Origin of the sequence: Luteibacter sp. (assembly GCF_036499525.1) — a bacterium.
Classification (GTDB): domain Bacteria; phylum Pseudomonadota; class Gammaproteobacteria; order Xanthomonadales; family Rhodanobacteraceae; genus Luteibacter.
On sequence record NZ_DASYDO010000075.1, the window covers coordinates 1 to 45,486 of the forward strand.

61 protein-coding genes and 1 pseudogene are annotated in these 45,486 nt (G+C 63.7%); 9 read left to right on the top strand and 53 right to left on the bottom strand.

What is annotated here, in order from left to right; all coding sequences use genetic code 11:
• The first annotated feature begins 37 nt into the window (after nt 1-37).
• On the top strand, nt 38-244 hold the full coding sequence (locus VGM71_RS15905; RefSeq protein WP_036117760.1) for a cold-shock protein: 207 nt from the start codon (nt 38-40) through the stop codon (nt 242-244).
• Nucleotides 245-626: 382 nt separating this feature from the next.
• Here VGM71_RS15905 and VGM71_RS15910 read toward each other — a convergent pair whose 3' ends face one another.
• The 48 genes from VGM71_RS15910 to VGM71_RS16145 form a co-directional block, all read right to left on the bottom strand.
• On the bottom strand, nt 627-1,415 hold the full coding sequence (locus VGM71_RS15910; RefSeq protein WP_331546935.1) for a DNA adenine methylase: 789 nt from the start codon (nt 1,413-1,415) through the stop codon (nt 627-629).
• A 190-nt stretch (nt 1,416-1,605) separates the two neighbouring features.
• Entirely contained in the window at nt 1,606-2,247 is a 642-nt protein-coding gene (locus tag VGM71_RS15915; RefSeq protein ID WP_331546937.1) for a hypothetical protein, read from the bottom strand.
• A 3-nt stretch (nt 2,248-2,250) separates the two neighbouring features.
• Nucleotides 2,251-2,601, bottom strand: a complete 351-nt coding sequence (locus VGM71_RS15920; RefSeq protein WP_331546939.1) for a hypothetical protein — start codon at nt 2,599-2,601, stop codon at nt 2,251-2,253.
• Nucleotides 2,598-4,232: a tail fiber domain-containing protein gene (locus tag VGM71_RS15925; RefSeq protein WP_331546941.1), complete on the bottom strand. Its 1,635-nt coding sequence runs from the start codon at nt 4,230-4,232 to the stop codon at nt 2,598-2,600. The genes VGM71_RS15920 and VGM71_RS15925 overlap by 4 nt, the downstream gene beginning before the upstream one ends.
• Nucleotides 4,233-4,235: 3 nt before the next feature.
• Nucleotides 4,236-4,748 carry a putative phage tail protein gene (locus VGM71_RS15930; RefSeq protein WP_331546943.1) on the bottom strand — a complete coding sequence of 171 codons (513 nt, stop codon included), beginning with the start codon at nt 4,746-4,748 and terminating at the stop codon, nt 4,236-4,238.
• Nucleotides 4,745-5,812 carry a baseplate J/gp47 family protein gene (locus VGM71_RS15935; RefSeq protein WP_331546945.1) on the bottom strand — a complete coding sequence of 356 codons (1,068 nt, stop codon included), beginning with the start codon at nt 5,810-5,812 and terminating at the stop codon, nt 4,745-4,747. Before VGM71_RS15935 ends, VGM71_RS15930 begins: the two co-directional genes overlap by 4 nt.
• Entirely contained in the window at nt 5,813-6,163 is a 351-nt protein-coding gene (locus VGM71_RS15940) for a phage GP46 family protein (RefSeq protein ID WP_331546947.1), read from the bottom strand.
• Between the two features lie 60 nt (nt 6,164-6,223).
• Nucleotides 6,224-6,739, bottom strand: coding sequence for a phage baseplate assembly protein domain-containing protein (locus tag VGM71_RS15945; protein ID WP_331546949.1), 516 nt, complete (start codon nt 6,737-6,739; stop codon nt 6,224-6,226).
• A gap of 56 nt (nt 6,740-6,795) precedes the next feature.
• The gene (locus VGM71_RS15950) at nt 6,796-7,866 is read right to left on the bottom strand and encodes a phage baseplate assembly protein (RefSeq protein ID WP_331546951.1); all 1,071 of its coding nucleotides are present in this window, start codon (nt 7,864-7,866) and stop codon (nt 6,796-6,798) included.
• Between the two features lie 19 nt (nt 7,867-7,885).
• Complete coding sequence (locus VGM71_RS15955) at nt 7,886-9,328, bottom strand: DNA circularization protein (protein ID WP_331546953.1); 1,443 nt, start codon at nt 9,326-9,328, stop codon at nt 7,886-7,888.
• On the bottom strand, nt 9,325-11,715 hold the full coding sequence (locus VGM71_RS15960) for a phage tail tape measure protein (RefSeq protein ID WP_331546955.1): 2,391 nt from the start codon (nt 11,713-11,715) through the stop codon (nt 9,325-9,327). The genes VGM71_RS15955 and VGM71_RS15960 overlap by 4 nt, the downstream gene beginning before the upstream one ends.
• A 148-nt stretch (nt 11,716-11,863) precedes the next feature.
• Nucleotides 11,864-12,220, bottom strand: coding sequence for a hypothetical protein (locus VGM71_RS15965; RefSeq protein ID WP_331546957.1), 357 nt, complete (start codon nt 12,218-12,220; stop codon nt 11,864-11,866).
• A gap of 166 nt (nt 12,221-12,386) precedes the next feature.
• Nucleotides 12,387-12,629: a hypothetical protein gene (locus VGM71_RS15970; RefSeq protein ID WP_331546959.1), complete on the bottom strand. Its 243-nt coding sequence runs from the start codon at nt 12,627-12,629 to the stop codon at nt 12,387-12,389.
• Nucleotides 12,629-13,000, bottom strand: coding sequence for a hypothetical protein (locus VGM71_RS15975; protein WP_331546961.1), 372 nt, complete (start codon nt 12,998-13,000; stop codon nt 12,629-12,631). Before VGM71_RS15975 ends, VGM71_RS15970 begins: the two co-directional genes overlap by 1 nt.
• Nucleotides 13,001-13,012: 12 nt before the next feature.
• Nucleotides 13,013-14,113, bottom strand: a complete 1,101-nt coding sequence (locus VGM71_RS15980; RefSeq protein ID WP_331546963.1) for a phage tail sheath subtilisin-like domain-containing protein — start codon at nt 14,111-14,113, stop codon at nt 13,013-13,015.
• 226 nt (nt 14,114-14,339) lie between these two features.
• A complete protein-coding gene (locus VGM71_RS15985; protein ID WP_331546965.1) occupies nt 14,340-14,918 on the bottom strand; it encodes a phage protein Gp37 in 579 nt (192 codons plus the stop codon).
• A complete protein-coding gene (locus tag VGM71_RS15990) occupies nt 14,918-15,403 on the bottom strand; it encodes a phage protein Gp36 family protein (RefSeq protein WP_331546967.1) in 486 nt (161 codons plus the stop codon). The genes VGM71_RS15985 and VGM71_RS15990 overlap by 1 nt, the downstream gene beginning before the upstream one ends.
• Nucleotides 15,404-15,481: 78 nt before the next feature.
• Entirely contained in the window at nt 15,482-16,378 is an 897-nt protein-coding gene (locus tag VGM71_RS15995) for a Mu-like prophage major head subunit gpT family protein (protein ID WP_331546969.1), read from the bottom strand.
• A gap of 14 nt (nt 16,379-16,392) precedes the next feature.
• Nucleotides 16,393-16,812 (bottom strand): hypothetical protein, encoded by a 420-nt coding sequence (locus VGM71_RS16000; RefSeq protein ID WP_331546971.1) that lies wholly within the window; start codon nt 16,810-16,812, stop codon nt 16,393-16,395.
• A 12-nt stretch (nt 16,813-16,824) separates the two neighbouring features.
• Nucleotides 16,825-17,787, bottom strand: a complete 963-nt coding sequence (locus tag VGM71_RS16005; RefSeq protein WP_331546973.1) for a phage protease — start codon at nt 17,785-17,787, stop codon at nt 16,825-16,827.
• Between the two features lie 234 nt (nt 17,788-18,021).
• The gene (locus VGM71_RS16010) at nt 18,022-18,615 is read right to left on the bottom strand and encodes a phage virion morphogenesis protein (protein ID WP_331546975.1); all 594 of its coding nucleotides are present in this window, start codon (nt 18,613-18,615) and stop codon (nt 18,022-18,024) included.
• The gene (locus tag VGM71_RS16015; RefSeq protein ID WP_331546977.1) at nt 18,615-19,910 is read right to left on the bottom strand and encodes a phage minor head protein; all 1,296 of its coding nucleotides are present in this window, start codon (nt 19,908-19,910) and stop codon (nt 18,615-18,617) included. Before VGM71_RS16015 ends, VGM71_RS16010 begins: the two co-directional genes overlap by 1 nt.
• Nucleotides 19,903-21,468, bottom strand: a complete 1,566-nt coding sequence (locus VGM71_RS16020; protein ID WP_331546979.1) for a DUF935 domain-containing protein — start codon at nt 21,466-21,468, stop codon at nt 19,903-19,905. The genes VGM71_RS16015 and VGM71_RS16020 overlap by 8 nt, the downstream gene beginning before the upstream one ends.
• Nucleotides 21,469-21,471: 3 nt before the next feature.
• On the bottom strand, nt 21,472-22,995 hold the full coding sequence (locus VGM71_RS16025) for a hypothetical protein (protein WP_331546981.1): 1,524 nt from the start codon (nt 22,993-22,995) through the stop codon (nt 21,472-21,474).
• The gene (locus VGM71_RS16030; protein WP_331546983.1) at nt 22,992-23,507 is read right to left on the bottom strand and encodes a DUF3486 family protein; all 516 of its coding nucleotides are present in this window, start codon (nt 23,505-23,507) and stop codon (nt 22,992-22,994) included. Before VGM71_RS16030 ends, VGM71_RS16025 begins: the two co-directional genes overlap by 4 nt.
• Nucleotides 23,507-23,815 carry a hypothetical protein gene (locus VGM71_RS16035; protein WP_331546985.1) on the bottom strand — a complete coding sequence of 103 codons (309 nt, stop codon included), beginning with the start codon at nt 23,813-23,815 and terminating at the stop codon, nt 23,507-23,509. Before VGM71_RS16035 ends, VGM71_RS16030 begins: the two co-directional genes overlap by 1 nt.
• A complete protein-coding gene (locus tag VGM71_RS16040; protein WP_331546987.1) occupies nt 23,812-24,195 on the bottom strand; it encodes a hypothetical protein in 384 nt (127 codons plus the stop codon). The genes VGM71_RS16035 and VGM71_RS16040 overlap by 4 nt, the downstream gene beginning before the upstream one ends.
• Complete coding sequence (locus VGM71_RS16045; RefSeq protein WP_331546989.1) at nt 24,183-24,443, bottom strand: TraR/DksA C4-type zinc finger protein; 261 nt, start codon at nt 24,441-24,443, stop codon at nt 24,183-24,185. The genes VGM71_RS16040 and VGM71_RS16045 overlap by 13 nt, the downstream gene beginning before the upstream one ends.
• 435 nt (nt 24,444-24,878) lie before the next feature.
• Nucleotides 24,879-25,406 (bottom strand): hypothetical protein, encoded by a 528-nt coding sequence (locus VGM71_RS16050; protein ID WP_331546991.1) that lies wholly within the window; start codon nt 25,404-25,406, stop codon nt 24,879-24,881.
• Complete coding sequence (locus tag VGM71_RS16055) at nt 25,403-26,107, bottom strand: transglycosylase SLT domain-containing protein (RefSeq protein ID WP_331546993.1); 705 nt, start codon at nt 26,105-26,107, stop codon at nt 25,403-25,405. Before VGM71_RS16055 ends, VGM71_RS16050 begins: the two co-directional genes overlap by 4 nt.
• A complete protein-coding gene (locus tag VGM71_RS16060) occupies nt 26,107-26,451 on the bottom strand; it encodes a putative holin (protein WP_331546995.1) in 345 nt (114 codons plus the stop codon). The genes VGM71_RS16055 and VGM71_RS16060 overlap by 1 nt, the downstream gene beginning before the upstream one ends.
• A gap of 138 nt (nt 26,452-26,589) precedes the next feature.
• Nucleotides 26,590-27,045 (bottom strand): hypothetical protein, encoded by a 456-nt coding sequence (locus tag VGM71_RS16065; RefSeq protein WP_331546997.1) that lies wholly within the window; start codon nt 27,043-27,045, stop codon nt 26,590-26,592.
• Between the two features lie 3 nt (nt 27,046-27,048).
• Nucleotides 27,049-27,495: a Mor transcription activator family protein gene (locus tag VGM71_RS16070; protein ID WP_331546999.1), complete on the bottom strand. Its 447-nt coding sequence runs from the start codon at nt 27,493-27,495 to the stop codon at nt 27,049-27,051.
• The gene (locus VGM71_RS16075) at nt 27,492-28,097 is read right to left on the bottom strand and encodes a hypothetical protein (RefSeq protein WP_331547001.1); all 606 of its coding nucleotides are present in this window, start codon (nt 28,095-28,097) and stop codon (nt 27,492-27,494) included. Before VGM71_RS16075 ends, VGM71_RS16070 begins: the two co-directional genes overlap by 4 nt.
• Nucleotide 28,098: 1 nt before the next feature.
• The gene (locus tag VGM71_RS16080; RefSeq protein WP_331547003.1) at nt 28,099-28,299 is read right to left on the bottom strand and encodes a hypothetical protein; all 201 of its coding nucleotides are present in this window, start codon (nt 28,297-28,299) and stop codon (nt 28,099-28,101) included.
• A 52-nt stretch (nt 28,300-28,351) separates the two neighbouring features.
• A complete protein-coding gene (locus VGM71_RS16085) occupies nt 28,352-28,957 on the bottom strand; it encodes a regulatory protein GemA (protein ID WP_331547005.1) in 606 nt (201 codons plus the stop codon).
• Nucleotides 28,958-28,962: 5 nt separating this feature from the next.
• Nucleotides 28,963-29,226, bottom strand: a complete 264-nt coding sequence (locus VGM71_RS16090) for a hypothetical protein (protein ID WP_331547007.1) — start codon at nt 29,224-29,226, stop codon at nt 28,963-28,965.
• A complete protein-coding gene (locus VGM71_RS16095) occupies nt 29,223-29,906 on the bottom strand; it encodes a DUF7168 domain-containing protein (protein WP_331547009.1) in 684 nt (227 codons plus the stop codon). Before VGM71_RS16095 ends, VGM71_RS16090 begins: the two co-directional genes overlap by 4 nt.
• Nucleotides 29,903-30,370, bottom strand: coding sequence for a hypothetical protein (locus VGM71_RS16100; protein WP_331547011.1), 468 nt, complete (start codon nt 30,368-30,370; stop codon nt 29,903-29,905). Before VGM71_RS16100 ends, VGM71_RS16095 begins: the two co-directional genes overlap by 4 nt.
• A 20-nt stretch (nt 30,371-30,390) precedes the next feature.
• A complete protein-coding gene (locus VGM71_RS16105; RefSeq protein WP_331547013.1) occupies nt 30,391-31,011 on the bottom strand; it encodes a DUF3164 family protein in 621 nt (206 codons plus the stop codon).
• Nucleotides 30,992-31,180, bottom strand: coding sequence for a hypothetical protein (locus VGM71_RS16110; protein ID WP_331547015.1), 189 nt, complete (start codon nt 31,178-31,180; stop codon nt 30,992-30,994). Before VGM71_RS16110 ends, VGM71_RS16105 begins: the two co-directional genes overlap by 20 nt.
• Nucleotides 31,177-31,827: a hypothetical protein gene (locus tag VGM71_RS16115; RefSeq protein WP_331547017.1), complete on the bottom strand. Its 651-nt coding sequence runs from the start codon at nt 31,825-31,827 to the stop codon at nt 31,177-31,179. Before VGM71_RS16115 ends, VGM71_RS16110 begins: the two co-directional genes overlap by 4 nt.
• A complete protein-coding gene (locus VGM71_RS16120) occupies nt 31,814-32,044 on the bottom strand; it encodes a hypothetical protein (protein ID WP_331547019.1) in 231 nt (76 codons plus the stop codon). Before VGM71_RS16120 ends, VGM71_RS16115 begins: the two co-directional genes overlap by 14 nt.
• 23 nt (nt 32,045-32,067) lie before the next feature.
• Nucleotides 32,068-32,379, bottom strand: coding sequence for a hypothetical protein (locus VGM71_RS16125; RefSeq protein WP_331547021.1), 312 nt, complete (start codon nt 32,377-32,379; stop codon nt 32,068-32,070).
• Nucleotides 32,380-32,728: 349 nt separating this feature from the next.
• Complete coding sequence (locus VGM71_RS16130; RefSeq protein ID WP_331547023.1) at nt 32,729-33,412, bottom strand: ATP-binding protein; 684 nt, start codon at nt 33,410-33,412, stop codon at nt 32,729-32,731.
• A gap of 29 nt (nt 33,413-33,441) precedes the next feature.
• A complete protein-coding gene (locus VGM71_RS16135; RefSeq protein WP_331547025.1) occupies nt 33,442-35,694 on the bottom strand; it encodes a Mu transposase C-terminal domain-containing protein in 2,253 nt (750 codons plus the stop codon).
• Nucleotides 35,695-36,123, bottom strand: a complete 429-nt coding sequence (locus VGM71_RS16140) for a hypothetical protein (protein WP_331547027.1) — start codon at nt 36,121-36,123, stop codon at nt 35,695-35,697.
• A 64-nt stretch (nt 36,124-36,187) separates the two neighbouring features.
• Entirely contained in the window at nt 36,188-36,547 is a 360-nt protein-coding gene (locus VGM71_RS16145) for a helix-turn-helix transcriptional regulator (RefSeq protein ID WP_331547029.1), read from the bottom strand.
• A 259-nt stretch (nt 36,548-36,806) separates the two neighbouring features.
• On the opposite strand from VGM71_RS16145, the gene VGM71_RS16150 reads away from it, so the two are divergent.
• The 7 genes from VGM71_RS16150 to VGM71_RS16180 all read left to right on the top strand — a co-directional run bounded on the left by VGM71_RS16150 (nt 36,807) and on the right by VGM71_RS16180 (nt 40,852).
• Nucleotides 36,807-37,226 (top strand): helix-turn-helix transcriptional regulator, encoded by a 420-nt coding sequence (locus tag VGM71_RS16150; RefSeq protein ID WP_331547031.1) that lies wholly within the window; start codon nt 36,807-36,809, stop codon nt 37,224-37,226.
• A 58-nt stretch (nt 37,227-37,284) separates the two neighbouring features.
• Nucleotides 37,285-37,584: a hypothetical protein gene (locus VGM71_RS16155; RefSeq protein ID WP_331547032.1), complete on the top strand. Its 300-nt coding sequence runs from the start codon at nt 37,285-37,287 to the stop codon at nt 37,582-37,584.
• A 380-nt stretch (nt 37,585-37,964) separates the two neighbouring features.
• Entirely contained in the window at nt 37,965-38,378 is a 414-nt protein-coding gene (locus VGM71_RS16160; RefSeq protein WP_331547034.1) for a hypothetical protein, read from the top strand.
• A complete protein-coding gene (locus VGM71_RS16165) occupies nt 38,336-38,884 on the top strand; it encodes a PulJ/GspJ family protein (protein ID WP_331547036.1) in 549 nt (182 codons plus the stop codon). Before VGM71_RS16160 ends, VGM71_RS16165 begins: the two co-directional genes overlap by 43 nt.
• Nucleotides 38,874-39,200, top strand: coding sequence for a hypothetical protein (locus VGM71_RS16170; RefSeq protein ID WP_331547038.1), 327 nt, complete (start codon nt 38,874-38,876; stop codon nt 39,198-39,200). Before VGM71_RS16165 ends, VGM71_RS16170 begins: the two co-directional genes overlap by 11 nt.
• Nucleotides 39,109-40,131, top strand: a complete 1,023-nt coding sequence (locus VGM71_RS16175; protein WP_331547040.1) for a N(4)-(beta-N-acetylglucosaminyl)-L-asparaginase — start codon at nt 39,109-39,111, stop codon at nt 40,129-40,131. The genes VGM71_RS16170 and VGM71_RS16175 overlap by 92 nt, the downstream gene beginning before the upstream one ends.
• Nucleotide 40,132: 1 nt before the next feature.
• The gene (locus VGM71_RS16180; RefSeq protein WP_331547042.1) at nt 40,133-40,852 is read left to right on the top strand and encodes a copper homeostasis protein CutC; all 720 of its coding nucleotides are present in this window, start codon (nt 40,133-40,135) and stop codon (nt 40,850-40,852) included.
• 35 nt (nt 40,853-40,887) lie between these two features.
• Here the strand turns inward: VGM71_RS16180 and VGM71_RS16185 are convergent, their stop codons facing one another.
• The 5 genes and pseudogenes from VGM71_RS16185 to VGM71_RS16205 all read right to left on the bottom strand — a co-directional run bounded on the left by VGM71_RS16185 (nt 40,888) and on the right by VGM71_RS16205 (nt 44,802).
• Nucleotides 40,888-41,205: a hypothetical protein gene (locus VGM71_RS16185; protein ID WP_331547052.1), complete on the bottom strand. Its 318-nt coding sequence runs from the start codon at nt 41,203-41,205 to the stop codon at nt 40,888-40,890.
• On the bottom strand, nt 41,202-41,558 hold the full coding sequence (locus VGM71_RS16190; protein ID WP_331547050.1) for a hypothetical protein: 357 nt from the start codon (nt 41,556-41,558) through the stop codon (nt 41,202-41,204). The genes VGM71_RS16185 and VGM71_RS16190 overlap by 4 nt, the downstream gene beginning before the upstream one ends.
• Nucleotides 41,559-41,637: 79 nt before the next feature.
• A pseudogene (locus tag VGM71_RS16195) lies at nt 41,638-42,228 on the bottom strand (DEAD/DEAH box helicase); the annotation flags it as partial.
• Entirely contained in the window at nt 42,185-43,780 is a 1,596-nt protein-coding gene (locus VGM71_RS16200) for an ATP-dependent DNA ligase (RefSeq protein WP_331547044.1), read from the bottom strand. The pseudogene VGM71_RS16195 and the gene VGM71_RS16200, both read right to left, overlap by 44 nt.
• Entirely contained in the window at nt 43,780-44,802 is a 1,023-nt protein-coding gene (locus VGM71_RS16205) for a ligase-associated DNA damage response exonuclease (protein ID WP_331547046.1), read from the bottom strand. Before VGM71_RS16205 ends, VGM71_RS16200 begins: the two co-directional genes overlap by 1 nt.
• Before the next feature lie 282 nt (nt 44,803-45,084).
• On the opposite strand from VGM71_RS16205, the gene VGM71_RS16210 reads away from it, so the two are divergent.
• The coding region (locus VGM71_RS16210) for a DUF4123 domain-containing protein (RefSeq protein ID WP_331547048.1) at nt 45,085-45,486 on the top strand (402 nt) is incomplete at its 3' end.

The window sequence follows — 45,486 nt, forward strand, 5'->3', positions numbered from 1 at the left end:
TCCGGGTGCTTCCAGTCCATGTCCAGAGGTTTCCGCAATGCGTTTCGGTACGGTCAAGTGGTTCAACGACGCCAAGGGTTTCGGTTTCATCGCGCCCGAGGACGGTGGGGAGGACGTGTTCGTCCACTTTTCTGCGATCAATTCCAAGGGGTTCCGTAGTCTCCAGGAAGGCCAGCGTGTGAAGTTCGAAGTGACCACGGGCCCGAAGGGTGCCCAGGCGTCGGGCGTCGAAATCGCCGCCTGACCGCTTCCGCTTCGTTGGTTCGAAAGGAAACCCCGCGCACCCGCGCGGGGTTTTTTTTGTTCTTCGAGCATTCCTAGGGCTCCAGGCTCGGCTTCGCCATCGTGTTGCGCGTTTGGCGGTGAGGCAGGGGGAGCCGTCGCGCGTCACCGGACGTGGCTGTAGCGCGGCGATTGGTCTGAGCGGGCGCGCCACATGGTTTGAGAACTCCCAAATCCGCCTGAAAAGGGTCTTAAAAGGGCCCTAACTCCTGGCCCGCCGCCGCAGCGTTCAGGCCACGGCTATGGGTACTCCGCCCTAAAGTGGTCCCGGCCGCCGCGAGCCCGCCCAGGGTGGGGAAGAAGGCCCTGGAACCTTCCACCGCCCGCCGCGTCACTCCCCCCCGTCAGAAAAGGCCTGCAGGCTCCACTGCAAGGTCCCAACTGAATATCAGCACCTCCCCGACCTCCTTGCCCTTGCCACCACCGACGGTATAGCGGTGATCGGCTCGCTCCATGTGGAAGCGACTGAAGAGCTGCCGAATGGCCGGGTGGTCGTTGAGGGTCATGATAGCCTTCCCCTGGATACTCCCCAGGCACCGCTCCAACGCCTCGTACTGCTCCCATCCGAACTCGACACCATAGCCCTCGGTCTCCCAATAAGGCGGGTCGATGAAGAACAGCGTGTGCGGTCGGTCGTACTTGGATACCACGGCCTGCCACGGCAAGTGTTCGACGTAGGCGCTGGCCAGCCGCAGGTGGGCGGCAGATAGGGTCTCTTCCAGCCTCAGCAGGTTCAGGCCGGGCGGGACGGTGGTGGCAGTGCCATAGGTCTGGCCCTGCACCTTTCCTCCGAATGCCGATTGCTGGAGGTAATAGAACCGTGCCGCTCGCTGGATATCTGTCAGGGTTTCCGGCCGCGTGACCTTGAGCCATTCGAAGACGCGTCGGCTGGAAAGCGCCCACTTGAACTGGCGGACAAACTCTTCGAGGTGGTGCTGCACGACGCGGTACAGGTTGACCAGGTCGCCGTTGATGTCGTTCAGTACTTCGACCTCAGCTGGTGGCTTGAGGAAAAATAGCGCAGCACCGCCAGCAAACGGCTCCACATAGCATGTGTGATTGGGAAAGAACGCAAAAATCCTATCGGCTAACCGGCGTTTTCCGCCGAGCCAAGGAATGATGGGGAGGGACATCGAGTCTCCGGTTGTGAGATCAGGAGGGGTTACCTTCCCCTTGCCGCACGTGCGGAAGGGGGCTCATCTGATCCACGCCTCATCGTGGTGAGGGTCAGGCTGTTGACGCAGCCTGGCCCCCGACTATCGGTGTCTTTGTTGAAGGCTTTCCCAATGTAAGCCCTGGTAATTCCCTGTGTAATTGGGTGGCTTAGTTGCCGTTGACGTTGCACCAGTAACTGATGGTGGTCGTGCTGCGCAGGACACCCGCGCGGTACAGGTAGAGACGGAGGTAGCCGTGCGAATCCGCCCGCGTGCCGGTGAGGCTCGCGGAGCAGTACCCCGAGCAATACGGGTTGCCGCCCAGGCCGGTCTGCCCGGGCGCCTGGTTCTCGACACCACTGCTGGCCGACCCGACGTAGCTATGGCCTTGCTCGACGGCTTCGAACACGACGGCGTAGTTTCCTGCGGCGTCGCCGGCGGGAAGCCACGTGCCGGAGGCGGCCACCGACCAGCTCGTCGGCGCGTTCTGCATCCGCAGGACCTGGTACGTGCCGTTGGCGAACATCTGCAGGCGAATGTAGGCGCCGCCGCGCTGCTGGTTGTTGGCGGAATACGAGCCGCCGTCAATCGGTAGCGAGTAGGAGGCGGAGCCGTTGGATGCCCAGTAGTTGGTGACGTCCAGGCCACCGTTCTGGAAGTTGATGTCCGCGCGCTTGCTGCCGTACTTGATGTTGGCGAAGCGAATGGGCACGCCGCCCTGGAGGAGGCCCCCGGGCGCCGGGCCGTCGCCCACGGTGTCCGGGGCGAACAGGGACTCGAAGCGCACGCCGGCGTAGTAGTAATCCGTCACGGACTACGCCTCGGGCGGCATCGGCGGCGGCAGGGACTGTTCCGCGTCGTACAGCTTCGCGAACGCCGCCTTGATGATCGCCACCGCGCCGGCGCACGAGATGGTCGAGAGGTCCGCGCCGGTCACCGGGTCCGTGCCTTCGCCAAAGCACTGCGAGGCAATGCCCGAGAGCGTCACGCTCAGCGGATACGCGTCACCGCCCGGGCCGAGGTACTCGTCGCCGCTGTACAGGCACGGGGTGCCGGCGAATACGATGCGAGCATCGCCCGCCTTCGGGTCGTAGAGCATGGTGGTATGCAAGGCGATCACCTCGCAGGTAATGCCCGAGGCGATGTCTTCGATGCGAGGCTTCATGTGCGCTTGCGCTCCAGTTTCTCGATGCGGCGCAACAGGGCCGCGTTCTGCTTGACCACTTCGTCCACGCGTCGATCGGCGTCGAGCGCGCATTCGAGGGCGAGGCCCGGCTTATCGACGGAGAGACGCGTCACCTGCTTGCCCATCAGCCGCTTGTGCGGGCGTGAGAATTCGCGGATGTGCTGCGGCGCGAACCTCAGGAGCAGCTGGGCGATCACGCCGGTGTCGGCCTGGCCGTCGTGCTTCCAGTTCCACGAGGAATAGACCTTGCGCACGCGAGCGGCGATGCCGGCGGATACCGCACGGCGCTTGATGTTCGTCTTTTCGCGGCGGTCGGAGACGTTGAAGCCGCCAATGGCCGTAATCCGCCCGCTGGCGGTCATGTTGCCGGCCTGGTCGAACGTGTGCGTGTTGGCGGTGCCGCAATGGAAAACCAGCTGCGCATTGCCGCCGGCGGCGTAGGCGTCGATGCCGGCGATGTGTTTGCTGCCCCAGTGCGTAACGCGTGCGATCATGTACGCGGAACCGTCGTTGCCCGCGTCGATCTGGAGGGCCGGCATGCGGCTCGCGTTCCAATTGGCGAACGAGCCGCCGATGCCGTTCGCATTCTGGCCGTTCAAGCCAACGCGCACCGGTGCGTTAGGCGGGGAGGCGTTATCGACTTGAACGAGCGAAAGCGAGCCACCTTGCGAGAGTTCGAGGTTGCCGTTGCTGCCACGCACAACCACCTGACCGGAGGTGCTGTTGGTGCCGGCAGGCCGCAGGTAAATGAGACTGCCTGACGGGTTGGCACCGCTCGTGCCCAGCACGATCGCGTCACCCTGAGAGTAGATGGTGCGATCTACGCTGACGTCGCCATAAGCATAGAAAGTCCCGGTGGATCGACTAATTGCGACACAGTCGCGAAGGTACGTTCCGACGTCATTGAACGCCTGAATCACGAAATCACTTCCGGCGTTGCCGGCGCCTGTTTCAGTGTTGACCGAACCAGTGAACGACCAGCGGTTTTGTCCGCCCTTTTGATAAATGAGGGCGTTGTTGCTAGATGGTGCGGCGTTGAGCCGAATGGTTGCCGACGTGCCTTCCGGTGGGGCGACGTCGAGCCATCCCGTCATCGTGTCGCCGGCCTTCGAAACCTTTCCATCCAGCGATGACTGTAGGCCCGCCACGTCCGCGATGGCATGCCCATGCCCGACGTTTGACTTTCCGTCCAACGCGGTCTGAAGGGTTTTGACTACAGCGGAAACGAAGGCTGTGCTCGCGATCTGCCCATTGTTTGTTCCGGCCGCAGCTGTCGGGGCCGTCGGTATGCCCGTAAGAGCTGGCGAAGCCTTGGGAGCAAGCAGGCCAAGGGCATCCGATAGCCCGGCAACCAAGAGGATGGTTGAAGGAAAGGTTGCCGGCTTGTTCTTGATCGCGCCCCACTCGACACCGGCGCCCGTGATGGCTGCAATCGCATCGCGCAACTGGGTGTTCGACGACGCGTCCAGCTCCATGCCGGCATCTGTGATGACGGCAATGATTTCCTCCTGGATCGCGTTAAGAGCATCGGCGTCAACCACGGTGCCCTGGACGCCGGCCAGGACGTCGGCATTATGGTAAAGCCCGTCAGATGTATTGATGCGGCGCATGCGTTACTCCACGAAATCGCACTGCGTGTGCGCGGGCTTGAGGTCGTTAAAAAGCGCCTTTAAGGCGGCGTCGTCGCCGCCTATCGGCCGTGTGTTGATGGTGACGTCCCAGACGAACACCACGTCTTCGCCGTAGAGCCGTTCCCCACAACGGCTGATGCCGCACCGGAAGGCCCGCGGCTCACTGATCGTGATGCCGTAGCCTTGGCTTGCCGCCAGGCGCACAAAGTAGGCGCGGGATATGCCGCCAAGCTCGCCCATCTTGGCCAGCACCACCTGGATGCGCTTAGCCAGGCTTTCGCTAGGCGCAGGCGTGAGGGCATACAGACGTTCCCAGCTGACGACGTCGGAATCCGCCGAGGCGGGATGCATGCGGGCCAGTAGCGTGTCGCCGCCGTCGCGCGCCGCCTGAAGCGCGGCCGCCTCGGCATCAATCCAGGCGGACAGTCGTTGTCCGTTGGGATCGTAGGCGACAGGCGGTAGCAGCGAACGCAGCAGTTCGGCAAAGACGCTCACATTAGCTCCAGCGTGACGGCGCCCAGGCGCAGCCATTGGACTTGGCTGGCGTCGACCGTCGCCTCCACATTGGCGGCCGGGCTGATCAGCTGACGATCGATCACCCCGGAGATACCTGACAACGCCGCCTCACCGCGCGAGCGGTAGTACGTGTCGCCGGGAGCCAGGTTGGCAAACAGTGCCGCGAGCTGGGTCTTCGCGTCAGTGAGCGCATCCGCGAGCTGGTAGCCCGCCGTGAGTTCCACCTTGGCATCGTGGTCCACGTTGATGATGGTCGGCGCGAACACCAGGCAGTTCCAAGCCGTGACCGGCCGCTGGTCATCAATGTAGGTCTGAACCTGGGCGATCAGCTCATCACTGGGCAGGCCATCGGGCCCCACGATGACGATGTCGACCGTCCCCAGTCCTCGGCGCAGCGGATACACGTATGCCGACGCGACGCCCGGTATGGATTCCGCCCAGCGCTTGTAATCGTAGTGGTTGCCGCCCGCAGGGGGGCGCCTGAGGAGAGTCAGGTAGCGATCAAGCAGGCTGGCTTGCGATTCGATGTCCGAGCCGCTGGCCAGCGCTGTGCTTACCACCGCTGCTGCGTCGATGCCCAGGGGCGGGCTCGTGATCGTGGCGTTGCCAATGATCCCATTGGCTGCTGCTCCGGCCACGGCCGCCGCAATGGGCACGATGGCCGTGCCATCGGCACCCACCGGCGTGTCCAAGACGGTTACAAGCATGGTGCCGTTGACATGACGGACGCTGCTACCCGCTGGCAGCGTCGTTCCGTAGATGCCGGTGACGCTCAACTCGCCTGTCGCCGCGCGGGCTGGCTTCCGGCTCAGACCACGCTCAGCGGCATACTTGATCAGCTCGGCGAGATCGGCGGTATCAGGGAAAATCTGCCTGTATAGCCATGCCTGGTACTGATAGAGCCCCTCGATGGCGGCTGCGTCGGCCGCCGCGCGCACGTAGTTGTCGCTATCGGTGCTGACGTCGGCTTCGTCATCCTGGCTACTGATGTCACGCAGGATTCGGTCGCGAATGGTCTCAAGGCTTTGCGTGGGAAAGGTCATTTAGATCACGCGTACCCAGTGATTGAAGGTCTGTTGCTCGCCGCCCGCTTCGGTCACGTCGACATCGAGCTGCAACCATCCGGTGGACGGCGAAGACACCGAGACGTCGATCGCGCTGGCTCGTCCATCCGACAGAAGGCCCTGTAGAGCGTCCAACGCGTATTCCCGCGCCAGGATGCGGACGCGCGGGACATCCTTCTCACGCTGCAGCTCGTGCAGGCGGCTGCCAATGGTGGGGACTGCCCACCAGCTCCCGAGGGGGATAACGAGACGCAGATACACGGCGTTGGCCAGCGTCGTGATGCGCTGTCCGCTTAGGTCGCCTGTTCTGGGATCAATGCCCGTATCCATGGCGGCATGTTGCGTCGCGCACGCGCGGGGCACATATTCAAGCGCTTGTTAGTAACGCCATCACTCTTTCTGATTCGGTGGCGCAGTCGAACTGCCGCTGACCGGGTGAGTGTGACCATCGTAGATCTGGCGATCATCGGCCATGGCACGGATGCCATCACTGACGTCGCCATCGGCGTGCGCGTCATTCTCGACGTTCAGATCCTGGCTCATCTCCACGAGCGGCGTCTCGAACCGGACCTTGGTGCCGGCTTTCACAAGCAGGGTTTCTGTAACGACTTCGATGATCCGACCGCGCTGCATGTGCACGTGGTCTCCCTCGTCGGTGTAGATCGCGACTTCGCCTGGCTGCAGCTGGATGCGGTAACGGCCGTCGATGCTGGCGATGATCACGCTATGCCCACTGTCGCCGCCAACGGGAAGCAGGATCACCTCGGAGCCGGCGAGGGGCGCGCTAGACAGTCCGTAGTGCTGCATGAGTTCAGCCGCGACGGCTTCACCAGCCAAGCCTTCGACCTGGGCAGTCGGTAACACGGCGGTGGCGTCCAGGCGACTGAGCTTGCCCCGAAACGCCATGCGCACACGTTGACCGGCTCGCTCCGCGGTTTGCCGCATGACTTGGGTTAGGCGCTTCACAGGCCGAAGTACTCCGTGGGTTTCTTCTGCTTCTTTTGCTTGTTCTGGTGGGCGTTAACTATCCACGTTTTATCTTCGCGAAAGCGCAGTTCGGTGGTCGCTCCCTCTCTACGCGTCAAGCGTAGCGTGCGTGCCATGAGGAAATAGGTGCCGTTGATACCGTGCGGTTCGCTGATCAGGTTGACGCGCTGGCCAGGCGTCCAGACCGCCCCACCACTGGCGCGCCAACCCTTAACCTTTACTCGTGCCTCAAATGCATCGAGCTTGCTATCCGAGAGCAGCTTGTCGACCCGGTCCCTGGCGAGGTCGCTGGTATCACAGCCGCTGTCGATGACCACGCGGGGCCGGAAGATGCCGCGAGCGGTCAGTGCGCTGTCGCTGACCTTAGCCGCGAGCGTGGTGCGATCCTCGCCCCAACCGCTGCCCTGATACGCGCCATGCTGGCCCAACACCGTGATCTGACTGTAACGGTCAGCGATTGATCGCCGCACGCTCATATCCTCAATGTTGTTGTCGTCACTGTCGCCCTGGCGCATGACCAGGTCGCCCACTGTGGCTGCGGCGTAATCAGGACCGCCGACGACCAGCGTGCCATCGGGATCGACCCACGGCCAGAGGCCGTTGGCCTCGGCTGTAAGCAGGAGCGCTTCCCATGCTGTCTGCCCTGGGCTGACCTGCACCTGTTTGCGTAGCTTGGCGATGTCGCTGTCCAGCCGGACCTTGCTGATGCCCATGGGCTTCACGACCTGGTCGATGATCTGCTGCAAGGTGGCTTCGCGCATCGCGACAAACGGGCTTGAGCAATCCACCAAGGTTCCGGCTTTGTCGCGGCCGGTGATGCGCACGGCGTGGCCACGCCGGCCTACCTGGTGTTCAACCTCATCCAGCGTGCCGGTCAATACGGCATCGCCGTCCAGATCCAGGGTGCACGGCGCCCCCTCGACGACTGTCGCCGGCAAAGTTATGCCGCTACGCGTGAAAAGCTCGAGCTCGAACGCATCGGCGGGCGTCAGCAGGTCGCTATCGACCGACCAGCCCGTCCAGGTGTCGTTGACGACGCCGCCCACCGACAACCGAATGTTCGGACTAGTTGGCATATGCGTTCAGTACCTGACCTGCGGCGACGCTGTAGGGCGTCACGAGCTGCGGGTTAAGTCGAAGCAGCTCGTTCGCTCGTGTGTTGTCGCCGTACCAAAGGAAAGCCAGACGGCGTAGGCACTGCGTCGAGGGCGCTACACGCTGCACCATCGGAGGCTTGATATTGATTACCGCATTGGCCGACACCTGGACAACCTGGGCAAGTTGGCGGAGCGGCTCGATGACCGCCAGCGCTGCCTCCACGCCGAACAACTCACGGTGCATGATGATCGCCGATTGCAGAAGCGAGCGCGCCTGGGCGGTCAAGGCATCGACGTCACTGGGCGTCAGGCTGGGACTATCAAGCTCTTCGTCAAACACGCTGCAGACCGCGTCAGCGAGAACCATGGCTTGCTCTGTAATCAGGTAGGCGACCAAGGTGAGGCCCACGGCGTTGACGGCGTCCACAGGGAGACCATCTGGCAACTCGATGGCAGTGCCACCGGCCGCGCCGCCGTTCGCGCCGGCATTGGTATCCGAGGTGCCGGCGTACAGCGTTGGCATAACGCCCTGGCGGGAGCACACGAGGGCGACCTGCCACGCGCGGACCGCCATGGCTGGAAGGTTGTCCTGCCCGGGCACGGTCTGCGGCAGCGCATTGCCCGCCAGCAAGGATGTTGCATCGGTGGGCATAGCAAATTCAATGTCATCACGGGCCTCGGGGAGCACGCGATTCGATCCTTCGCCCACGACGGGGTCGAACGTCGGTGCGACACCGTCGGCTAACACGGCAAGGCCACTGAGCGTGCCGAGGATCTGACTGCGCAGCTGCGCGTACTGCAGGGTGATTCCTGGCTGGCCGATCACGTTCTCCATCAGCCCGGTCCATCCGCCATCCGTCGCGTTACGGACGTTCGACACGATTCCGACCACCTGCGCGAGTACACCGCGCACCGCCGAGGCATACGAACGAACCTGACCCAGGACCGCCTTGCCGGAGGCAATCGCAGCGGCAAGGCCGCTGAGCTGCTGCGTACTCGCCACGGCATCGGCAGTGGTCACGAACGTCCGCTGGAAGAACTGCGGGTCATCGCCCGACTCGATCAGCGTGAGCGCTACCTCAGCCCAGTCCGGCGTCTCCGCGCCGTCCCGAATCCGGTAACGCTCTACATGCACAGTGACGCTGCCGTACACCGGGTGCACAAAGGCGGCATCATCTGCCGAATCCAGCGCAACGATCAGTTGCTGCAGCGTCGTCTCGTAGTTATCGCCCCAACACACCACCTGGACCTCAAAGCGGCGCGCATCGCGGCCGAGATCCTCGATGGATTCGCCGTCACGATAAGGCACGCCATGCTGGGCAAGGGAGCGACTGACGTCCAGCTCCGTAGCGATCACGTCGATAGCGACCGAGCGGAAGCTTGCCGGCAGGAGGTTGTCTTTCCAGCTCATCCGCGCCTCGCGTCACGCACCTGTCGATCAACGACTTTGGCGTGTAGTTCGTCTGTGTCCGATGTGACTTGGATCTGGAGTGGCTTGCCCAAGAGTGGTTCGAGCAGGCGCGCCGCGTCGTTGAATAGACGAGCAGCCTCCTGCATCTGGCCCCCGGTCGACGCGTTGGCATCGCCAGTAGCGGCCGGGTCCAGCCGTGAGGCGGTCGCTTCTGCCCAGGTGCCGACGGAATCAGACAGGCGCGGCGAGAGCCAGCGCGCGGCCGGCGAACGCGCCACATCGCCGATCAACCCTGCCGCTTGTGCGGTCTGGGCGGCGTCCGCCTGCTCCGCAGGGATCTGGCGCGACACCCAGGCCTCATAGTCTTCCACGCTCGTTTTGCCAGGAGCGGCGTTGGCACTGTCGACCCAGCGCCCATAGGGCATCTCGCTCGTTTCGATCTGATTGCGCCGGTCGAGCTGGGCATCGTTGATGCCCAGGCGCTTCTTATCACGCTCCCGCTGGTCGGCCACCAAGGCCGCGTCCTGGGCGTCGGCGATAGGCTTCAGGGCATCGTTCACGGCCGCGACACCGCTGCCCAGGGCGAAGGCCGGCAGCAGGTCCATCATAGCGAAGCCCCGAGCGCCGGCAGCAACCCGTGCGACGCCCGTGGCGGCGCCTGCGGCACGACCACCGGTCGCCGCCTCAGCCGCGATTTCTGCGGCGCTGGATGCCGCACTACCCATACCCGAAGGCGCGCCGCTCCAGTTGGTGACAAACACCGGTGTCACGCCAGCACTTTCCTGCAGCGCGCGACCAACAACGATGTTTTTCACCGTGTCGGCACTGCCACCTAGTAGGCCGGTCAATTTGCCCAAGGCTTTGTTGCCGCCCCACTTGGCCAGGCGACTGCCGTAGAAGCCGCCCACACCCAGGGCCGCTGCGCCGCCCAGGAGTTGGCCACCGCTTAGACCTTTGTCATCGAGCAGGTACTGCGCGGCGCTGGCCAGCGCCTGGTTCACGGGTATGGCGGCCTTGTCCAGGGCCTCTCCTACCGTGGCTTTCACGCGCCCGGCAGTAGCCGTGGCGCTCTTACGGTTCTCATCGAGCTGGGCCGGGTCGAAGTCCGTCACGGTGCTAATCTGTTTACCGTAGTCGCGCGCCTGCTCGATGCGCCCTGGCTGCAGGAAGGCGCGGAAGTTGCGCTGCGTATCGAGGTCGGCCTCACCGATCACAGCCTGCAAGAAGTCGGAACGTCGACTATCCGTCGTAAGTTTCTGATACCGCTTGCGCAGATCTTCCATGACGGTGAAGGGATCGCGCGTAGCGCCCTTCTTATCGAAGAAGTTCACCCCCGTCGTCTTGGTGACCTGCGCCCGGTACTTGCCATTGGTGAACATGCGCAGCCCCGACTCAGCCAACGTCGCCAGACGCTCGGGTTGCGATTCGATGTTCGATAGCGCTTCGATGTAGCCGATCGTCTGCGGGTAGTTCAAGCCCGCCTGCTGGGCGGCGCCGCCGACACGGGGAAAGATATTCGGCAGATCTGGCAGCTCGGCGCGACCAAGGCGACCGCCGACCAAGCCCTGGGCGAGCAAGCGATTACTTACGCCGCTCTTCGCCAGGTCCTCATTGAAGATGGCGGCAGCCGTGACCTGATAGTCCGCCAACTGCCCTTGATCGGCGCCACTAATCGTAGACGCAATATCAGCGGCGTTGGACGCAGGCTTGGCCTGCTTATAGTTCAGACCCGCCGCCACCAGCTGACCCATGCCACGATCAATGGCATCCGGATCGTTACCGTTGGCGCGAGCCATCGCCCAGCGCGTGCGCCGCCAATCATCTACATCCGCAGCGCTCATGTCGGCGGTCTGACGCAGCTGGATGTTGGTGCGGTCCAGCCGCGCGCTCGAGCGCAGCGTCTGCACCGCGCCTGCCCCGATACCCAGTGTGGCCAGTCGACCACCGACGCCACCTAACACCTTATGCAAGGCATCGAACTCGCGGCGTGCCGCGCTGGCCATGGTGCGCAGTGCGCTGGTTGACCGCAGCGCAAGCATGCGCAGTCGGTCCATGCCACGGCCCGCACGCTCCGCCTCGGACGTGGACCGGCGTAACTCGCGCGCGTCGTCCTGCAAACCGCGCTTGATGGCTTCGGTGGCCCGCTGCCCCTGCGTGCCCACGCGGTCCATCGTGCCACCGAATTTCTTGACCTCGGCGCCCGCTTCGGAGGTGGACTGCTTGACCTCCTGCCACTGACCGTTTTGCCAGCGCAGAGCCTGCTTGGCCTTGTTGCCCGTGGCGGTGGAAGTCTTGCCCAGCTTGTCGACGGCGGCCGTTTGAGCATCGACCGGACCGCTTCCCTCGCTGCGCGCCCGTACGGTGAGATTGACGCGCATGTCGCTCATCGGGCTTCTTTGTTCCTCAGACTCTTGTAGGTCTTGGTGGCGGGCTTGCCGCGACGGCTGATGAAGTCCAGGCGGACCTCTATCTCGGGCTTGGTCATCTGTCGTACTTCGTCAATGCGATAGCCCTGCTTAACCAAAACGTGTTCGATCAGCCACCAGTTTCGGAGTTCGCTTCTTCGGGCGGCTCGCTCAGCGCTTTTCCCAACGCTTCATCGGCCACCTCCAACAGGCCCAGGTCGATCTCGCTCAGCTCATTACTCAGCAGCTCGATGGTCAGGTTTTCAGCAGGGATATCCCCGAGTTGGAGAAGCTGCTGGCGATAGCATTCCAACGCCTGGAGACGGATCGGGCCACTGGGGTATGCCTTCTGGGCGTTGATCAGATCGCCCGCCATCGGTACGCGCAGCGTGAACTTCTTGTGCCTGGTGCCGGCGAACAGCACGCCGATCTTCAGCTCGCGCGAAATGGTCAGGCCTTCCCAACTCTTGGTGTTTGACGTGGACATAAACGGACCTTCAATGATTGTTTGGGATGGCAATAGCCAGCTCGTCTGGCCGGGTCCCTGAGTTGCTTTTTGTCTTGGCCGTCACGCTCATACCGGCTCAGTGAGATACAGGGTCTGATTACCTACGGACTTTGTGTCGTGCGCGGCACGCCGTATCGCCGAAAAGTTAGTGCACGTCCACGATGTAACAGGTGCTATTGCGCTCGGGCGTATAGATCGTGTTTTCGATCTGCCAGCTGGCAGTGCCGTCGCGAGGGGCGATGAAGGTGGATAGCGGGCTCTGGTAAAGCATCGTGCCACCACGGGTGCAAACCAGTTGCTGCTGCGCTTCCGGGAGATCGCAGCTGGCCAGCAGAACGCTGGCCAGCACGATCGCGAGTACCGGGAGGCGGACCAGGGGCGGCCGCATCACTCGGTGTAGTAGTTGAGGGCGGCCAGCTGCAGCTCGCGGGTGGCTTCGTTGTCCAGGTTGTACGTGCTGCCCTTCGTGACCAGGTGCACACCCGTCCAGGTCTCGCGAACGCCGCCGCCGTCCTGGGGATACGCGGTGACCTTGCCGTCGATCAGCGTGCTCCAGTTCGGCTCGCCGGTCTTCGGGATAGCCACGTTCACGGTGAGCGCATAATCCGCGACACCCTTGGACGTGCCCAGCGGACGACCGCTGGAGTTCATCGTCTTCACGACCTTACGGTTCGTGTTCTCGGTCGTGCTGAGGCTGACCACTTCGTACTCGGTGCCGTCGATCTCAAGCACGATCAGCCCAACATAGGTATCTGCCATGAATTTCTCCGTTTAGAGGATGAGGTTGATCACGCCTGCGAAGACATGCAGGCCATTGACCACGTCGGCAGGGATCGACGCGACGAGCCAGCTGGCATCGGTCGCGCTCTTTTCGACGATAAGCCCGTCGGCGTTGGCGTCGACGTTCTCCACGATTTCGAGCGTCTCGCACTTTTTCAGTACGTCGAGCAGTTCGCCACGGACGGATGCAGCAATCCGGGCCGTGTTCTTTGCGCGCGGAAAGCGCAGGGCGACGCGATCGCGGCAGGCCTGGCGCACGTAGTACAGGGTCCGCATGGTGGTGATATCCAGCAGCGACACATCAGCCGTGCCGGTAGCGGACTTGGTATAGGTGCTGATGGCACGGACGATCTGCACGACTTCACCCGGACCGACCTCAAGCGGCGTTACCCCGTTGAGCAGGGCCGTTTCCTGTTCGTTCCGTGACAATCGATCGGCAATGGCCGGCACCGGGACGCCGCTCAGCGCAAGGGTGTTCAGCGGACGTGCCGGGTCACTCTCACTGGCGATCACGGCGGCGTACGCGGCAGCCAGCTCGGCTGGCGTGTAGGTGGTCCCGGGCAGCAGCGCAAGCGTGACCGGTCCACTGTTGAGAGCGGTGGCTAGCGTGGTAGCCGAGGTCAACGTGCCCACCACGGCGGCGACGCCCAGAAGAGGCTTCTGGTTGATCGAGTTGGTCACCTCTTCGATATGTGTGCGCATCGCCGTAAGGGCGGCGCTGCTCTGCCATGCGGATACCACCTGGGTGTAATCACCTGTCGCCGTGGCATCGAGTGCCGCCGTGATATCGGGTTCGGCGTCGTCGTCAACCGAGATCCCTACGAGGGACAGCTGCAGGTAACGGTTGGCCTTGATGGCGGCGGCCACCATCGCCTGGGCAACGGTGCTTCCCGTCAGTGCCAGCGCGCTCTGTGCGTCGTACACCACGGTGGCCACCAAGGGAGCCATCGTGCCGGCGGCGAGCAGGGGCACGACCAGGAGAAGCGACTGTGCGTTGGCCGGCAGCGTGTTGACCGCCAACGATGTGTTGAACTCGATGTACGTACCCGGTTTACGGGTGCTTGCGGGAATGGTGTTCAGGGTGATGGTCATTTGGCGGCGCTCCCAGACTTCGAGTTGGCGGTGGTATCAGGCTCACTGGCAGGCGTGAGAGCAACGGGCTTGCTGGTCGCCTTACCCGGGGCGAGCACTAGCTCTCGTGTCTCAAGCCGTCGGCGGTAGTAAATGGAATCAGGCACGTCGACCGGCTCGCTGCCGATAAACGCGCGCTGCTTTTCGAGGGGCACCTTCAGGCCCTCATTAGCGATGACTCGCGGCATTACGTGTTCTCCAGGGGGACGTGATCCGAGGCGTCGATGAAGTCGTCGCCGGGCTTGAGGTAGTAGTTGAGGTCGATGCCCAGGAGGGGCTCGGCGGCATCCTCGGGCACGGTCCAGTCCGCCTTGATGGCGAAGCTCTGGCCCAGCACGCTCAGGTAATCGCGCTCGGTCTTGCCGTTGACCAGGTTGTTGTATGTCGTGGGTACGAGGCCATCGGCGGACAGGCCCGCCGCCTCGTTGCTCGGGTGAAAGTCGGTGAGCAGGCGCATGCAGCTATCCCAGAGCGCGTAGCTACCCATCTGGCCTGCAGTGCCCATGCGGGTTTCTGCCTGGCCCCGCGCCTGTCGCACAAAGATGACCAGGCGGACCACGCCATCGAAGTTGAAGCGGCGGTTGCTTCGCCTGGTGAACTTGCCGCTTGGGACCAGCACAAGCACCGCCATCCCGGCAGCGGCGACCTTGGCCAGCAAGTCGCCGTCGGAAAGCTCGCCGGCATAGCCCGCCAACTCGATGCGCGACGACGTTTCTTTCAATGTCTGGAGCCGACCCAGTACGGCGGCTTCGATAAGGTCAAGCATCAAAACCTCCGCAGGGTGTGGCGGGAGAAAACGCGGGGGTTGCTGATCACGGTGGGCGCGCCGCCCGTGTCACCCTCGGATACGTCATTGGCGGCGTCTTCGTCCATCAGCGCCTTGAGTCGCTTGATCACGTCCTGATAGCGCAGCCGCACGGTGCTGTCGGCATTGCCAGCAGCGTCGTACAGGTGATAGCGCGCCAGTTCCAGCGCGTCGTCCTGCAGCCAGATCGGCGCGTCGGCCGTCGGCGCACGGAAGCGCAGGTAATAGGCAAGCTCGGTGGTGGCGCGGCCGCTGACGGTGTCGATACGGCTCAGCGCGCTCTGGGCCGATAGCTTCGCGGCATCGTCCCACTGGGAGAGGTCATCGCCATTCGCAGCCATCGACATCTGGTCGGGGGTCAGCGGGTCCAGCCATTTGGGCACGGCGATGGCGGCGATCTCTTCGGCGCCAAAACGTGTCACAAGCTGAGCGGCGGTGATGTTCATGGGTTCCTTCAATGCACCGCCCAGGCTCTCCTGGGCGGTGTGGCTACGCGTGCTTACGCAAGCAAGCGTCGGGGGGCGTTACAGCCAGGGACTGACGAGGATCGTCAGGCGGCCCGCAAGGGGGTTGGACTCGCCGCCGTTGACCAGCAGGCTCTTCAGGAGGGCGGCGGCCGCAAACTCCATGGTGGACGGCACGACCAGGACGCTGGGATTGATGCCCAGCTTGCGGTCGTTGTCGCCGACACGACCGGTCATCGCCGTAATGGCCGCTTCGAGGTTCGCTGCATTCAACGGCTTGTTGGACGAGTAGGCCTGCTGCCAGAAGCCGTAACCGGCATTGCCGCGTGCGTCGACGCCATAGACGTATTCAGCGCGGCTGAAGACGTTTTCATCCGTCTCCGCCACCTGGGCGACGAAATTGGGCTTCTTGCGGTCCTGGAAGATCAGCGGCTTCAGTGCGCGGCGCGTATCCAGCACGTACCAGGCGGGACCGCCGTCGGCGACGTCATCGACGTTGCTCTGGTTGACCGGCTTGCCTGCCGCATTGAGCACCGGATGGTTGGTGGCAAAGAACGGCTTGCCGTCGTAGCACTTATCGGTGCGGCCAGCTGCCAGCAAGCTGAACACCAGCTCGTCGGGGAACTCGCCCGCGCTCTGGCCCATCTCGGTCATCATCGGGCTGTAGACGCCGTACTGGTCATCTTCGATGGAAGCGCGGGGAACGCCCACGGTGAGTTCGAACGGCTTGTTCTTGACTGTGTATCCATGGCTCTGGATGCCGTTGACCACGCGATCACCGATCCACTCGCGCATCTTGGGGAACTTACCCAGCCAGCCGTATTCCTCGGCGCCGGTCGTGCTGGGCACGACGGTGGCGATCTGGGTGTACTGACTCGGTGCCGTGCCCAGGCCGCCTGCAAAGGCGGCTTTAAAGGCGATAAACAGGGTCTTGAGGTTGCCTGCGTTAACGATCATGGGTGCGAGGCTCCTTAAGCCGCTTCGACGGTGATGGGATAGCGGCCGACATCGACCCACACGCCTTCGTCAGTGATATCGACGACGACGCCGGCGATGGCAGTGCCCGTACGAGCCACGGTGCTGTCGTCTTCGACATAGGCGACGGCGCCGATATCCAGACGTGTGCACGCACTGGTGGCCGAGTTGTCGAACGCAAAGCAGTCGCGGCGAAGGCTGGCCTGCAAATCGCCGTCGGCGCCTTTGGAGTTGTCGACGTCACATTCGTTGACACCGACGACGTTCCGGCCGGCCTTGGTCGCGGGCACGGCGAAGCCCGTGGCATTGAGTGCCACCAGGCCACCGGTGAAAAGGAGCGTGGCGGCGGCGACAACGTGTCCGACCTGGTCGCCGTTGCGACGCGGCGTCAGGCGGCCCTGGGTGAGCTGGGTCATGGGTATCTGTCCTTACTTGGTGGCTTTGGTAGCCAGGAAGGCGGCGGGATCAAGGCCGGTGGCCTGGCACACGGCCAGCTCTTCGGCGTTGAGGGCGGTTTCGGTGGCGCCGCCGGGCTTGTCCAGATCCTTCTGGTCGGGCGCAATGACCGCCGCAACGTTGACGTAATCCTTGAAGCGAGCCAGGCCGGCCGAGTCCGAACAGCTGGCACGGTGGTAGGCCTCGGTGGCGGGCGTGATCTTGCCGGCCGCCAGGGCACCGCTGATCGCGGTATCCACGGCGGCGGTGTGTTCGGCGGCATCCCGGGTAGCCAGCGCCTGTTCGGCGTTGACAGCACGGGCCTGCAACGTGTCGTAGTCCGACCGAGGCACGAAGCGTTCCAGGCTGGGGTTCTCGCTGTTGGCCGCTTGCGCGGTCTTCAGCTGGGTGATGGCGGCAATAGCCGCCTCATCGGTTGCGTCGGCGGTGAGGCCGAGCGCACCCGCAATCGCTGCGGATAGGGCCACAGGTGTTTCCTCGCTGTTGAGCGCCGTCAGGCGCAGGTTGGGAGTGTTGAGAATTGCCGCACTGACCAGCCGCGCGATGCGCTTGGTGGTCGGGTCGTAGTCGAAGACGGGGCTGAGGTACTTGTACTCGCGGTTGAGGACCTGCTGACCACCGCGCGGGGTCCAATCCACCTGACCCCAGAGCGCTCCGTCGCGGGACTCCAACTGTTTGATCCATGCGGCGGCCGGCGCGTCGCCGCCCGTGGGTGCCTGGAGCTGGGTCGCATGGTTCCAGTCGATGACGACGTCGAGGCCACGCTCGCCAAAGGTGGCAAGCACCTGGTCGGCAGCGAGCTGGTCGAAGACCCAGCTGCGGCCGTCAAGGCCGGTGACGTTGGGTCCGGCCGGAATCAGCTCCACCCACTCGGGAGCGGCGCCATCGACGGCGGCGAGTTCGACATTAAGAGCGAGGTGAGTTTTGCGTGGCATGGGGCCATGTTCAGCCCCGCGCGCGCAGCCCCGTTATTCAAGGGCTTGTTATAAAACCGGCATGCCCCTCGGAAGGGCTTTTTGCCAGAAAACGACCTGGCAGCCGGCAGGTGGGATGCCGAGACCGGGCAGGCATCCCCTCCATGGCATTTAAAACGCATTTTAGAGCCCGGCGCCACCCCCTTCCGGTATCTCTGCCGTCACCCACCCCCTCGCAGGGCGACCACGGGCGTTTTAGGCGATGGCTCCTCCGCCCGAATCGCTGGCACCGAAATCCTCCAGGATGTAATCCCACAGCACATCGAGGATGTCCTGCTCATCCTTGGCGCTCAGCCCGAGGTACGGGCGTGCCGGAATCTCGGTTTCATGCGCACCTATCGTGACGTCCTGGACGAAGTTGGCGTGCTTGGCCTTGACGAAGCGATGGCCCACCTCGCCGCTCTGCTTGTCCTGGCGGAAGTTCACCGTGCCCTTGCGGGCGGCGTGGTGCACCTTGCCACCGAGCTGCTGGATCGCACCGTAGACAAGATCAGTACCGACGTGCAGCTCGTCACCCTCCACCTGGTAGTGAATGGAGCTTTGCAGAGCAAGGCTCTCACGCAGGATGCCGGGTCCCTTCTTGTGGGCCAGCGTGCGCGGCGACAACGGGGCCCACGGTGCACCCGTAGGCGAAATGGCCTGGCCGAACCGCTGCTGGGTACTCGGTACGAGTACTTCGCCGATCTCGGCCAAGGCATCCTGCACGTGGTCCAGGCGCTTGGCGAGATGCGCCAGGCGCGCAGCAACCTCCTTGACGTTGACCTCGATGCTGTAGCTGACGCCGCTCATTACAGGGCGCCGTCCAGGAGCTGGTACCGCTCGGTCGCCAGATGAGCGGCATCGAGCAATGCCAGAGTCTGCAGGCGCCCGGATACAGCGCCGCCCTGTCCACGGCCGCGCGGCCCCGTGGCGTCCAGGGCAAACGATGCGACTGCAAAGCGTCCGTCAGCGATGGCATGGGCGTACAGGAGCTGCTGCGCGTGCGCGTCCCACAACACGGGCACCGTTCCATCAGCCAACACCTGCGGAAGATCCTGGGCAAGCCGCTGCAGCGCAGACAGGGCATTGCCCTCGGTGCTGGCCAGCGCGGTGGCCAACGCGTCGTCATCCGCCGTCAGCAAGGCGCTGGTTAACGGCTTGTCCGCCCGTCCGGGCAAGGTGCCCTGGTCGAGCCGTTGGGCCACACGCGGTCGAACGAAACCCACCGGCTGCTGGACGGATGGCATGTCGGCATCTGCGCTTTGCGCACGGCGAACGGCCGCTGGCCAGTCCGCGAACATGTCGGCCTGGCGACGTTGCGCATCGCTCAGGGCGGCATCGCGAAACGGCTTAGGCATGGTCATGATCTTTTGCCCCATGCGATCAGCCGCTGGCATCGATGCAGCCGCCTGGCCCACGTTGTAGTCAAACCCGGGATCGATGCCCGTCGTGTCGTCCACGCTCGTCGGTGCCTCGTCGGGACCCGTCTTGCCCAGGGCATCCATATCGCGCTGAGCGAGCGTCCGGGTGGTGCACTGACAGCCGTAGCCGTTCGGGCAGTAGTGCGTGTTCCACCAAGGATCATCGACAAGCAGGATGGTGCCGTTCCACGCCAGGTGTTGAGGGCGCGGGTGGCGCACCGAATCGTTGTGCACATATTCCATATACGGCCGGCGATGCTTGATCGCCTGGATCTGCTGCCAGCGCCCGGCCATATAGCTGCTGCGCACGTTGGTCGTGTAGATGATCCGGGTACGCCAGTTGCGACCTCCGTTGTACTCCCAGCCGGTGCGCGCAACGACAGCGTCGAAGTCCTTACGGAAGCTTTCGATGGAGCCGCCGCCCAGCACGGCCTTATCCACCGCCTTGCGCAGGTCATCGAGCAGATCCACGCGTGCCGCACCAGCGACCATGAAAGCCTGTGCATGGTCCTCCCGCTGAACATCGCGCCAGGTATCGGTGGGTACGTTGACCTTGCGCCGCCAGAAAGCAGCCTGCTCTTTGAAAGGCAGGCTGGTGGCCGTGGGAGCGCTGACGCTGGCAGGCGAGCCAATCTCCTGCCAGCGTCCATCGACCAGGCGAAGCCGCGGCTTGGTATCAGCCACTGGCCGCCTCCTGCATCAGGTCGTAGCGGCCCGATGCCTGTGCAGCATCCAGCGCGTCCTGCATGCCTTGAGCGAACCCATCCAGACTCAGCTCAGCGAACTGAGCGAACAAACCATCGCGGACGTCGTCCAAGGTCGCGGCCTGGTCAACAACGGCGCGGATCTGGTCCAGCCACTGATCTGTGATCGCACCTTGCTGCGTATCGAGCTGAAGCGCGATCGCATCGACGCGGTCGACGGACACGGCGGCATCTGCTGGCGTCGGCTGCACCTCAGCGTTGAGTGCGCGATTGGCGGCGACGGACTTTGGCGTTGCCGATTGCAACAAGACGGCACCGGGTGCTGGATCGGCAAGCCCCAACTTGTCTCGTACCACGCTCTGCTCGACCTGAAGTCCCAGCGGCACAAGGATGCCCAGCGCCTTGACCAGTGCGGCGACATCCTCGGGCTTGGGGACGTTAACGGTCAGACGCGGATAGCGACCGGGCCCGAAGTTCAGGTCGATGAAGCCGCGCACCAGTTGGCGTTGAAGCGTGTTCTGCAGCGCCTTGGCATCAGCCGTGAGCAGATCCTCGCGTACGAGCTGGTGCACCTGCGCCTGCGCCATGCTCGCCCCGTCATCGGCGGTCATGGTCTGACCGATGACGCCCTTGCTCACCTGCTTGTCCCACCATTCCGCCAAACCACGGAAGAAGTCGCCGGCACCCGCCGTCTGCGCTGCCGTCTGGAAGTCGATGGACATGCCGGAGGGCATCACTGCCGCCGCGTCACTGCCGAGGTTGGCTACGGCCGACATCAGCTTGGCGATATCGTCCGCGCTCGCTCCGGGACCGTACTTGCCGACGCGCATGGGAAGGCCATAGATGTCCGCGAACGACATCCAATCCTTCCACGCCCAGGACTTGCACATGTAAGCCACGGCAGCGAGTCGCGCGAGGCCGCCACGAATGGGAAGGCCCGGCCGGATGCGCGGGTAGTGCACCACGAACTTGTAGGGCGCTAGGGCGATGCCATTGACCATGTCCTGCGGGTCGATCAGCCGAAGCTCACGGCCCGTGTCACGGTCGAAACGGAAATGACGGGGATCGCGCTCCTTGTAGTCGCACGGCATCCACGTCTTGCCACTCTTGTCCCACATGATCTCGCTGACCGCGTAGCCGGCGCCCAGGGCGTTGACGAGGTCCGCCCGCAGCTCGTCGAACTCCGGAGCCGCGACCAGTTCGCGAAGCGCGTCAGCCATGCGCACGTCGGCGGCATCATCGGTGAGCGATTCGACCGTCACATCGAGGCCCGACGCAGCGAGCTTTCGCGTACCCAGCACGCTAGCGTAATGCAGGTCACGCTCTTCCATCTCCAGGGCAAGCGTGAGGTACTCATCGGCGTCGCCCTGGTTGGCGGCTTCCAACATCGCGGCGAGGCGTCCCGGCGAAAGGCTGCCGGCCGTTGACGGGTACCACGTCGAACGGATGCCCGTGAGCGAGGGCGCGGACAGTTCTTCCGTGAGCTGGTCGTATTCGATGGGTCGACCGTACTGGTCGAGGATGGTGGACTGCGCCATGGTTTAAAGACCTTTCTCGGTGCGCCATCCACCGCTGCGCTTGATAGCGCGCGGCAGATCGGCAGTGGGTTTGACGCGGTGGATCGCATAGACCACAACATCCTGGCGACTGGCGTAGTGCGCGATCGCAAGAGCAATGGCGGCATCGGCGTGTCGCGGCTGGTTGTCCTGGCCTTTGCCCTTGTAGCCGTCGGGAAGACGGCCGACGCCCTTAATAAGCTTCAGCGCTCGCAGGTCGTTGCGGATGTCGATGTCCTTGGGAATATCGAACGCACCGTCTTCGAAGGCAGTCTTGAAGGCGGGCATCTGCTCGCGGTACCAGCTCTCACTCAGCATCAGCCGCTCGATGTGTTCCTCGCCATACTTCTGCCACGCGAACTCGGCCAGCGACTGCCCGTTGCCGCGCGCATCGAGCACGCCCTTGGTGAATCGCGGCAAGCGATCGATGACAAAGAACAGGATCTGCTCCTGCTGGCGGAACGGGATGCCGCGCAGCTCCAGCATGAAGGGCACCCTTCGGCGGAGTCGCTGCAGGGTCTGAATGGGGGCGATGACGGTCAAGTCATGGTCACGACCAAAGTCCTGGCCGAAGGCGTGTTCGAGCGTCGGATCGAGGGCTTCCAGGAGCGGCAGCACCTCGCCCTCCAGCCACGCTTGGCACGCATTCCACCGGGTGTGATCGTCCAGGGCGGCAAACGCGACCGGCTGCGACCACCGCAGTACGGGGACATCGATTGACCTTGCCTCGATCAGTGCGCCAGACAGGTAAGCGTCGGTGCCGTTGGACGGAACGCAGTCCAGTTCCTCGGCAGCGCCGTCGCCATAGAACTTGTAGACGCCCGCGACCCATTCGTCCTGGCCAGCCTGCGTCCACTCGACGCCCATCCGGGAGCAGACCCTGCGGTAAAGTCCGTTGGCGATGGCCGTGGCGAAGTCGATGCGGTGAATCGAGCCGGAGCGCTTGCCAGCATGGATATCCGTGATCAGCTCGTTGAAGGCGTTCGTCTGACCGTTATGTGTGCTGATCACGCGGACCTTTCCGCCCCAGATCAGCAGCGCCATGGCAGCCTTGAGCAGCTCATCGAGCTGGTCATGGAACGCGGCCTCATCGATCACCACCACGCCCTGACGTCCGCGAAGATTCGACGGACGGGAAGTCAGTGCAACGATGCGGTGGCCGCTGTCGGGAAACCGAATCGTGAAGGTCTTGATGCTCTTGTCTTCCTCGCTCTCGCCCTCCCAGATGCCTTCCTCCATCTCGCCCGCCGCGTAGTTGAACGCGCGTGCGAACATGGCACATGCCTCGATGTACTCGATGGTCATGTCCTGGTTGTAGGCGATGTAGTAGACGTTCTGGCCGCCCGCTGCCTTGGCGGATGCGGCGATCAACACGTCGTCAGCTGCCTCCGCCCAGGTGAGGCCGGTACGGCGAGACTTCTCAGCAACCTTGAACGGCGAGTCGTCGGCGATCCACTGCTGCTGGTACGGCATCAGCACGGCGCTGCTGACGCTGGCTAGGTTACTCATTGGCCGATACCGAGGATCTTGTGGCGGATCTCGTCGGCAGTTTCAGCCGTGAGCCCACCTTTGCGGGCGATCTTGTCAACTTCGGCGGCCGCGCTTTCACGCTGGACGCGAACTTCGGCGGCGTACTTCTTCTGGCTGATCGTGGTCCGGCCAAGGTCGGCGATCGCTCGGGCAAACTTGGGCAGATCCAACTTGTCGCTGTTGGCCGAGACCAGCATCGTGAACAGGCGATCCTGCACTAGGCGCATCAACGCATCGTTGACGGCGCCGTCGTCGTCCGGCGAACTGGCTACCACCGCGCGCGCCTGCTCAGTGCTCATCTTGACCGCTGCCAGGCGGTCTTCGAATTCCTGGCCATAGCTGTGCAGCGCGCTCTTGCCGATGGTATAGCCACGCTTGGCCAGCTCGGTCGAAAGGGATTCGTAACCGCTGAAATTTCCCTCGACCAGGCGATCGTCCAGCCACTGCTTCACAGCGGCCGGCAGCTGGGTGACCTTGCTACGCGGTGCCATCAGAATTTCGACGGGCGGGCGATGCCCGGCAGGCAGTCCACGGTGTACTCGACCAGGTCAACGCCGTAATGCGTCAGCTCGGCGGACCAGTGCGAGGTATGGACGTCGAGGATCCGCAGCAGCTTGCGGTCGTCCAGGTAGTCAAGCTCCCGACGCAACTCCTGCATCGTCAGCGACAGTTTCGCGTCGTTGAGCGCAAGCAGCACCGTATGCTCGCTCACCGGCAACGGACGGCCAGCATCGAGGATGCGCAGGATGCGCCAACGGGCGGACTCCCGCTGAATCTTGCCCAGGTCGATTTCACTCACGATTTATTCCCCCCGTTGATTTTCATGCTGTAGACCAGCTCCATCAGTCGATCGAGCTTGGAATCCTGCGTGGTCGCAAACCGAATCCAGTCCTCGCGTGTTACGTACTGCCGAGGAAGCTCATCGCGCAGCTGCTCAACTCGCTGCGCGATGTTGGTTACCCGGCCGGTCGTCTCTTCCAGATTGCTTTCGAGCGTCTCGAACTGATCGCGCTGGGCTTTCTTCTCAGCCTCGCGCAGCTTTTCCATGGCGTCAAAGCGTTCCTGCATACGCCGTTCGAACTGACCCAGCAGCAACTTGCCGAATGTAAAGACGACGCCGGCAAAGGCACTGATGAGGATCAGCACTTCGCGCGTATTGAGCTGGATCACACTGCCCACGCATTTCTCCTCACGTAATGGGCGGCATGCTGCTCGGCCACGGTTTCGCACTCTCGACATGCCGTTGCATGCGGTACGGCAGCGAGGCGCTTCTCAGCAATCGGCTCATCGCAATGGACGCATACACGACGCCCGTCTGCTGCATGCCTGGCAGCGGCACGCGCCAGTCGGCCGCGTTGCAACTGAATGGTGATCAGGGCGTTGCGGTCCGCATCCTCCTGCGCTGAGGCAATTTCGAACTCATCCATGTGCGCCATCCTTCGTGACTCTGTTACGCGTCGCAACGACGTTCCCCGTTTTCATCCAGCGACGAATACCCAGCTCGCAAGCCTTGGTCAAAGCGACGCCGTTGGCCATGCCAACGTGGGTTGCCCGCTGATCACAGCCGCAATAGCAACGTCTGCGCGAAGCTGGTCGCACTTTCACCATGTATCTCTGGTGATCCTGGGCCGAGCCCCATTGCCCCCATGAGCTTTTCATCGTCTTCCTTTCCATCCTTTCTCTGATCTCACGGCGAGACTGCCTTCTGCACGGCGGCGCCAATCCGGGCGGTCGTAGCTCGATCCGCGTTGCACCGGTTGAGGGTTCCGCGCCAGTCTTCGCTCCAGCTGACGGCATCGAGAAGACACCAGCCGGGAGCGCCATCCGCAGCGCGGCACCGTTGTGGCGGCGGTGCGGGAGCTTCAATCGCATCCGTCAGCTCGGCCGGCATCGGTGCATACGTCACTGCGGCGACCGACAGGACCGTTGTCTTGGTCGGTACGGGGCGGGGTTTCCGGCTCCCCGAACAGCCGACGAGCGACAGCAGGGCAAAGCACACCAGCCAGCGCAGCACAGTCGGGGTTTTCATTCGCGGCTTTCTCCAGGGCTTGCTTGCGCGTATCGCGCTCGATGTCGAGTTGTTTTTGAACAGCGGCACGCTGGGCTACGGCGTCCGAGGCGGTCTTCTTCGCCGTCGCAAGGTCCGCCTGCTGCTTGTCCAGGCGTTGCTTCACATCGGCCAGGGCGGCTTCATCCATCTGTGCCTGGCTCTGCCACAACGCGCTGTCGATGGCGGAATCGATGTACTTCGACTGGGCCGCCTCGTTGGTCGACCTGCCACCACCGAACCAACCGCTGACAAATACGAGTGCCAGAATCAGCGAGTAACCGAGCACGCGCTTGGTGGCGGCCGTCAGAGAGATTCCGCTCAGTTGGGCAGCGATCGTCACGGGCACACCGCCTGTCCGGCCCAGCCAGCAGCGGCATAAGGGGACTGCAGGGTGAGCAGGATGCGCGATGGATAGGCGCGGTTCTCGGCCCGCGCCCAGGAAGCGCGCTGGGTTTGTCGATCAACGTGACCCCACCAGCGCGAGGGGTCACACCCAGACACATGCGAGCAGAGGGCGCGGTCGCGATTCAGCCAACCGGCTCCGCCGTTGTACGCCGAGAGAGTCATCGCCCAGTGGTCACAGTCGCCGCGCGCACCCGTGATGCCTGAGTACAAACGGTAGTCGTATCGCACCAGTGCGCGAATGGCCCAGCGCGGGTCGTACGGATCGGACGGCCCCAATTCCGGATACCACCGCGCCATGTCTGTTGCGGTGTCCGTTGTGAACTGGGCAAGGCCAGCTGCATAGGGGCTTCGAGCATTCGAGCGCCAGGCGCTCTCCTGCTCGATCTGGGCGCCGAAGGCGGATACGGGCGCATTGATGCCCCATACGGCATGGGCCTCCCGCTGCACTGTGCGCTGCCACGCTTCGGCGGCTGGTGACGGGATGCTTGTGGCGTGGGCTGCATTCAATGCCCCCAAGCCAATGGCGATGGCAACAAGCCAAACCAGAAATGCGCGGATAAGGCTGCCCTGGGCAACGAGGCGCCCCTGCCAGCGAGCGAGCAGCAGGGCTATCGCCAGGAGGCTATAGGCCCACATCACAGGCCCAGCCCTACGGCGAGCATTGCACCCGCCATGATCAGCGCCCGACCGATGGTCAGGGCGGCGGAGATGACCGGCACTTCGCGCAGCCGCTCGGGTACTGCATGAATCAGGGTGATCTTTGCCAAGTGGTAGCCGACGATGGCGGCGAGCATCTGCTGCCCGAATTTCAGCGTCAGCACTCCCGCCGCCTGGGGCGAGATAAAGGTGACGATGGCCAGCAGCACCAGGGCTGCGACCCACCAACGCCAGACGCGAGTGATCCCGGTCAGGCCAAACGATCTAAGGCGAGCTGCTACCCATGCGGTAACGGCATCGCGGATGTGCGACGTAAACGACATAGCGGCTCCCCGTAGGTCACATGACCCCGTGTGCCGTCAGATTCGTCTATCGCGCGTGTGAGCTGATATTCAAGCCCTTGTTAGCAAAAGCCCCGCACATGGCGGGGCTTTGCAGGTACCGTCTAAGGTCCTAAGCGATTAAAAGCGCTTTACACCGGTCGACCCGTTAGGCTCGATATCACAGATTCGCATACATGCGCTTTTGGCCACGGCGACTCCATCAGCGCCTACTTCGAAATAACAATGCTGGCCAGCTGCGTGCCAGTCTGCCGGAACGCTGTTCAAGGCACGGTTCTGGAGGACGACGGTGACCGTGGTTGCGGTCTTCCAGCCGACGGTTCGCTGGGTATCCATGTTCGGCTCGCCGACTTGATGGGAGACGCTGTTGATTTCCCCGGCGCCTGCTAGTTTCCCGAGTGAAGGGCACGAAGCTTGCAGCGCATCCTCTGCCTCTTTTGCCGCCTGATCGGCATCCAGCGACGCGATAGAGGCGATTACGCCGGCCCTTGCCAGCGGCGCGTCGTCGGCGGATGTGTCACAACCACCAGCCACCACAGCCACCATCAATACGCCCATCAAAGTAACGATCTTCATCCGTTAACCCCTCTCTCCGAAGCCAAAGAGATCCGGGCCACTACGGCGGCGGATCTCCCTCTGTGCGGCAAGGATCGTATAAATCCGCTGCGGTGTCAGCTTGTACTTGTTGACCAGCTGCTCAATCGGGCACCCCTGGTCGAAGTGCTCCGTGGCGATCTCGATATCGCGCAGTGCGCGTTTGAGCACCTCGCCCTTGGGCCAGTAAACGATGTGACCACCCAGCTCATCGATTGCGCTCATGACGACCTCGGGAGACAGGTCAGCAGCGCGCTCCGGTCCCAAATGCTTATTGAGGACCCATTTCACCGCCTTTAAAAGCTTCCCCACATTGCCCTCCCAGTGGTGGGCTTTGAGCTGCTTGAGGCTGTCGATGACCTTGTCGGCATCGAGCTGGCCGTCGTCACCGAACATGTCGGCGGTATCAATGCTGGTCTTTTCGTCCTTCATGGGGTCCTCGCGTATTTGGCCCGTGCAGCGGACTGGCGCTCGTCTCGTTCTTCCTTGCTGATGGCACCGTATTCGTACTGCTTCTCCAGCCACGCCAGATCCCGCTTGAGCGGATCTTCGGGTGGCTGCGGCGGGCTGATGCCCGTGCCGGTGCCCACGCGGTGATGGCCGGCACGACGTTCCACCTCGCCCTTGCGTTCAGCGTGGGCGGCTGGCTGATCGGCCAGCGCGTAGACGACCTTCCGCAGGTAGTTGTGGTTGCCCAAGGGCAGATTGAGGTCGGCGCGATTGTTGAGCATCTGTTCCATGCCTGCGGCCCACATCGCCGGAGTGGCAGCGCGTCGCATGCCGCTGCGTTCATCGGCGCACACCTGGGCAGCATTCACCAGTTCCTCCAGCTCGGCCAGGACCGCAGCGGCCTTTGTCAGGCGCAGCGTGGTCTTGGCCGGCTTGAACAGCCGCAGGTAGGCAAGCGCCGCTCGGGCCACAATCGGCTCCATCTCAGCGACCACGAGTGCCAGGCGCTTTGCGTCCCCCTCAACCAGCCCTGCCTCGATGGGAAAGGCCGTACTGCAGGCGGGACATGTCACGTTGATGCCCATATCAGTGCCGCACACCCTGCTCGTTGGCCTCGATCTGTGCGTGGCTGATATCAATCACGCCCCGCATGTCTTCCCAAAGCTTGTTGGCGGCGTCCTTGCCGAGCCTGGCTGTCACGACGCCCAAGGCGCCACTGATGACCAAGGCACTGAGCAGCAGCATCTCCTGTTCCGAATGAGCGATATCGCGGATCTCGCGGTTCACGGCGCTCGATAGGCGCCTTCCCTGTAGCGTGGCCTTGTCCATCCCATCCCGGTCAACCACGGGCCACCGCCTGCTGCGCCAAGTAGTCAAGCACCAGACGTAGCGACTCGCGGTGCCGCCGCCAGTGCGGGCGCAACGGGCGCAACATTTCCACCACACGTTCTGGCGCCCAGCCCAGCCGCTTCAGCTCCTGGTCGACGGCCCCACTTAGGACCCGCTTTTCCTGTTCCACAGAAAGGGCAGCAATGATTGCGCGCAGCTGCGCGTCCTGGCGTACCCACGTAATTTTGGCTATGCCCGTCTGCTGTTTCGCAATGGCATCGGCATACGACCACGGCAACGCCATGTCCGCCAGCAAAGCCTCAATCTTGGTGATCATCTCGGGCATGCCACTAAAATTATTCGGCTTGCCGGGATATTTGCCGGGCTTACCCTTGCTCATGGGTTTGGTGGCGCCCAGGCGGCGCATTTCCTCGATCAGGGCAGTTCGCTGCCTGCCATTGAGATCGGCTGCGCTTCGGACGGCATGGCCGTGTGCAGATGAGACGCGGGCTACCAGGTCACGGTAGGTATCCTCATCCATCTGGAGTTGCTGACGGGCGACGTGGATCGTGGCCAGCTGACCGCGGCGCATCGCGCTTCCTTTATCGATAGACATGGTTGTCACTGCGGACCCTCCAGTCGCAGCACCTTTCGCTGCTTGGGCTCGGGGTCGGGAAGGCGAACCTGGTCATCACGCACTGTCGCCAGATGCACGTCGACCTGCTTCCCGGCCGTGTAACGGCGCTCGTAGGTCCCTGCGTAAAATTCCTCGCATTCGATAGCCTGGCCCAAAAGCTGCACCAGCTTCATCCCAGCAGTAACGGGCATGAGGAAGGTCTGAAAGCCGATGGTGATTACGCAGAGGGGGCCTTTCTTCGGCTTCATGCGTGATGCTCCAGCCCAGCTGGCTGTGCCCCGCGAATACCCGACCGAAGCTCTGCATTCTCTCCGGCGAGAAACCCAGCCTGACGATCGCTTACTGTGCTAACACCTTTCCGGCTCAAGTCACGGCCTGCGCTCAACTCGGTTTCTGGATGGTTCAAGGCGATCGCTTGCTTCAGAAGCGACTTCTTGTCCTCGGTAATCTCTGCTGCAGGGAATAGACGACGTACGGATTGCACCCAGCCCAACGCAAATTCTTCGCCCCGCGCGACCTTGTTAACGCGCTTGCGAATGCGTGCTGTGTGCTTCATCCGGTCGGCATCCATCTGGCGACGCAGCACGGTGAAGGCGTAGGCCGATATCTCACCGGCGGTACCGGCACCATAGAAACGGATCGACGTCTTCCGCGTGAACTGCGAAACCATCACGACCACATCGCAGCCAAACCCGTCCGCGACGACCGATGCCAGCCACATCACTGACCTCGGCACCATGGCGCCTCGCGCCATGGTCGGGGACTCAGCGTGCTTAATGTCTGCTGCCAGAGCATCCGTTTCGGAGAGGCCGTGTTCCGCCATCAAGGCCCTCGCTTGGCGCAAGGCTGCTGCCGATTCGTGCGGGTTAGATGACCCGGCAAGCCGCAGGCACGCCAGCACCTTGCGTAGTGCGCGGTCGCGGTTCATGCGGCCACCGTCGACATAGCGGTAGGCTCTGGCGCGTTCTCGACAACCGACGTCCACGCGTAGACCCGCCCGGGTACGCGGACGTCGTCGGTCCCGGAGAGTGTCCATGTCGGCGGCTGGCCCGGGCTGTTGCGCCGGTAGGCCATGAACACCTGGCGATCGCCGTCGCCGTCGATGCAGCACACCATGACGTCGGTAATCGGTCGCGGGGACATGACGCCAATCGGCTTCCACGGACCCATCAGATCCGGCAGCCACTCGCGCTTTCCATCGGCGTGCAGAATGCTCCACTTAGCGCCTTTGCCCAGGACGCCCGCGAAGATATGCGTGGCCCGCAGCACCTCGTCGCGGCGGTCTACCTCGAACTGGACCATATTCCTCCAGGCGCCGCTGGTGTTGAGCTGCAGCATCAGCTTTGTCTCTTTGTTCATCGCTTCACCTCTCGGGTTGACGTTGAAATTCATATGCGCAGGCCTGCCCACGATCAGATCCCCGCGAGATCGAGGCTGATGGGCTGGTACTTGCCATTGCTGTCGCGTTCGTAGACGCGGATATAGCTCTTCGACCCGACAACCTGTACGGCATCGCTAATGGCGTCCATGGCCTGCAGCCAGCGCACATCCTTGATGTCGTAACGACGCAGCGCCAGGATGCTGCCGGTTCGGATCTTGCCGGCCGCATCGACGCGGAAGGCGTCTTGCACGATGACCACGATTTCCGCGCGGGCGCCGTTCGTCCAGTCGGCCACGCAGATATCGATCAGTTCCTTCGCCGCCTGCAGGCGCTCATCGAAAGCGATGGTTTCCTGCATCGCCCGGATGACCTTATAGCGGCCATCGAAGCTGAGCAGCTGGACGTTACCTTTCTCGCCGCCCAGGGAGACGTTGTACTGCTCAGCACTCAGCGATACGAACGCCGCGATGTCGGCATAGGCCTGGGACTTGAATGCCCGGAGGCGCTCTTGTTCTTCCAACGCCTTGGCAACGATCTCGCCCACGAGCGCGTCGCGGGCCTGGTCGATGGGCTTGATCTTGCTCTCAGGGATCAGATGGCCCTGGGCATTTGTGCGGTAGCCCGTCGGGGCATTAGCCGAGGTCGATGACATGGTCTTGGACTTCCTTCAGTTCTCTATGGATGGTGAGGATGGCGAGCGCTGCCAGGGTTTGTGCCTTGATTGCCGGTCTATCAGGCGACATAGGCGGGGAGTAGTCGCACACAAACTTCACAGCGTCCCCGTCACTGGTGATGGTGATGACGGCTTGTCCTTTGCTCATTCCGGGGCGCCGAGCAACATGAGCACACCGCTGTGCATGGCCTTACTTGCACGCGCGAAATGAGCCACCACAGCGGGATTAAGGGCCATACCGATGGCCCTTTCGAGGGTTTCATCGAGCAGCGCTGAAGTGCCACGAATGAAACCCAAGAGCTGCATTTCAGGCGAAGGCTGCGGGTCAGGCGTAGGTGCCCCGTTTGCCGCAGCGGTGGCGGCCTTCCCCGCCACAGCATTCGGACGCACCGGCTTAACGGAGGCAGCGACATCGGCGACGGGTTCGGCGGTTTCGAGCGTAGCGGTGGCATCGGCAACCACCTGTTCGAGCTTCGGTGGTGGCGGTGCCAAGCGATACGCCAGTTTGCCTTCGACCGTCTCGGCAAGGAATTCACCCGCGCGCTTTCGTTCGCCGCACAGCGTGTGGACGACATCAACGTTGGTGCCCGATGGGAGATAGCCCTGGATCTGGTCGACAGTCATGGGCGCCTCAGCGTCGCGAAGCACAACGCGGATTCGATCAATGAGAGGTATGGTCACGTTTGATCCTTGTGGGTAAGCCGGACCGAAAGCGGTGCGGAGAATGTGATGGGTGGTGTTCCGGTGGCGCTCGATGAGCCACGGCGGCAGGTCGTTGTCGTCAACTTCCGGCATAGCTGGCGTGGTCGGCTTGCGTGACCCATGCAACGACCGCTGCCGTGGCGCGGGCGGGCTCTATGCCCTGGAAGATGCGGCGACGCAGGCGTGCTTCCGCCTGTGCCAACACCGTGCTATCGCACTTGCCGCGCAGCTGGCGGCGCAGGTTCTCGACGGCGGATTCGGCGACGGGCGGCGTGGCCCGCAGGGAACGAAACAGTTCGATGACTTTCATGGAAACTCCTCGGTGAAGGCGGCTCAGCCGCCACGGCGGTGGGAACAATCAGGGCACGCGTTGGCGAGCTGCACGCGCATAGGGTTGGTGGCGGCGAAACCACGGCGCTGATACTCCAGGCAACGATTGCGCGGCAGCTCACCGATGACTGGACACTCGACCATGAGGCCCATGAGCGCGCCTTCGACAGCCTTCTGCACGGCACTCAGGTCCCCGCCGTAGTTCCCCTTTAGCACCTGGTTAACGACGGTGGGCGAGTAACTTATCTGGCGCGCGACGGCGGCTTGGGTGCTGGCCTTGCAGGCCTCGCGGAGTACGGTGATCCAGTCGCTCATGGCTTGGTCTTCCTGTTCTCTCGAACTACGTATTCGATGTCGGTGTTTGGGTCCCACACGACGGTGTTGTATTTGACGATGGCTGGTGGCCGGTGCCCTGTGTCCCGCACCAAGGTGTGCCTCGCGGGCTTATTCCCCCCTTTACTGCGGTACGTCGTCTTCACGTACCCGGCGTGTCGCAGAAAATGGAGGTAGCTCAGGGCGACCGATGTGCTCTTTAGCTCGCAGACAGCAACTAGCTCGTGGGTGTCGAATTGGCGCAAGATCCGCATCGCCGACCACATACGTACGCGCGAGCCGCCCTTGGCGGATTTCTGCTTGCGTAACGTCCAATTGCGTTGCTTCGGCGTCATGCCGCCGCCGAGTCGCTGAAACTGAAGTTGCGGCCTCGCGGCCAGTCAGAGAGTGTCATGGTCTTGAGGCCCTTGGCCTTGCCGACCTGCTCAATGTGCGACATGCCCACCACTGCGAGGCGCATGCTGCCTTGCGTCGCGTCGTAGAGCCGCTGTAACAGCTCCACGTCAATCTCGATGTCGCACAGCTGAGCTGCCATCAGCGTAATGTCCTCGCGCGTGGCCGGCTTGAACTGCACCCACTGGGATACGCGGCCCGCAAGCTGCGGACGGCTGCGCAGCTTGCGCTCGATGCCCGACATACCGATCAGCACAACTGGCACGGTCGCGAGGTCGTGGATATCGCGGAGCGTCTCCACCAGTCGCTGCTGCGTGACCAGGTAATCCGCCTCATCGACAAACACCGGTCGGCCGGTTTCCGCCAGGCGCTGAACGATCAGCTCAACGGTTTCCACGTTGCTGGGGCGCGGGTCGAGGTCCAGTTCGCGGGCAATGGTGCGGAGCAAGCTGCTCGGCGTTGTGGTGGACAACGCACGGACGTAAACGCCGTTGTTGCGCGTGATCAGCCACGTGGTGGCGGTGGTCTTGCCCGCCCCGGTATCGCCGTAGATGAGGCCCATGCCGGGCATGCCAGGCTGGCGGTTGAGTAGCGCATCGGCGGCTGCGCTGAGGCGGGTCACGTTGCTAACAGGTACGATTTTGCTTCGCATTACAGTTTCTCCCATTGGTTACTGAGCATTGGGCTCAAATAGTCGAACTCGGTGCCGAGGCCAAAGGGCGTTCCGCCCCATTCCTCAAACACCATCCAGCGCCCGGTGAATTCCGGGGTTTTGCGATAGGTGGCGAGCCACTTGCTGCTCAACTCATCCAGTGACGGAGCTGCCAGCAAGCGGATGCCGCGCGCGAATCGGCTTTCTTCCGTTTCGTTTTGCGACTGGTCATCGCGTAGCAGGTCCCGGACCGTTTCAAAATTGGCCTTGGTCAGCGGGCGCAGGTCGGCTGGCATGTCGGCAGCGTCGAGCGCGGCGGCCGCGTGCGTGGCAGCGTCCAGCGCGGGCGTGATGTGAGTCACGCCGTGTTGCGGCAGCATGGTCAACATCGATGCATGTGCGGCCTTGGCGTCCAGGATCTCCATGGCTATTTCGCGGGTTTTCGCCTTGCGGCCAATTGCGCGCAACTCGTTGCGCTTTTCGCTGATCAGCTTGGCCTGGCGTGCCTTGGCCTCGATGGCCACTTCGCGGCGCGAGATACCCAGCAGCTCCGGGCACTCGGCGATGCAGACAAAGGCTTCGTCGTGATAGACCACAACCCGGCCCTGGTCGGCTTCGTCGTAGAGCACCTGTACCTTTTCGCCCACCAATGCACCCAGCTCGGGCGCGCCGTAATACATGCCCTCAATACGGAGGCCCTTCTTGGCGACCGTGCGTGCGCCCGTACCGCCCGGTGCCTCGGCCATCAGCACATCGAGGGCGCGTACGTCGCGGATGCGGCGGACCTCGGTCGTCGAGCTAGCTACGCGCTCGAAGACGCTCATCCCCGCCAGTCCGCCCCTTGCTTCCTGCGTATAGACGTCGGCCAACCATTTGTCACAAAAGGCCTGTAACTCGGCCGACGTCATGCGCAATTGCACGGTGCTGTTCTTCTTGAACAGGCGTTCCGCGAAGCTCTTGCCAGCGCGCAGCGCCTGCGCTTCGGCCACGTTGTGCCCACTGAAGCCCGGAAGCATTTCCAGCAGATCGTGCGAGAAGGTGTGAAAAAACCGCTCGATGTGGGGCTTTTCCCAAGGCGAGAACGGTGCGCTGAGCTTTACGTCGACGCCGAGACTGGCAAACACACGCTGCATGCGGTTGCTGACATAGTCCTGGCCGTTGTCCAGCTTCGCCCGCTCAGGCACGCCCCACTGCATAAGGGCGCCGCGTAGCGTCTGGCAGACCGCGTCCGCGCTACTGGTCTTGGTGACACGCAAGGTTGCGCGACGTGACCACACGTCGATGATGCCGACCAGGTTGTGGCGACCGTCAATCAGTTCGATATCGCCAGGGGTGCTATCGAACTCCCAACGCTCATTAAGGCGGGACACGTCCTCGCTGGCGTTGCCCATGGCGAGCATGTACTTGTTCTTCCACTCATCCGGGTTGGAGAGCGCGGTAAATACCTGGTGGTTTTCCGCCTTCCAGTGGGTGAGCCAGCGCTGCACGCTGCGAAGCGTCGGGAGCGAGTCGCCCAGGTGCGCAAAGCGGGCCTCGATGGCGCGATGCAGATGCTTGCCGCCCAGGTGGGGCGTGGTCGAAATCATGCCCACCGCGAACTCGTAGAGCTGCGAATTTCCATCGATCAGGCCCGAGCCTTCGCGATTGCCGTATGCGCCCGCCAGCGCTGCAGCACCTTTTGTCTGCAGGGTCTTTCTCCAGCGCCGCAATGAGGCGCCCGAAACCTCGGGCCCAATGACGCGGCGGGCCATATCGGAGCCAACTTCGCCGGACGCGTATGCCCCGCAGAAGGTTTCGATGGCGGCGGTGATACCCATGCCGTGGTTGGCGGCAAAGCTATCCAACTGCACCAGTAGGTCCAGCCTTGCGTTCATGCGGTCGGCGCCATTGCCGGTCTTGCCAGCGGCGGCGGCAAGACCTGCTTCCATGGCGCGATGACGGGATGCCTGGTCGACGGCGGTCGCCAGGGTGTGACGGCGCCCCAGACTTTCGCCCGCACGGAAGTGAGCACTTGTTGACGCCGCCTGCGCGGCGGTGATTGCATTGGCATGGCGGACGGCGCGCTGAACGTCGTCGGGAAGCACATCGAGCTGGTATAAGCGGCGGCGACCGCCACGGACGGTTTGTTCGGAAAACGGCCAGCATTCGCTCAAAGCACGGCGTTCTGCAGACCGCTTAGTGACACGCAGTGCGAACGCGATACGCTGAAGGTCGATGCCATCCCCTGTGGACGCGCGGGCACCGTCGGCCATTTACACGCCCCTCCTGAGCTGGTTATGGAGGAGCTTTTCGATCTGGCGCAGCTTGTCCTGCTCGCCCTTGACCCGGCCAAGCTCGGCCGCGAGTGCCTCGCGCCCAATGAAGAATCGGCCGCCCCGAACGGCGGCAAGCCAGTTGCTATACACGTAGCTCTCGGTGGCCACCTCCAGCGCGGGCATGAGATAAGCCGGCGCATTGAAATCGGCCTTCGAGGGCGCCGTATAGCTGTCGAGCATGTACTTCGATACGTCCTTGCCCGTCAGCTCCGAACAGCGGCACGCGACGGCCGTACGGTCATGACCGTCGAGCATCGTTTTGACCAGGTCAGAGATGGCGGGGCGAAAATCCATGCTGCCCGGTGCACTGGTCGCAGGCACGGGCATGGCGAACATGTCGTGGGTGAGAGCGTCGCGGCGGGCCATGATCAGCCCCCGACCAGAGCGTGGCGGGGGGCCGGGACGATCGGATAGATCGGACTCATGTCAGTTATCCATTCCTGGATTGCGAGTGACCGGCCTGCGGCCCGGTGGTAGCCTTCTCCTGCAGCGACTGATTACCCGGGCGACGAGGTGCGGCGCCGGCTTGGCTATTGGGAGTGACCTGATCGGCGCGATAGCGGCTGGGCCAGATCTCACCAGGCTTCTTGCCGAGAACGTCAGCGATGATTCTTTCGGCGCGGGGGTAACGGCGGCGGAGCGCGCCGGTCAGGGCAGTACGCGCCTGATAGCCGTTTTCGAAGGCAAGTTGTTGCAATGACCAGCCGGTCTTATGGACGGCAGCGATGATGTCTGCGGTGTGCCAGTCCTCTTTCGGGACTGGTTTTTTTAGGGCCGCGTTTGTAGTCATGTAGGTCTGCGCCAGTGGGTGGTGTCTGTGGCGTAGATATTAGACACATTCGTGCGTACGTCAAGCTCAATCGTGCGTCGCACTTGGTTGTTTAACGCTCGAACGTGCGTTGTTCGGGCTTTGTCCCTTAAATCATTGAGTTACAAAAAGTGCGACGTGGAGGGCGGCTCATTGGCTCTGCGTCGCGCTTCTGGAGCCAGAAGTGCGACAGGAAAGCTTCGATTCCATTGGCGCGCGACTTGCACACATTCGTGCGGGCATGTCGCAGAAGGGCTTCGCAGAGAAGCTTGGAATACCCCTGCGCACCTATCAGACCTTCGAGCAAAATCACCGCGAACCAGACCTACGCGTTGTCCACGCTCTTTTTAGCGACGGCTGGAGCATCCACTGGTTACTGATGGGAGTTGGCGAACCCCGGCTGGACGCAGTTGAAATGGCTTCAGAAAGCCAATCTCAAGCACTGCGATCCGACGAACTTAAGATGTCCATCCAGCTGGCAGAGGAAGCCCTGGATGGCGGCAAGCTCGGGCCAGCAGACTACGCGGAGCTCGTTTCCCTCATCTATGACGCCTTGGTCAACGGTCTGCCGAGCGCACAGATCATTGCGTTCGCGCGGCCCGCCGCTCGCGGGCTCAGTCACAGGGGGAACGATGGAAAAGCAGTGGGTGGAACGGGTTAGGACCCTATTGACGAGAGCGACGCACCATCAGAAAGCGTCTGGAGCCGATTTAGCAGCTTTGAAATCGAGCCTGGATGAGGCCTTGCAGCAGGCCCAAGACAACAAGGAGGCGGTGGCGGCAGGAAAATCACGCCAGCCGTACCCGATCAGGCGCAAGCACTTGCTTGCCCAGATTCGGCTCAAGCTCAAGCACTACGCGTTCAGCGACGAGGTCCAGGCGTTTGTACATGCCGCTGGCTTTGAGGTGCTTGAGCAACTCGACAACGACCAGCTTTGTGCCTTGAACGCTTGGCTCCAAGGGCTGTGCGAGGCGGCGGGAACGGTTGAGGCACCGTTCCATATGTCCGTAGCCTGCTGATTTTGCAAATCAGGTGACGTCTGCGACGCGGCGTGCGCATTGTGTTCAATCCAAGCGCCGCCGCCGAGCTGAGGGCCTCGCCTCGTTAGAAGGCCGGCAAATGCCCATTTGACGCCGTTTGTCCGGCTTTTTCCGGCGTCATCCATGTTCTTCCTCTATTAATCACTCCAACTGGCACCGCACAGTGGCCATGCATTTGTAGGAGCGCGCCCTGCGCGCGACATCTTTCGCGACACCACTGCACGACTACGGCTTTTGCTCGGTGGGAGCCGACCCCTTTTTTCCGCAGGCGCCGACCACGCGCTTTCGTAACGCAGCCGCTCAGCGTATCGCGGTCGTGTGCTATGGCGGAGATCCGTCCCCGGCGCAACGCTGCACCGATGCGACACGATGCCGGCACCTCCCTCATCGAATCCCTCACTGCCCTGGCGGTCTTCACCATTGGCTCGGCCTGTCACAGCACCTGGACGATGCAGTCGATGGCCACCCACGCCAGGGCATCCCGGCTCATGGCCGCTACGACGATCGTGGTGAGCCTGGAGGCGCGGATGCGTGCGAATGCAGCAGGCGTCACAGCGGGTCATTATGACGATGACCAGAACATGATGCGTTGCTCGAATGGATGTGACGCACGCGAACGCGCAGGCGACGATTTGCGCTTGTTCCATGACGCGGTTGTGCGGCATGTCGGCCCAGCGGCCTCGGCTCAGGTAGCCTGCCAGGCGGGGCCTGTCTGCATCATCTCGATCGGGTGGCTGGACCGGGCGATCGTCGACTGGACCTTCCACCCTTGAACTCGCGTGGCATGACCTTGATCGAGTTGCTCGTCGGTCTTGCCATCGCGGGCATGGTGGCGGCGATTTCGGTGACGACGCTTTCGATGGTGGGCCTGGCAGTAGCGTGGCAGCACACCGCGGTGCGGTCCGGCGATCCGGTGTGGTTGGCTTTGGCGGCGATCGCGCGCGACCTTCGTGCATCGGGCGAGTGGAAAGGGTGTCTGGGTCCGGGCAACTGCGCGGGAAGCAACGCTCATTACGCGCCGAACGCGGTCATTGCGGACGGCGTGCGATGGTTCGTCGACGATAGTCTGTGGCGTTGTGCGCCTGGCCGCGATTGCGACAGGTATCTGGAAGGCGTGGTTGCCGCCACCTTTGTCGCAGATGTTGTTTCGGTTGAAGGCCACGATATGCGACGCGAAGAGTTCGCGGGACAAGACACGGAGATACTTGAGGTGATTTTGTGGGTCCGAGGTGGCGGCCGTTATTCATGTACGGTCCGGAAGACCGGACGTGCACACTGAACGCGGCGCCATCCTGCTCGTGGTCCTGGCGGTCCTCGCGATGATGGCGATCCTCGGTGCCTCGTTCTCGCGTTCGGCGACGTCGCGCCTGCTGGCTGCCCGCGATTTCCTGCGAGCCGAGTCCGAGGCTTGCCTGAGGCGCGACCTCGAAGGTGGCAAGGCTGGCGGGGAGCGTGCGACCATCGGGGAAGGCGCGGAAGGCGCGTCGTCGAATGAGGGGACCCATGGACCGCAGACGTTTTCTCCAGGGGGCGACGATCGCCTCGGGTGTGGCACTGACCGCCAAGGGCATCGCCAAGGCGGCGCCCACCGCTAGCGCCTCGGGCGGCATGATTCCGCGTGTCTGTTCCACCTGGGACTTCGGCGTGGCCGCGAACCAGGCGGCTTGGAAGGTGCTTTCCTCCGGAGGCCGCGCGCTGGATGCCGTGGAGCAGGGCGCTCGGGTGCCGGAAGCCGACCTGCGCAACCACAGCGTGGGCCGCGCGGGCTATCCCGATCGCGACGGCAAAGTCACGCTGGACGCCAGCATCATGGACGAGCACGGCAACTGCGGCGCCGTGGCGGCGATGGAGCATATCGCGCATCCGATCTCCGTCGCGCGCCGCGTCATGGAGCGTACGCCCCATGTGCTGCTGGCCGGCGACGGCGCCTTGCAGTTCGCGATGGAGCAGGGCTTCCCGCGCGAGGAACTGCTGACCCCGGAATCGGAGAAGGCCTGGCACGAGTGGCTGAAGACGGCGAAGTACAAGCCGGTGGCCAACAGCGAGGTCAGGAGTTACAACGCCGGTCCGGGCGGTACGCCGGGCGACGCCAGCAACCACGACACCATCGGCATGCTGGCGATCGATGCGAAGGGCAACCTGTCCGGTGCCTGCACCACCAGCGGCATGGCGTGGAAGCTGCACGGCCGCGTGGGCGACAGCCCGATCATCGGTGCGGGTCTCTATGTCGACAACGACGTCGGCGGCGCCACGTCGACGGGCGTGGGCGAGGAAGTGATCCGCAACGTGGGCAGCTTCCTGGTCGTTGAACTGATGCGCCAGGGCCGCTCGCCGGAAGATGCCTGTCGCGAGGCGGTGGAGCGCATCCTGCGCCGCAAGCCGAACGCGAAGGACCTCCAGGTGGGTTTCCTCGCGATGGACAAGAAGGGCAACGTCGGCGCCTGGGCCATCCAGAAGGGCTTCTCGTACGCGATCTGCGATGCGCACAAGCAGGACACGCTGATCCCCGGCAAGAGCACGTACTGACGTGGCCTTGCTCGAGGTTGCGGCCAACTCGGTGGTGTCGGCATTCGCGGCGCAGGAAGGCGGTGCGGGACGCGTCGAACTTTGCGCCAGCCTGGAAGAGGGCGGTATCACGCCCTCGCACGGCACGATCGCGCTGGCGCGGGAAGGTCTTTCGATTCCGCTCTATGCGCTCATTCGTCCCCGGGCGGGCGACTTCCTCTACGAGAACGCCGAGATCGAGGCGATGCTGGACGACATCGCGCACTGCCGGGACCTGGGCTGCGACGGCATCGTCGTCGGCGCGCTGACGGCCGAAGCCGAGGTGGACCGGGAAGCCTGCGCGATGTTCCTGCGCGCCGCCGAAGGCATGGGCGTGACCTTCCATCGTGCCTTCGACCTCGTGCCGGACCGGCAGGAAGCGCTCGAGACCTTGATCGAACTCGGCTTCGAGCGTGTGCTTACCTCCGGCGGCATGCCCAGCGCGGTCGCCGGTGCGGCGTCCATCGCGCGGCTGGTGTCCCAGGCCGGTGGCCGGATCGTCGTGATGCCCGGCGCGGGGATCGAGCCGGGCAACGTGGTGGACCTGCGCGAAGCGACGCGCGCCCGCGAATTCCATGCCTCGGCAAAACGGCGACTGCCATCGGCCATGCGCCGCGTTCCGGGCGATGCCCTCGGCATGGGCGCGGGGGAAACACGTACGGACGTGGAGACGGTACGCGCCCTGGCCACGGCGCTGGCCTGATCGTTGTCAGCGAAGCGGCAGCAGGCCTGCCGGGGCTACGGCCACGAGTCGCCGGCCCGCCGCCACATGCGTACCCGTTCCACCCACGCGCTGCGCTCTGTGGCGGCGCCGTGGACCAGGTCGCCAAGGACGACGAGACGCGCCGGTTCGAACTCGGCGATGAGCGCGTCGAGGCGGGCCAAGTCGTCTTCGGTGTCGCCGCTGGGCACCGCGATGCCGGCGCGACGGAACACGGCACCCTTGCCGAAGTGGACATCGGACACGAGCAGCGTGCGGCGTGATGGCCAGTGGATGGCACGCTGCGCATGCAAGGTCAGCCGCTCGCCGGCCACCTCGATATCGCGGGTCATCATGCGTCGGCTCCCGCTTCCAGCGTGGCGAGCATGCGTTCGACGCGGGTTTTCCAGTCGTCGCCCGCGATGCCTCCGCGCAGCCGCTCGACCCATAGCGGAAATGCGAGCGGACTGAGGCGCTTCGTCTCGCGCCAGAGCACTCGGGAGCGCGATACGCGCAGCAGGCAGGCGCGCAGTCGCGAATAGTCGAGTTGCTGGTCGAGTACTTCGCGTTCCGCCTGCCAGAGGAGAGGATGCGCCGGATCGTGCCGGCGCAGCACGTCGAACAGCAATCCGCTCGATGCCTGCAGTTGGCGCAATGTTTTCCCCTGCGCGGGATAGCCGTTGAAGACGAGGCCGGCAACGCGCGCGATGTCGCGAAACGACGGCGGGAATCGAGGATTGCCTGCGCTGCACGTTCGCTAGCGCGTGCAGGGCCTCGTCGAGGTTGCCCAAGGTGGCCGAGAGGCCCCAGGTGCGTAGGTCCGACAGCCAGTGGCGCAGGCGCGCGAGTCCCAGCTGCAGCAGCGTACCGCGCTTGTTGCCGACCAATTCGTGCCACTCGTCGACGACGATGCCCCGCAGCCTCGCGAAACGTTCCTTCGTGTCGGGATAGCTAAGCAACAAGGCGAGGCTCTCCGGCGTCGTCACGAGCAATTCGCAGGCGCCCCGGCGAAGGCGCGCGCGCTCGGCGCTGCCGCTGTCGCCTGTGCGGCGGAGCACGCGCCACGGCAGGTCCATCGCTTCCACGGCGGCGCCGAGGTGCTGAGCGGTATCGGTAGCGAGCGACCGCAACGGAGTGATCCACAGCAGCTGCAATCCGGATTGGGGACGCAGCACCGCGTCGATGAGCGGGCCGCCCGCCGCGGCCAGTGTCTTGCCGGTACCGGTCGGCGCATGGATGAGGCCGTTCCGGCCATCGTTCCAGGCTCGCCACGCCGCGCGCTGGAACGGAGCGGCGCGCCTCTCCTGCGCGGCGAACCATGCCAGCAGGCGGGCTTCAGCCCGACGCCAGGCGGCGGAGGTCGTCGAGCTTGTCGGCATCGCGGATGGCGAGGTCGGTTCGCCAGCGCAGGATGCGCGGGAAGCGCACCGCCACGCCGGCCTTGTGGCGGCCGGAAGCCTGGATCGCCTCGAAGGCGAGTTCGAATACATGCGTGGGTTCCACCGAACGAACCGGGCCGAATCGTTCGATGGTATGCGCGCGGATCCAGCGATCGAGCTGGCCGATCTCGCTGTCGTCCAGGCCGGAATACGCCTTGGCCACCGGCACCAGCGCGTCGCCTTCCCATACGCCGAAGGTGTAGTCGGTGAACAGGCCGGAACGGCGCCCATGGCCCGGCTGCGCGTAAAGCAGCACGGCGTCGATGGTGTACGGATCGACCTTCCACTTCCACCAGTCGCCTCGCTTGCGGCCGACCCGATAGGGCGAGTCCAGGCGCTTCAGCATGAGGCCTTCGGTGCGCCGCTCGCGCGATTGGCCGCGGATGGTGGCGAGCGCGTGCCAGCCGGGCGCATCGACGGCGGGCGAGACCATGAGCGTGGGACCACGCCCCTCGACCAGCGCGGCGAGCGTGGCGCGGCGTTCGGCCAGCGGACGTTCGCGCAGATCCTGGCCCGCCATCTCGAGGAGGTCGTAGGTCATCAGGCGCACGGGCGTATCGGTCAGCAGCTTCGGGCCCGGCTTGAGCTTGCCGATGCGCTTCTGCAACGCGGCGAACGGTAAAGGGTGATCCTCGTCCAGCGTCCACGCGAGAATTTCGCCATCGAGCACGCAACCGTCCGGCAGTTCCTGCGCGGCCAGCTCGATCTCGGGAAAACGGCCGTCCAGGCGTTCCTCGCCGCGCGACCAGAGCAGGACTCCGCCCGCGCGGCGCATCAGCTGCGCACGGATGCCGTCCCATTTCCATTCGACCAGCCAGTCACCTACGCTGCCCAATGAGGCGACGTCCTGTTCCAGTGGCGAAGCAAGGAAGAACGGATAAGGGCGCTCGCCCGCGTGCTCATCCCCACGCTCGGGCCCGGCAAGGGCGGCGAAGGCATCGGCTGCGGGTTTCCACGTGCCGCTGAGGCGATGCGCGATGAGGTCGGTGGGAAGGTTCGACCATTGCGCGAGGGCCTGGACGACGAGCCGGTGCGACACGCCGACCCGCAGGGAGCCGGTCAGCAGCTTGTTGACCAGGAAAACCTGCTCGCGCGGTAGGGGCCGCCACCATTCGCGCAGCAACTCGATGCGTTCCGCCGGCTCGAGGCAGCCAAGCGAGGGTAGGCGCGCTTCCATCCAGACGTGCAGCGGAACATCTTCGCCGCCGTCCTCGACGCCCGGAAGCATCAGCGCGATGGTCTCGGCCAGGTCGCCCACGTGCTGGTAGCTGTCGTCGATCAACCAGTCCGCATAGCCGGTCCCCGCGGCCAGCGCGAGGCGCAGTTCCGTCGACGTGGCCGTGCGCTTCAGCTTGCCCCCGCCGAGCACGTAGACCGCCCATGCCGCGTCCGCGGCGGGTGCCTCCGCGAAATAGACGGCCATCGCGTCGCGTTTGGCCGAGGTGGACGAGGTGCGATCGAGGGCCTCGAACAAGGCGGCGAAGCGGCGCATCAGTCACCTTCCTCGCTGCTGCGCGACTCGGGCATGACGCCGCCCAGCGAACGAAGCGAGAACGCATCGTGCCCGGTCTCGCGGAGGTGCCTGATCAGGGCTTCGCCGTCGCCGTGGGTGACGTACACGCGCTTCGCCCCGCAGTCGTCGACGGTGCGCAGGAGGCCCGGCCAGTCCGCGTGGTCGGACACCACGAAGCCGCGATCGTAGCCGCGCCGGCGTCGCGCGCCGCGCACCTGCATCCAGCCGGAGGCGAAGCCGGTGGATGCCTTGCCGAAGCGGCGCATCCACGGTGAGCCGGCGGCGGAAGGCGGTGCCATGATCAGCTCGCCGGCGAAGTCCTTGCCTCGTGCCGAGTCGCTCACCGCTGCCGTCGGCAGCATGCGCACGCCGACACCACGGTAAATCTCGACGAGGCGCAACATGGCGCCGTGCAGGTGCACGGTGCGATCGGTGCGTGTCGCGAGTTCGGCAAGGAGGCGCTGCGCCTTGCCCAGGGCGTAGCAGAACAGCACGGCGGGCACATCGCGCTCGCGACATTCCTCCACCCAGGCAAGGATGTCTTCGACCACCTTGCGCATCGGCGGCCAACGGTAGATCGGCAGACCGAAGGTGGATTCGGTGACGAAGACGTCGCAGGGCACGGGCTCGAACGGCACGCACGTGGGGTCGGGATCGCGCTTGTAGTCGCCGGAGACGACCGCCACCTTGCCGCGGCCTTCGATGCGGACATGTGCCGCGCCGAGGATATGGCCCGAGGGGTGGAAGGAGAGCAAGGTGTCGCCGAGGGTGAAGCGCTCGCTCCAGTCGTGCTCGTGGATAACCGCGTCCGCGCCGAGGCGTTCGCGCATCAGCAGGCCGCCTGCCGCGGCGACGTGGTACAGCGCACTGCCGGCGCGGGCGTGGTCGCCATGCGCGTGCGTGACGACGGCACGCGCCACGGGCTGCATGGGATCGATGAAGAAATCGCCCGCGGGGCAATAGAGGCCTTCGGGGCGGGGTAGCAGCAGGTCGCCGTCCATCCGGTGAAGGTAGGTGGGATGTCGTCAACGCCGCGAAAAACGTCGATGGCCCGAATTTTCTGAGAGGGCCGTCATCTCTCGATCTGTGTCTGCGATTCTCAATCGGTCCTTAATTTTCTCTCGAATCAACTGCTTAAGCATATCGAACTGGTGCGACCTATCCGGGCCGTTAAGGCGGGCGACGAGGGTCGTCATACTTGTCATCCGCCATTTCGCAGGGAATGGATTCGCGATGGCCCGAAGAGCGTTGCGAAACGCGCTTACGAACGACAGGACGGACTCATGGACAGACAAACGGACGGCGACGCGACAAGACGTGTCTGGGCCGAACTGCGCGGGAGGCTGATCGCCCAGCAGGAACGGTCCGCAGGTGCGACGCTCTACATGCTGGTCGATGGCCGTGCCATTCGCGACATCCAGTCGCTGCTCGGCGTCATTCCCGGGTTGAGCTACACCTCTTTATGGCTTGGCACGATCGGCGAACGCATGATGGGTATCGGTCCATGGCTCGCACGCCTGGAAGAGGCCTTCCTCGATACCGAATACGGTCTTCACGAAAAGCTCGCGGTGCGGGTTTTGCATGCACCGGAAAAGTATGCGATCACATGGATACTCTCGACTGCATCGCTGGACGTCCTTGCGGCTCACTTCAGGGCCTATACCCAGTGCAAGTTCGGACATCGC

What these genes read in the sequence shown, in the direction of transcription:
- VGM71_RS16020 (WP_331546979.1), bottom strand. Translation starts at nt 21,468, where the DNA reads ATGGCGCAGTCCACCATCCTCGACCAGTACGGTCGACCCATCGAATAC.
- VGM71_RS15995 (WP_331546969.1), bottom strand. Translation starts at nt 16,378, where the DNA reads ATGATCGTTAACGCAGGCAACCTCAAGACCCTGTTTATCGCCTTTAAA.
- VGM71_RS15905 (WP_036117760.1), top strand. Translation starts at nt 38, where the DNA reads ATGCGTTTCGGTACGGTCAAGTGGTTCAACGACGCCAAGGGTTTCGGT.
- VGM71_RS15945 (WP_331546949.1), bottom strand. Translation starts at nt 6,739, where the DNA reads ATGGCGTTTCGGGGCAAGCTCAGTCGCCTGGACGCCACCGCCGTGTTA.
- VGM71_RS15940 (WP_331546947.1), bottom strand. Translation starts at nt 6,163, where the DNA reads ATGGATACGGGCATTGATCCCAGAACAGGCGACCTAAGCGGACAGCGC.
- VGM71_RS15920 (WP_331546939.1), bottom strand. Translation starts at nt 2,601, where the DNA reads ATGAAGCCTCGCATCGAAGACATCGCCTCGGGCATTACCTGCGAGGTG.
- VGM71_RS15965 (WP_331546957.1), bottom strand. Translation starts at nt 12,220, where the DNA reads ATGTCCACGTCAAACACCAAGAGTTGGGAAGGCCTGACCATTTCGCGC.
- VGM71_RS16055 (WP_331546993.1), bottom strand. Translation starts at nt 26,107, where the DNA reads ATGTGGGCCTATAGCCTCCTGGCGATAGCCCTGCTGCTCGCTCGCTGG.
- VGM71_RS16095 (WP_331547009.1), bottom strand. Translation starts at nt 29,906, where the DNA reads ATGAACCGCGACCGCGCACTACGCAAGGTGCTGGCGTGCCTGCGGCTT.
- VGM71_RS16140 (WP_331547027.1), bottom strand. Translation starts at nt 36,123, where the DNA reads ATGGCCCGCCGCGACGCTCTCACCCACGACATGTTCGCCATGCCCGTG.
- VGM71_RS16145 (WP_331547029.1), bottom strand. Translation starts at nt 36,547, where the DNA reads ATGACTACAAACGCGGCCCTAAAAAAACCAGTCCCGAAAGAGGACTGG.
- VGM71_RS16175 (WP_331547040.1), top strand. Translation starts at nt 39,109, where the DNA reads ATGGACCGCAGACGTTTTCTCCAGGGGGCGACGATCGCCTCGGGTGTG.
- VGM71_RS15980 (WP_331546963.1), bottom strand. Translation starts at nt 14,113, where the DNA reads ATGACCATCACCCTGAACACCATTCCCGCAAGCACCCGTAAACCGGGT.
- VGM71_RS15925 (WP_331546941.1), bottom strand. Translation starts at nt 4,232, where the DNA reads ATGCGCCGCATCAATACATCTGACGGGCTTTACCATAATGCCGACGTC.
- VGM71_RS16105 (WP_331547013.1), bottom strand. Translation starts at nt 31,011, where the DNA reads ATGTCATCGACCTCGGCTAATGCCCCGACGGGCTACCGCACAAATGCC.
- VGM71_RS15990 (WP_331546967.1), bottom strand. Translation starts at nt 15,403, where the DNA reads ATGAACATCACCGCCGCTCAGCTTGTGACACGTTTTGGCGCCGAAGAG.
- VGM71_RS15955 (WP_331546953.1), bottom strand. Translation starts at nt 9,328, where the DNA reads ATGAGCTGGAAAGACAACCTCCTGCCGGCAAGCTTCCGCTCGGTCGCT.
- VGM71_RS16185 (WP_331547052.1), bottom strand. Translation starts at nt 41,205, where the DNA reads ATGATGACCCGCGATATCGAGGTGGCCGGCGAGCGGCTGACCTTGCAT.
- VGM71_RS16160 (WP_331547034.1), top strand. Translation starts at nt 37,965, where the DNA reads ATGCGACACGATGCCGGCACCTCCCTCATCGAATCCCTCACTGCCCTG.
- VGM71_RS16030 (WP_331546983.1), bottom strand. Translation starts at nt 23,507, where the DNA reads ATGGCACCGCGTAGCAAGGTCACCCAGCTGCCGGCCGCTGTGAAGCAG.
- VGM71_RS16070 (WP_331546999.1), bottom strand. Translation starts at nt 27,495, where the DNA reads ATGAAGGACGAAAAGACCAGCATTGATACCGCCGACATGTTCGGTGAC.
- VGM71_RS16025 (WP_331546981.1), bottom strand. Translation starts at nt 22,995, where the DNA reads ATGAGTAACCTAGCCAGCGTCAGCAGCGCCGTGCTGATGCCGTACCAG.
- VGM71_RS15910 (WP_331546935.1), bottom strand. Translation starts at nt 1,415, where the DNA reads ATGTCCCTCCCCATCATTCCTTGGCTCGGCGGAAAACGCCGGTTAGCC.
- VGM71_RS16200 (WP_331547044.1), bottom strand. Translation starts at nt 43,780, where the DNA reads ATGCGCCGCTTCGCCGCCTTGTTCGAGGCCCTCGATCGCACCTCGTCC.
- VGM71_RS16060 (WP_331546995.1), bottom strand. Translation starts at nt 26,451, where the DNA reads ATGTCGTTTACGTCGCACATCCGCGATGCCGTTACCGCATGGGTAGCA.
- VGM71_RS16115 (WP_331547017.1), bottom strand. Translation starts at nt 31,827, where the DNA reads ATGCCGGAAGTTGACGACAACGACCTGCCGCCGTGGCTCATCGAGCGC.
- VGM71_RS16045 (WP_331546989.1), bottom strand. Translation starts at nt 24,443, where the DNA reads ATGGATGAGTTCGAAATTGCCTCAGCGCAGGAGGATGCGGACCGCAAC.
- VGM71_RS16120 (WP_331547019.1), bottom strand. Translation starts at nt 32,044, where the DNA reads ATGAAAGTCATCGAACTGTTTCGTTCCCTGCGGGCCACGCCGCCCGTC.
- VGM71_RS16005 (WP_331546973.1), bottom strand. Translation starts at nt 17,787, where the DNA reads ATGCCACGCAAAACTCACCTCGCTCTTAATGTCGAACTCGCCGCCGTC.
- VGM71_RS16010 (WP_331546975.1), bottom strand. Translation starts at nt 18,615, where the DNA reads ATGAGCGGCGTCAGCTACAGCATCGAGGTCAACGTCAAGGAGGTTGCT.
- VGM71_RS16075 (WP_331547001.1), bottom strand. Translation starts at nt 28,097, where the DNA reads ATGGGCATCAACGTGACATGTCCCGCCTGCAGTACGGCCTTTCCCATC.
- VGM71_RS16125 (WP_331547021.1), bottom strand. Translation starts at nt 32,379, where the DNA reads ATGAGCGACTGGATCACCGTACTCCGCGAGGCCTGCAAGGCCAGCACC.
- VGM71_RS16090 (WP_331547007.1), bottom strand. Translation starts at nt 29,226, where the DNA reads ATGAAGCCGAAGAAAGGCCCCCTCTGCGTAATCACCATCGGCTTTCAG.
- VGM71_RS15975 (WP_331546961.1), bottom strand. Translation starts at nt 13,000, where the DNA reads ATGGCAGATACCTATGTTGGGCTGATCGTGCTTGAGATCGACGGCACC.
- VGM71_RS16205 (WP_331547046.1), bottom strand. Translation starts at nt 44,802, where the DNA reads ATGGACGGCGACCTGCTGCTACCCCGCCCCGAAGGCCTCTATTGCCCC.
- VGM71_RS15935 (WP_331546945.1), bottom strand. Translation starts at nt 5,812, where the DNA reads ATGACCTTTCCCACGCAAAGCCTTGAGACCATTCGCGACCGAATCCTG.
- VGM71_RS16100 (WP_331547011.1), bottom strand. Translation starts at nt 30,370, where the DNA reads ATGAATTTCAACGTCAACCCGAGAGGTGAAGCGATGAACAAAGAGACA.
- VGM71_RS16150 (WP_331547031.1), top strand. Translation starts at nt 36,807, where the DNA reads ATGTCGCAGAAGGGCTTCGCAGAGAAGCTTGGAATACCCCTGCGCACC.
- VGM71_RS16000 (WP_331546971.1), bottom strand. Translation starts at nt 16,812, where the DNA reads ATGACCCAGCTCACCCAGGGCCGCCTGACGCCGCGTCGCAACGGCGAC.
- VGM71_RS16110 (WP_331547015.1), bottom strand. Translation starts at nt 31,180, where the DNA reads ATGAGCAAAGGACAAGCCGTCATCACCATCACCAGTGACGGGGACGCT.
- VGM71_RS16085 (WP_331547005.1), bottom strand. Translation starts at nt 28,957, where the DNA reads ATGTCTATCGATAAAGGAAGCGCGATGCGCCGCGGTCAGCTGGCCACG.
- VGM71_RS16065 (WP_331546997.1), bottom strand. Translation starts at nt 27,045, where the DNA reads ATGAAGATCGTTACTTTGATGGGCGTATTGATGGTGGCTGTGGTGGCT.
- VGM71_RS15960 (WP_331546955.1), bottom strand. Translation starts at nt 11,715, where the DNA reads ATGAGCGACATGCGCGTCAATCTCACCGTACGGGCGCGCAGCGAGGGA.
- VGM71_RS15970 (WP_331546959.1), bottom strand. Translation starts at nt 12,629, where the DNA reads ATGCGGCCGCCCCTGGTCCGCCTCCCGGTACTCGCGATCGTGCTGGCC.
- VGM71_RS15985 (WP_331546965.1), bottom strand. Translation starts at nt 14,918, where the DNA reads ATGCTTGACCTTATCGAAGCCGCCGTACTGGGTCGGCTCCAGACATTG.
- VGM71_RS16135 (WP_331547025.1), bottom strand. Translation starts at nt 35,694, where the DNA reads ATGGCCGACGGTGCCCGCGCGTCCACAGGGGATGGCATCGACCTTCAG.